This is a genomic window from Paenibacillus sp. FSL K6-3182, from assembly GCF_037976325.1.
Taxonomy (GTDB): Bacteria; Bacillota; Bacilli; order Paenibacillales; family Paenibacillaceae; genus Pristimantibacillus.
Map to the genome: position 1 here is coordinate 3,106,960 of NZ_CP150265.1, position 57,671 is coordinate 3,164,630.

Annotated in this window: 55 protein-coding genes, 4 tRNA genes and 1 other annotated feature (2 of these 60 only partly in view); of the genes, 43 read left to right on the forward strand and 16 right to left on the reverse strand. The window is 44.5% G+C overall.

The genetic code is table 11. The features are described from left to right. The 8 genes from pgeF to MHH56_RS13340 form a co-directional block, all read left to right on the forward strand. Positions 1–715, forward strand: partial view of a peptidoglycan editing factor PgeF gene (gene pgeF, locus MHH56_RS13305; protein ID WP_339208730.1) — the 3' portion only. 137 nt of this gene lie to the left of the window's left edge; only the last 715 of its 852 coding nucleotides appear in the window; the start codon falls outside the window, past its left edge; its stop codon occupies positions 713–715. Positions 716–718: 3 nt separating this feature from the next. Next, positions 719–1,438 carry a YggS family pyridoxal phosphate-dependent enzyme gene (locus MHH56_RS13310; protein ID WP_339208731.1) on the forward strand — a complete coding sequence of 240 codons (720 nt, stop codon included), beginning with the start codon at positions 719–721 and terminating at the stop codon, positions 1,436–1,438. Positions 1,439–1,440: 2 nt separating this feature from the next. Further along, entirely contained in the window at positions 1,441–1,890 is a 450-nt protein-coding gene (sepF, locus tag MHH56_RS13315) for a cell division protein SepF (protein ID WP_076268173.1), read from the forward strand. Positions 1,891–1,900: 10 nt separating this feature from the next. After that, positions 1,901–2,167 carry a YggT family protein gene (locus tag MHH56_RS13320; RefSeq protein WP_054027981.1) on the forward strand — a complete coding sequence of 89 codons (267 nt, stop codon included), beginning with the start codon at positions 1,901–1,903 and terminating at the stop codon, positions 2,165–2,167. A gap of 18 nt (positions 2,168–2,185) precedes the next feature. Continuing rightward, on the forward strand, positions 2,186–2,968 hold the full coding sequence (locus MHH56_RS13325; RefSeq protein ID WP_339208732.1) for a YlmH/Sll1252 family protein: 783 nt from the start codon (positions 2,186–2,188) through the stop codon (positions 2,966–2,968). A 96-nt stretch (positions 2,969–3,064) separates the two neighbouring features. After that, positions 3,065–3,562: a DivIVA domain-containing protein gene (locus MHH56_RS13330; protein ID WP_076268175.1), complete on the forward strand. Its 498-nt coding sequence runs from the start codon at positions 3,065–3,067 to the stop codon at positions 3,560–3,562. A 79-nt stretch (positions 3,563–3,641) separates the two neighbouring features. Beyond that, positions 3,642–3,943: a binding site (T-box leader), on the forward strand. 46 nt (positions 3,944–3,989) lie between these two features. Continuing rightward, positions 3,990–7,088, forward strand: a complete 3,099-nt coding sequence (gene ileS / locus MHH56_RS13335; protein ID WP_339208734.1) for an isoleucine--tRNA ligase — start codon at positions 3,990–3,992, stop codon at positions 7,086–7,088. Between the two features lie 145 nt (positions 7,089–7,233). Beyond that, positions 7,234–7,572, forward strand: a complete 339-nt coding sequence (locus MHH56_RS13340) for a DUF5665 domain-containing protein (protein WP_256710892.1) — start codon at positions 7,234–7,236, stop codon at positions 7,570–7,572. Here the strand turns inward: MHH56_RS13340 and MHH56_RS13345 are convergent, their stop codons facing one another. Next, the gene (locus MHH56_RS13345) at positions 7,573–8,304 is read right to left on the reverse strand and encodes a TraR/DksA C4-type zinc finger protein (protein ID WP_339208735.1); all 732 of its coding nucleotides are present in this window, start codon (positions 8,302–8,304) and stop codon (positions 7,573–7,575) included. It abuts the gene before it with no gap. 228 nt (positions 8,305–8,532) lie between these two features. Between MHH56_RS13345 and lspA the strand changes: the two genes are divergently transcribed. The 16 genes from lspA to MHH56_RS13425 all read left to right on the forward strand — a co-directional run bounded on the left by lspA (position 8,533) and on the right by MHH56_RS13425 (position 29,583). Then, complete coding sequence (gene lspA / locus MHH56_RS13350) at positions 8,533–9,054, forward strand: signal peptidase II (RefSeq protein ID WP_339208737.1); 522 nt, start codon at positions 8,533–8,535, stop codon at positions 9,052–9,054. After that, entirely contained in the window at positions 9,035–9,973 is a 939-nt protein-coding gene (locus tag MHH56_RS13355) for an RluA family pseudouridine synthase (RefSeq protein ID WP_339208738.1), read from the forward strand. The genes lspA and MHH56_RS13355 overlap by 20 nt, the downstream gene beginning before the upstream one ends. Before the next feature lie 112 nt (positions 9,974–10,085). Then, positions 10,086–11,321 carry an LL-diaminopimelate aminotransferase gene (locus tag MHH56_RS13360; RefSeq protein WP_339208739.1) on the forward strand — a complete coding sequence of 412 codons (1,236 nt, stop codon included), beginning with the start codon at positions 10,086–10,088 and terminating at the stop codon, positions 11,319–11,321. A gap of 339 nt (positions 11,322–11,660) precedes the next feature. Further along, complete coding sequence (pyrR, locus tag MHH56_RS13365) at positions 11,661–12,236, forward strand: bifunctional pyr operon transcriptional regulator/uracil phosphoribosyltransferase PyrR (protein ID WP_339208740.1); 576 nt, start codon at positions 11,661–11,663, stop codon at positions 12,234–12,236. Further along, a complete protein-coding gene (locus tag MHH56_RS13370) occupies positions 12,233–13,132 on the forward strand; it encodes an aspartate carbamoyltransferase catalytic subunit (RefSeq protein ID WP_076268183.1) in 900 nt (299 codons plus the stop codon). The genes pyrR and MHH56_RS13370 overlap by 4 nt, the downstream gene beginning before the upstream one ends. Before the next feature lie 40 nt (positions 13,133–13,172). Beyond that, positions 13,173–14,459: a dihydroorotase gene (locus MHH56_RS13375; RefSeq protein WP_339208741.1), complete on the forward strand. Its 1,287-nt coding sequence runs from the start codon at positions 13,173–13,175 to the stop codon at positions 14,457–14,459. 60 nt (positions 14,460–14,519) lie between these two features. Further along, on the forward strand, positions 14,520–15,665 hold the full coding sequence (gene carA, locus MHH56_RS13380; RefSeq protein ID WP_339208742.1) for a glutamine-hydrolyzing carbamoyl-phosphate synthase small subunit: 1,146 nt from the start codon (positions 14,520–14,522) through the stop codon (positions 15,663–15,665). After that, the gene (gene carB, locus MHH56_RS13385) at positions 15,652–18,876 is read left to right on the forward strand and encodes a carbamoyl-phosphate synthase large subunit (RefSeq protein ID WP_339208743.1); all 3,225 of its coding nucleotides are present in this window, start codon (positions 15,652–15,654) and stop codon (positions 18,874–18,876) included. The genes carA and carB overlap by 14 nt, the downstream gene beginning before the upstream one ends. Positions 18,877–19,013: 137 nt before the next feature. Further along, entirely contained in the window at positions 19,014–19,751 is a 738-nt protein-coding gene (gene pyrF / locus MHH56_RS13390; protein WP_339208744.1) for an orotidine-5'-phosphate decarboxylase, read from the forward strand. Continuing rightward, a complete protein-coding gene (gene pyrE / locus MHH56_RS13395) occupies positions 19,744–20,391 on the forward strand; it encodes an orotate phosphoribosyltransferase (RefSeq protein ID WP_339208746.1) in 648 nt (215 codons plus the stop codon). Before pyrF ends, pyrE begins: the two co-directional genes overlap by 8 nt. A 174-nt stretch (positions 20,392–20,565) precedes the next feature. Further along, the gene (locus MHH56_RS13400; RefSeq protein WP_339208747.1) at positions 20,566–22,293 is read left to right on the forward strand and encodes a HAMP domain-containing methyl-accepting chemotaxis protein; all 1,728 of its coding nucleotides are present in this window, start codon (positions 20,566–20,568) and stop codon (positions 22,291–22,293) included. Between the two features lie 177 nt (positions 22,294–22,470). Next, complete coding sequence (locus tag MHH56_RS13405; RefSeq protein ID WP_339208749.1) at positions 22,471–23,202, forward strand: ABC transporter ATP-binding protein; 732 nt, start codon at positions 22,471–22,473, stop codon at positions 23,200–23,202. After that, positions 23,174–24,238, forward strand: coding sequence for an efflux RND transporter periplasmic adaptor subunit (locus MHH56_RS13410; RefSeq protein WP_339209586.1), 1,065 nt, complete (start codon positions 23,174–23,176; stop codon positions 24,236–24,238). Before MHH56_RS13405 ends, MHH56_RS13410 begins: the two co-directional genes overlap by 29 nt. 3 nt (positions 24,239–24,241) lie before the next feature. Beyond that, entirely contained in the window at positions 24,242–27,172 is a 2,931-nt protein-coding gene (locus MHH56_RS13415) for an FtsX-like permease family protein (RefSeq protein WP_339208750.1), read from the forward strand. A gap of 8 nt (positions 27,173–27,180) precedes the next feature. Further along, a complete protein-coding gene (locus MHH56_RS13420) occupies positions 27,181–28,071 on the forward strand; it encodes an ABC transporter ATP-binding protein (RefSeq protein WP_076268354.1) in 891 nt (296 codons plus the stop codon). A 6-nt stretch (positions 28,072–28,077) separates the two neighbouring features. Further along, positions 28,078–29,583: an extracellular solute-binding protein gene (locus tag MHH56_RS13425; protein ID WP_339208752.1), complete on the forward strand. Its 1,506-nt coding sequence runs from the start codon at positions 28,078–28,080 to the stop codon at positions 29,581–29,583. Between the two features lie 67 nt (positions 29,584–29,650). On the opposite strand, the gene MHH56_RS13430 is transcribed toward MHH56_RS13425, so the two are convergent. After that, a complete protein-coding gene (locus MHH56_RS13430; protein WP_339208753.1) occupies positions 29,651–30,163 on the reverse strand; it encodes a 2'-5' RNA ligase family protein in 513 nt (170 codons plus the stop codon). Positions 30,164–30,578: 415 nt separating this feature from the next. On the opposite strand from MHH56_RS13430, the gene MHH56_RS13435 reads away from it, so the two are divergent. The 3 genes from MHH56_RS13435 to MHH56_RS13445 all read left to right on the forward strand — a co-directional run bounded on the left by MHH56_RS13435 (position 30,579) and on the right by MHH56_RS13445 (position 30,876). Then, positions 30,579–30,655 (forward strand) — tRNA-Met (locus MHH56_RS13435). A gap of 37 nt (positions 30,656–30,692) precedes the next feature. Next, positions 30,693–30,769: transfer RNA gene (locus MHH56_RS13440), tRNA-Ile, on the forward strand. 21 nt (positions 30,770–30,790) lie between these two features. Then, a tRNA-Leu gene (locus tag MHH56_RS13445) sits at positions 30,791–30,876 on the forward strand. 199 nt (positions 30,877–31,075) lie between these two features. Here MHH56_RS13445 and MHH56_RS13450 read toward each other — a convergent pair. Further along, positions 31,076–31,591, reverse strand: a complete 516-nt coding sequence (locus tag MHH56_RS13450; RefSeq protein WP_339208754.1) for an RNase H family protein — start codon at positions 31,589–31,591, stop codon at positions 31,076–31,078. 220 nt (positions 31,592–31,811) lie between these two features. On the opposite strand from MHH56_RS13450, the gene MHH56_RS13455 reads away from it, so the two are divergent. The 3 genes from MHH56_RS13455 (at position 31,812) to MHH56_RS13465 (ending at position 33,608) form a co-directional block, all read left to right on the forward strand. Further along, a complete protein-coding gene (locus tag MHH56_RS13455; RefSeq protein WP_339208756.1) occupies positions 31,812–32,207 on the forward strand; it encodes an RDD family protein in 396 nt (131 codons plus the stop codon). A gap of 171 nt (positions 32,208–32,378) precedes the next feature. Then, on the forward strand, positions 32,379–32,864 hold the full coding sequence (locus tag MHH56_RS13460; protein ID WP_339208757.1) for a hypothetical protein: 486 nt from the start codon (positions 32,379–32,381) through the stop codon (positions 32,862–32,864). A gap of 51 nt (positions 32,865–32,915) precedes the next feature. After that, positions 32,916–33,608: a uracil-DNA glycosylase gene (locus MHH56_RS13465; protein ID WP_339208758.1), complete on the forward strand. Its 693-nt coding sequence runs from the start codon at positions 32,916–32,918 to the stop codon at positions 33,606–33,608. A 57-nt stretch (positions 33,609–33,665) separates the two neighbouring features. Here MHH56_RS13465 and MHH56_RS13470 read toward each other — a convergent pair whose 3' ends face one another. After that, positions 33,666–34,628 carry an S-layer homology domain-containing protein gene (locus MHH56_RS13470; protein WP_339208759.1) on the reverse strand — a complete coding sequence of 321 codons (963 nt, stop codon included), beginning with the start codon at positions 34,626–34,628 and terminating at the stop codon, positions 33,666–33,668. Between the two features lie 200 nt (positions 34,629–34,828). Here MHH56_RS13470 and MHH56_RS13475 point away from each other — a divergent pair. Both MHH56_RS13475 and MHH56_RS13480 read left to right on the forward strand, forming a co-directional pair. Further along, positions 34,829–34,904, forward strand: a tRNA-Val gene (locus tag MHH56_RS13475). 296 nt (positions 34,905–35,200) lie between these two features. Beyond that, on the forward strand, positions 35,201–35,743 hold the full coding sequence (locus tag MHH56_RS13480) for an NAD(P)H-dependent oxidoreductase (protein ID WP_339208760.1): 543 nt from the start codon (positions 35,201–35,203) through the stop codon (positions 35,741–35,743). Positions 35,744–35,805: 62 nt separating this feature from the next. On the opposite strand, the gene MHH56_RS13485 is transcribed toward MHH56_RS13480, so the two are convergent. Then, positions 35,806–36,180: a helix-turn-helix domain-containing protein gene (locus MHH56_RS13485; protein ID WP_339208762.1), complete on the reverse strand. Its 375-nt coding sequence runs from the start codon at positions 36,178–36,180 to the stop codon at positions 35,806–35,808. A 375-nt stretch (positions 36,181–36,555) separates the two neighbouring features. Here MHH56_RS13485 and MHH56_RS13490 point away from each other — a divergent pair, with 375 nt between their 5' ends. Further along, on the forward strand, positions 36,556–37,155 hold the full coding sequence (locus tag MHH56_RS13490) for a DUF4352 domain-containing protein (protein ID WP_339208764.1): 600 nt from the start codon (positions 36,556–36,558) through the stop codon (positions 37,153–37,155). 361 nt (positions 37,156–37,516) lie between these two features. Here the strand turns inward: MHH56_RS13490 and MHH56_RS13495 are convergent, their stop codons facing one another. Together MHH56_RS13495 and MHH56_RS13500 are read right to left on the reverse strand one after the other, a co-directional pair. Further along, on the reverse strand, positions 37,517–37,687 hold the full coding sequence (locus tag MHH56_RS13495; RefSeq protein ID WP_339208765.1) for an aspartyl-phosphate phosphatase Spo0E family protein: 171 nt from the start codon (positions 37,685–37,687) through the stop codon (positions 37,517–37,519). Between the two features lie 207 nt (positions 37,688–37,894). Beyond that, positions 37,895–38,068: a YjfB family protein gene (locus MHH56_RS13500; RefSeq protein ID WP_076268202.1), complete on the reverse strand. Its 174-nt coding sequence runs from the start codon at positions 38,066–38,068 to the stop codon at positions 37,895–37,897. A gap of 190 nt (positions 38,069–38,258) precedes the next feature. On the opposite strand from MHH56_RS13500, the gene MHH56_RS13505 reads away from it, so the two are divergent. Together MHH56_RS13505 and MHH56_RS13510 are read left to right on the forward strand one after the other, a co-directional pair. Next, entirely contained in the window at positions 38,259–38,426 is a 168-nt protein-coding gene (locus MHH56_RS13505) for a hypothetical protein (protein ID WP_339208769.1), read from the forward strand. Between the two features lie 136 nt (positions 38,427–38,562). Next, positions 38,563–38,814, forward strand: a complete 252-nt coding sequence (locus MHH56_RS13510; protein ID WP_076268203.1) for a DUF3892 domain-containing protein — start codon at positions 38,563–38,565, stop codon at positions 38,812–38,814. Positions 38,815–38,879: 65 nt separating this feature from the next. Here the strand turns inward: MHH56_RS13510 and MHH56_RS13515 are convergent, their stop codons facing one another. Beyond that, positions 38,880–39,608: an MBL fold metallo-hydrolase gene (locus MHH56_RS13515; RefSeq protein WP_339208771.1), complete on the reverse strand. Its 729-nt coding sequence runs from the start codon at positions 39,606–39,608 to the stop codon at positions 38,880–38,882. A 505-nt stretch (positions 39,609–40,113) separates the two neighbouring features. On the opposite strand from MHH56_RS13515, the gene MHH56_RS13520 reads away from it, so the two are divergent. Continuing rightward, positions 40,114–40,677: a stalk domain-containing protein gene (locus MHH56_RS13520; RefSeq protein WP_076268206.1), complete on the forward strand. Its 564-nt coding sequence runs from the start codon at positions 40,114–40,116 to the stop codon at positions 40,675–40,677. A 120-nt stretch (positions 40,678–40,797) separates the two neighbouring features. Further along, positions 40,798–41,106 (forward strand): DUF1292 domain-containing protein, encoded by a 309-nt coding sequence (locus MHH56_RS13525; protein WP_076268207.1) that lies wholly within the window; start codon positions 40,798–40,800, stop codon positions 41,104–41,106. A gap of 76 nt (positions 41,107–41,182) precedes the next feature. Here MHH56_RS13525 and MHH56_RS13530 read toward each other — a convergent pair whose 3' ends face one another. After that, a complete protein-coding gene (locus MHH56_RS13530) occupies positions 41,183–41,599 on the reverse strand; it encodes a DUF1885 family protein (protein WP_076268208.1) in 417 nt (138 codons plus the stop codon). A gap of 132 nt (positions 41,600–41,731) precedes the next feature. After that, positions 41,732–43,201 carry an aminotransferase class I/II-fold pyridoxal phosphate-dependent enzyme gene (locus tag MHH56_RS13535; RefSeq protein ID WP_339208774.1) on the reverse strand — a complete coding sequence of 490 codons (1,470 nt, stop codon included), beginning with the start codon at positions 43,199–43,201 and terminating at the stop codon, positions 41,732–41,734. A 175-nt stretch (positions 43,202–43,376) separates the two neighbouring features. On the opposite strand from MHH56_RS13535, the gene MHH56_RS13540 reads away from it, so the two are divergent. Next, entirely contained in the window at positions 43,377–44,570 is a 1,194-nt protein-coding gene (locus tag MHH56_RS13540) for an MFS transporter (RefSeq protein WP_339208775.1), read from the forward strand. 60 nt (positions 44,571–44,630) lie between these two features. Here MHH56_RS13540 and MHH56_RS13545 read toward each other — a convergent pair whose 3' ends face one another. The 3 genes from MHH56_RS13545 to MHH56_RS13555 are packed head-to-tail and all read right to left on the reverse strand — an operon-like array spanning position 44,631 to position 47,126. Next, on the reverse strand, positions 44,631–45,293 hold the full coding sequence (locus MHH56_RS13545) for a TetR/AcrR family transcriptional regulator (RefSeq protein ID WP_339208777.1): 663 nt from the start codon (positions 45,291–45,293) through the stop codon (positions 44,631–44,633). Between the two features lie 55 nt (positions 45,294–45,348). Beyond that, positions 45,349–46,368, reverse strand: coding sequence for an ABC transporter permease (locus tag MHH56_RS13550; protein WP_339208778.1), 1,020 nt, complete (start codon positions 46,366–46,368; stop codon positions 45,349–45,351). Further along, on the reverse strand, positions 46,365–47,126 hold the full coding sequence (locus MHH56_RS13555) for an ABC transporter ATP-binding protein (protein ID WP_339208779.1): 762 nt from the start codon (positions 47,124–47,126) through the stop codon (positions 46,365–46,367). Before MHH56_RS13555 ends, MHH56_RS13550 begins: the two co-directional genes overlap by 4 nt. A gap of 254 nt (positions 47,127–47,380) precedes the next feature. Between MHH56_RS13555 and MHH56_RS13560 the strand changes: the two genes are divergently transcribed. Beyond that, positions 47,381–50,410: an efflux RND transporter permease subunit gene (locus MHH56_RS13560; RefSeq protein WP_339208780.1), complete on the forward strand. Its 3,030-nt coding sequence runs from the start codon at positions 47,381–47,383 to the stop codon at positions 50,408–50,410. An 80-nt stretch (positions 50,411–50,490) separates the two neighbouring features. Here MHH56_RS13560 and MHH56_RS13565 read toward each other — a convergent pair whose 3' ends face one another. The 3 genes from MHH56_RS13565 to MHH56_RS13575 are packed head-to-tail and all read right to left on the reverse strand — an operon-like array spanning position 50,491 to position 52,978. Beyond that, complete coding sequence (locus MHH56_RS13565) at positions 50,491–51,138, reverse strand: DUF1054 domain-containing protein (RefSeq protein ID WP_339208781.1); 648 nt, start codon at positions 51,136–51,138, stop codon at positions 50,491–50,493. Positions 51,139–51,164: 26 nt separating this feature from the next. Beyond that, positions 51,165–51,806 carry a response regulator transcription factor gene (locus MHH56_RS13570; protein WP_339208782.1) on the reverse strand — a complete coding sequence of 214 codons (642 nt, stop codon included), beginning with the start codon at positions 51,804–51,806 and terminating at the stop codon, positions 51,165–51,167. Between the two features lie 41 nt (positions 51,807–51,847). Further along, on the reverse strand, positions 51,848–52,978 hold the full coding sequence (locus MHH56_RS13575; RefSeq protein ID WP_339208783.1) for a sensor histidine kinase: 1,131 nt from the start codon (positions 52,976–52,978) through the stop codon (positions 51,848–51,850). Positions 52,979–53,198: 220 nt separating this feature from the next. Here MHH56_RS13575 and MHH56_RS13580 point away from each other — a divergent pair, with 220 nt between their 5' ends. The 4 genes from MHH56_RS13580 to MHH56_RS13595 form a co-directional block, all read left to right on the forward strand. Beyond that, complete coding sequence (locus MHH56_RS13580; protein ID WP_339208784.1) at positions 53,199–54,143, forward strand: ABC transporter ATP-binding protein; 945 nt, start codon at positions 53,199–53,201, stop codon at positions 54,141–54,143. 12 nt (positions 54,144–54,155) lie between these two features. Further along, complete coding sequence (locus MHH56_RS13585; protein WP_339208785.1) at positions 54,156–55,319, forward strand: ABC transporter permease; 1,164 nt, start codon at positions 54,156–54,158, stop codon at positions 55,317–55,319. Further along, on the forward strand, positions 55,312–56,466 hold the full coding sequence (locus MHH56_RS13590; protein WP_339208786.1) for an ABC transporter permease: 1,155 nt from the start codon (positions 55,312–55,314) through the stop codon (positions 56,464–56,466). Before MHH56_RS13585 ends, MHH56_RS13590 begins: the two co-directional genes overlap by 8 nt. A 364-nt stretch (positions 56,467–56,830) precedes the next feature. Then, a protein-coding gene (locus tag MHH56_RS13595) for a proline--tRNA ligase (RefSeq protein WP_339208787.1) crosses the window boundary here: on the forward strand, positions 56,831–57,671 show its beginning. The gene runs 863 nt beyond the window's last position; only the first 841 of its 1,704 coding nucleotides appear in the window; its start codon is at positions 56,831–56,833; the stop codon falls past the right edge of the window.

Sequence of the window (57,671 nt, forward strand, 5' to 3'; positions counted from 1 at the left end):
GTTAAACATGGGCTTGCACGTCAAGGATCAAGATGCCGCAGTTATATCGAACAGGCGATTGCTGACCGATGCTATCGGCTGGCCTTTTGAAGCGTGGACATGTGCTGAACAGGTGCATGGAAACCGGGTATGGCAAGTGACTGAAGCAGATAAAGGCAAAGGTAGAAATAGTCTGGACGATGTGCTCAGGGATTGTGATGCTATCATGACTAACGTCCCTGGGGTTCTGCTGACTTCTTTTTACGCAGATTGTGTCCCATTGTATTTCTATGATCCAGAGCATGATGCGGTGGCGCTTGCCCATGCCGGTTGGAAGGGAACCGTCCAGCAGATCGCTGTTGAAACGGTACGAGCAATGGAGCAAGCATATGGAACCGACCCTAAAGCGCTTGTGGCAGCGATAGGGCCTTCTATAGGAGGCTGCTGCTATGAGGTGGATGGTCCAGTCATAGAGCAAGTACAGGCACTTTTGACTGGTCTGAGCTTGACGCAAGAAGAAGTGGAATCAATGCTTAAGCAAAGCGAGGATGGCAAAGCGAACTTAGACTTGAAAGAAATAAACCGACAGATTATGATAAAAGCAGGAATTTTGCCGATACGTATCGAATTAACAGAGTGGTGCACTGGATGCAGACGGGATTTATTTTTTTCTCATCGCAAAGAAGGTGGCTTAACCGGCCGAATGGCCAGTTGGATCGGCATTCGGGAGAGGTGAAACATGTCATTCACATTAGAGAATAGAATTGAGCTTGTGGAAGAGCGAATTAAGAAAGCTTGCGAGCGTGCCGGGCGCAGCAGAGATGAAGTTCAAATTATTGCTGTTACGAAATATGTTTCTTTAGATACTACGAAGGCTGCCCTAGGGCAAGGCTTGCTTCATTTGGGTGAAAATCGTTGGCAGGACGCGCAGGCGAAGTGGGAAGCGATAAGCAGCAGTGACGATCTAGCAGCAGAGGATCAGCCTATCTGGCATTTTATCGGTTCATTGCAAACGAATAAGGTGAAGGACGTCATTGGGAAGTTTACATACATGCATTCGTTGGACAGGCTATCGCTTGCTGAAGCCATAAATAAGCGTGCTTCCCAGCTAGGAATTATCGTTCCTTGCTTTATTCAAGTAAATGTATCTGGAGAAGATTCCAAGCAAGGCATTAATCCAGACGAGCTCTTTCCCTTTGTGGAGCAGCTTGCTAAGTTTAATTCGATCAAGCCAATTGGTTTGATGACGATGGCTCCTTATGAAGCCGAACCAGAGCAAACGAGACCCGTCTTTAGAGCATTGCGAGAGCTGAGGGATGAATTAGAGCGGCGCTCGGAACATCCAAACACCATCACCCAGTTATCAATGGGCATGTCGAATGATTTTGAGGTTGCCATCGAAGAAGGAACGACATGGATTCGCCTTGGTACGATATTAGTAGGGAAAGAGGAGGAATAGGGATGAGCGTCATGAACCGCTTTATGAGTTTTCTCGGCTTGCAAGATGAAGAAGAAGTTGTAGAGAGAGAACGTGTTGTACAGCAGGAAGAACAAGAAGCTGAAACTTCTCCCTTCGAGGCACGTAAAAACACGAAGAGCAATAATGTCGTCAGCATTCATTCACAGAAGAATGTCCGGGTAGTACTTAGCGAGCCAAGGTCTTATGATGAAGCGCAAGAAATTGCTGATCATTTGCGTTCACGCCGTGCAGTAATCGTGAATCTTCAACGTGTTCGCAGCGATCTTGCTGTTCGAATTGTTGATTTTCTAAGCGGTACCGTGTACGCTTTAGGCGGAAGCATCTCTAAGCTAGGACCCAATATTTTTCTTTGTACGCCGGATTCAGTCGAAATTCAAGGTGCTATAACGGAAATGCTGGCGGAGGAGAACGACTACAACAAAATGAGGTGACCTTGAGTTAATGGATGAAGTTTATAGTATTGTGATGCTGGTACAAAAAATTTACACGTTTATGATCATTGGTTATGTGCTGCTATCTTGGTTGCCTAACGCTCGTGAAAGCTTTATCGGCGTATTTCTAGGTAAGCTGGTTGAGCCATACTTAGGTATTTTCAGAAAGTTTATTCCGCCAATCGGAGGCATGCTGGATCTTTCGCCAATCCTTGCCGTGTTCGCATTGCAATTTGTAGCGTATGGCCTGATTGCAGTAATCGGATTTTTTATTTGATTAAAGGAATGAGTTTATATGAAACAAGGAATATACGATCATTTCCATCCCGATGAGAAACCTTTCGTAGATCGGGCGGAGGAATGGATAGAGCGGTCCGCACAGCAGCATGAGCTGAAGCGGACCGATTTTTTAGACCCAAGACAAGCGCAAATATTGACTATTTTGGCAAATCGCAACCCTGATGTTAATGTCCGGTTTGATGGCGGTTATGATCAAGCTGAGCGTAGACGAGCCATTATAGGTCCAGATTATCGAAATTTGGATGACGAAAATGCTGGCATATCTGTTCTTGTAGTTAATGGACCGGGACAAGCCCAAATGGAATTAGATCATGGTGATTTTTTAGGAGCACTGCTTGGACTTGGTATAAAACGTGACCGAATTGGTGACATACATGTGCATGAGCATTTTTGTCATATCATTGTTATGGATGAAATTGCGGATTACTTGAATATCCATCTGAGACAGGTTCATCGGATTAATGTGCTGACAGACGTACTACCACTATCTAAGCTTCAGACGGCTTTGGTTAAGCTGGAGGAAATGAGTTTGTCAGTTGCTTCTATGCGATTGGACGGGATTGCGAGCGATGTTTATCGCATAAGCAGATCCAAAATCGTTGATCCGATTCGAGCAGGAAGATGCAGGGTGAATTGGAAATCGGAAGAAGACCCATCCGAGCAGCTTCGAGCGGGTGACGTTGTGTCATTCAAAGGACTTGGCCGATTTAAAGTACTAGAGGTGGATGGCGTGACAAAAAAAGGCAGAATTCGAGTAAAGATCGGCAAATTTATTTGAATGATTGCAGGAATTTTCCTGTAGTTGTCGAATTATTCTCATCAAATCGTGTATTTTCGGTTACGAATGTTCCAAATACCATAAGGAGGTGCCCCAATGCCGTTATCGCCATTGGACATACATAACAAAGAGTTTGGTCGGAGATTACGTGGCTACGATGAGGATGAAGTTAATGAATTTCTAGATCAGGTCATCAAAGACTATGAATCGCTCATTCGTGAAAATAAAGAAATGCAAAACCAAGTATTAGGCTTGCAGGAAAGATTGAATCATTTTACGAATATCGAAGAAACGCTTAGCAAAACGATTATAGTTGCACAAGAAGCAGCCGATGAAGTAAGAAACAACGCGAAGAAAGAAGCACAGTTGATCATTAAGGAATCAGAGAAAAACGCTGATCGAATTATCAATGATTCACTTGCCAAGTCTCGCAAGGTTTCTCTTGAGGTGGAAGAGCTTAAAAAACAAGCTTCCGTATACCGTGCTCGTTTCCGTACACTTGTAGAAGCTCAGCTTGAACTGCTTTCCGTAGATGGTTGGGATACGTTGGAGCCGCATGTAAGACAAACCGAGCATGAATTGACTCGCGGCTAGTTTTTTTATAAACAGGCGAAATGCCATTTGACATTTGGCCTGTTGTTACGCTATAACTAATAGTAATTAATTGATGATCTAAACTTCGTTGATGAGAACAAGTACGTTTTGAGTTCACTCCTCAGAGAGCCGGCGGCAGCTGAAAGCCCGGTGTGTGAGCTATTGCGGAATATCCTCTCTGAGAAGCGGTGCTGAACCTGCGTAAGCAGCAGTAAGTGCTGACGGCTGTCCCCCGTTACAGGGAACGCGAATATTATGTTCGCGACTAAGGTGCCGCATGAAGCACAGCTGAACGTAGCTGTCTGCTCTCATTAACTTGTTGCTGGATTTCAGCAGCAGTGCGGAACAAGGGTGGTAACGCGACTAAGCCTCGTCCCTTCTCATAGGGATGAGGCTTTATTTTTGTTTAAATTAGGAGGCTGAAGCGATGCAACGCGTAGACGTTAAGGAACGTGCCCGCAACCGTGAGCTGCGAGTGCTGGAGCAATGGAAAACAGATGAAACGTTTAAAAAATCAATAGCAAACCGGGAAGGCAAGCCGAATTTTGTATTTTATGAAGGGCCGCCTACCGCTAATGGAGCACCACATATCGGTCATGTACTTGGCCGCGTAATTAAAGATTTTATTTGCCGCTACAAAACAATGGCAGGATACCGTGTTATCCGTAAAGCAGGATGGGATACGCATGGTCTACCAGTTGAGCTTGGAGTTGAGAAGCAGCTAGGCATCTCCGGCAAGCAGGAAATCGAAGAATACGGTGTAGAGAAGTTTGTGAAAAAATGCAAAGACAGCGTATTTGAATATGAGAAGCAGTGGCGTGAGCTGACAGAAGGCATCGCGTATTGGACGGATTTAGACAATCCATACATCACGCTTAAAAACGAGTACATCGAGAGTGTTTGGCATATTTTATCGTCAATCCACGGAAAAGGACTGCTGTACCGCGGTCATCGCGTAAGTCCTTATTGCCCGGATTGTCAAACGACGCTTAGCTCACATGAGGTTGCTCAAGGTTATGAGGATGTTAAGGATCTAAGCGCAACAGCGAAGTTTAAGCTAGTGGAGTCGGGAGAATTCGTTCTCGCTTGGACAACTACGCCGTGGACGCTTCCTGCAAATGTGGCGTTAGCCGTAAATCCGGAGCTTGATTATATCCGTGCTTCCAAAAACGGTGAAGTGTATATCGTTGCTCAAAATCTAGCGGAGAGCGTTCTTAAAGAAGATTATGAAGTTCTATCCGTATTGAAAGGCGCTGAGCTTGTTGGTCTTAGCTACGAGCCGCCATTCCAATACGTTGTCCTAGAAAAAGGCCACGTCGTTATTGCAGGCGATTTCGTTAGCGACACTAGCGGTACGGGTATCGTTCATATCGCGCCAGCACATGGTGAGGATGACTACCGAGTTTCACGCGACAACGGAATCAGCATGCTGAGTGTTGTTGATTTGGCTGGTCGCTATACGTCAGAGGTTACTGACTTTGCAGGACGTTTCGTGAAAGACGCTGAGCTTGATATTGACATCGTCAAGAACCTTAGTGAACGCGGTCTTCTTTACTCGAAGGAGCGCTACGAGCATAGCTATCCATTCTGCTGGCGCTGCAAAACGCCGCTCATCTACTATGCGATGGAAAGCTGGTTTATTAAAACAACAGCGGTTAAGGATCAGTTGATCGCCAACAACAACAGCGTTGATTGGTATCCTGGCCACATCCGTGAAGGGCGCTTTGGTAAGTTTTTGGAGGATTTGGTGGATTGGAACATCAGCCGCAACCGTTACTGGGGTACGCCGCTTAACGTTTGGGTCTGCGATGTAACAGGCAAGGAGTATTCACCAAGCAGTATTGCTGATCTGCGTGCGATGGCGATTGGCGATGTGCCAGAGGACATTGAGCTTCATAAACCGTATGTGGATGATATTAAGCTGAAATCACCTTTCGCTGAGGGTGCTGAAATGACGCGTACACCTGAGGTTATCGATGTATGGTTTGACAGCGGTTCGATGCCATTCGCTCAGCATCATCACCCGTTTGAGAATGAGCAGCAATTCGCTGAGCAGTATCCAGCAGATATGATCTGTGAAGGTATTGACCAAACACGCGGCTGGTTCTACAGCTTGCTTGCAGTATCTACGTTGTACAATGGCAAAGCGCCATATAAAGCGGTTATCTCAACTGGCCATATTTTGGATGAGAATGGGCAAAAAATGTCCAAATCGAAGGGTAATGTTATCGATCCTTGGGAAATCATCAATGAATATGGAACGGATGCGTTCCGCTGGGCTTTACTATCAGACAGCGCACCTTGGAACAGCAAGCGCTTTTCACGAGGCATCGTTGGCGAAGCCAAATCCAAAGTCATTGATACCATCGTAAATACACATGCGTTTTTCGCGTTGTATGCTTCAATCGATGGCTTTGACTACACAGCTCATGAAGAAATCAAATCAGACAACAAGCTGGATCGCTGGATCATTTCACGTCTGAACAGCTTGATTAATACAGTGAACAAGGGTCTTGAAGTAAATGATTTCCTAAATCCAGCTAAATCGATTGAAGTGTTCGTTGACGAGCTGAGCAACTGGTATATCCGCCGTTCACGTGATCGCTTCTGGGGAAGCGGGCTTACAGCTGATAAATTAGCCGCTTATCAAACTTTGCGCAGCGTACTGCTTACTCTCTCGCGTTTAATCGCACCATACGCACCTTTGCTTGCAGAGGATGTATTCGGAAACCTTGGCGGAGCAGGCAGCGTTCATTTGGCTGATTATCCGAAAGCGGATGAAACGCTAATTGATGAGACTTTGGAGCGCGATATGGAAAGTGCAAAACAAATCGTTGAGCTTGCTCGCAACGTTCGGAACGAAACAGGAATCAAAACGCGCCAGCCTTTGTCGGAGCTAATCGTATCGCTTGATCGTGATTTCAACGTAGCAGACTACGAGGATATCGTGAAGGATGAAATAAATGTAAAAGCTATTACCGTACAAAATTCAGACAGTGGTTTTGTTGATTTCACCCTTAAGCTGAATCTTAAAGTTGCCGGTAAAAAATACGGTAAAAACGTTGGACCTATTCAAGGTCAGCTAAAAGGACTATCAGCAGAACAGACTCGTAGCATCGTAAATGGCGGAAGCTTCGACTTCACAAGTGCAGAAGGCGAACAGCTGTCGATCACTGTTGATGAGCTGTTGGTTGAGAAGCAAGCGAAGTCAGGTTTCGCATCTGCATCTGGCAACGGTGTTACTGTAGCGCTGAATACGGATATTACAGCTGAGCTTGAGCAAGAGGGCTGGGTTCGTGAAGTGATTCGCGCCGTTCAGGATACACGCAAAAAGCTCGATCTGCCGATTGAGAAGCGTATCGATCTAGTACTTGATGTTGATGCAGAGCTCAAAGCGGCGCTGGATGCGTTCGCACAAGTGCTTCAAGACAACGTGCTTGTTCAAACCGTCGCTTATGGTGATGAGCCGGGGATGGAGAAAGTTGTGCTTGGCGAAAAAGAAATAGGGATTTTCATCCGCGGATAAGGTTATAGTATAAAGGAAATTAACAAGCGAAAAAAACGAGGCCGTCGCCTTCCGACAGCTGCAGCAAACGACTGAATAGTCGCAATGCTAGCAATGTCCGGCAGGTCAGGCCTCGTTTTATTGTTTGACAAAGGGGATGCCTCGTATGAATACAAATAACCCGGAACAACCGAAAAATTTGAACGAGTTACAAACCTCGTTAAGCAAGCTTGATAAACGACTGCAAACTATTGCTACCGAAATGGAACATACCCAAATAGCGGACTACATTGATCTGTTAAACAGACCATGGACAATGATTTGGAAAAATCTGCTGGCTGGTACAGCCAGAGGTGTAGGAATCGCGATTGGTTTTACCTTTTTTGCTGCGACCATTCTTTATGTTCTGCGTATATTAGGAGCGCTAAACTTACCGATAATCGGCGACTATATTGCAGACATTGTCCGAATTGTCCAAATCCAGCTCGAAGGAAAAGTTTATTGATTATAAGCGTTGATCCTCAAGATCAGCTTCTAATCCATGATCGCCTTCATCCGACTCCAAGTAGTTTTTATACTCTCGGTTGCGGATTACGGACACATGACGCCCTGTAATGTCGGTCGCAAGAAAGCTTTCAATGGATTCAACGAAGCCGTCATTCTCGAAAGCTTCAATGCCTACATGCTCGTAATCGGCAACATCTCGATTCTCAGATGTGGCAGGTGAATCAGCATTGCCCCATTGCTCAACAATTTGCCAAGCATCCTCGCCATCAAAGCCGTTGTAGGAATCATGCTCATCCATGCTGGTTCGACCAAAGGGAGGATCGAGAAATAATTCTTCAACCGGCCTGCGCAGGGATAATTGTTGTCTTGGCGCATGTTCAATGCAGTAAAGCGTATCAGGCACGGCATCCAAACGCTCAAGCGGAATAGGTTCATTGCATGTTTTACAAATGCCGTATGTTCCATCAGCAATCGCGGTTAGCGCTGCCTCAATGCGATTCAGATGCAATTCCTCTTGTTCATGAAGGGCTACATCTTTCTCGCGTTCATAAAGCTCAGTAGCAACATCACCTGGATGATTATCGATTGTGGATAGTTCTCCGGTAGTGTCACGCAACGAATTTGCTAAGCCGTAATGATCGTTTTCTGAGAAACGTTTTTCAATTTCGCGCTGCTCGTCCAACAATCTGGCTTGCAGCAGCTGAATATGAGCAGTGTTTGGCTTTGTCATTTTGAGCACCCTCCTTAGCAGGGAACATAATTGCAGTATTAGCTTTTGCTGAAATACGGTTTTTCAGTATGGTCTTCAATGGAAGAACAGCAGGCGGGCGCTGGCTCTTATTTAGCTCCGTATGCTACAATTGATTAGCAAACTTTCAGAAATGCGCTGGCTTTTCACATCTAGCCTGAAGTGCTTTTGAATGGAAACGCTGCTTTACAAAAAATTAGGAGTGATTCGATGCGTTTTTATTATTACTGGGTAGCGGTATTAGTGTTAGTCCTTGATTTTGTAACAAAGAAATTAATTGAGACAAAATTGGAGATAGGGGATCAAATTAGCATTATCGGTAATTTTTTTCTCATCACTTCGCATCGAAATCGCGGTGCTGCATTTGGCATCTTGCAAGAGCAAAGACTGTTTTTTATCATTATTACCGTTATCATTGTTTTGGGTATCATTTGGTACATACAGGCATCGAGAAAATCAGCTAAGCCTTGGCTGCTAATAGGACTCGGACTAGTTCTTGGCGGCGCTATTGGTAACTTTCTCGATCGCGCGCGTTATGGTGAGGTTGTCGACTTTCTTCAGTTTAACTTCGGCAGCTATGGCTTCCCAATATTCAACGTAGCGGATTCAGCGATTGTCTGTGGTGTAGCATTAATTCTAATTGACACCTTGTTATCGGCTAGAGATGACAAGAAACGTTTGCAAAATGGAGAGGACAAGGATCAAAACAATCATGAGCAGCAACCTGTATAATGAAGAATCGTTGGAATGGATCGTAGAGGCGGAGCAATCCGGTGAACGAGTAGATAAGTTTGTAACAGACAGTATTGACGATCAAGGCGTGTCCCGAACGCAGGTTCAAGAATGGATTAAAGCAGGGGCCGTACAGGTCGATAACAAAGTGGCAAAAGCGAATCTTAAGGTAGCAGAGGGCAATCGTGTCGTTCTGATTATCCCAGAGCCTGAAGAGGCAGCCATTGTCCCTGAGAACATCCCGCTTGAAGTTATTTATGAGGATTCAGACTTGATTGTTATTAATAAAAAGCGCGGTATGGTTGTTCATCCTGCACCTGGTCATTCTTCAGGCACGCTTGTAAATGCGCTGATGTATCACTGCAAGGACTTGTCCGGCATTAACGGCATGATCCGTCCAGGCATTGTTCACCGCATAGATAAGGACACAACAGGGTTGCTGATGGCTGCCAAAAATGATCTGGCGCATGTCTCGCTTGCTGAGCAGCTTAAGGAACATACGGTAACGCGTAAATATATCGCACTTGTGCACGGCAATTTGCCGCATGACCAAGGTACAATTGATGCGCCTATCGGACGTGACCTGAATGACAGGAAGCTCTTTACGGTAACCGAGCACAATAGCAGACATGCAGTAACCCATTTTCACGTATTGGAGCGCTTAGGCGATTACACGATTGTAGAGCTTCAGCTAGAGACGGGACGTACCCATCAAATTCGTGTGCATATGAAATATATCGGTCATCCGCTTGCGGGAGATCCGGTTTACGGCCGCAACAAGACTGTAGCCTTAAAAGGACAAGCTTTGCATGCTACGCTGCTTGGCTTTACACATCCGCGCAGCGGCGAGCGGCTTGAGTTCGAAATGCCTTTGCCGGCAGACTTCGAAAATGTATTAAGCAGCTTGCGTTCAAGGTAATAGTGCAATAGTGCAAACTTTTCACCACATTATTCATTATTTCAAGCACATAAGTACGTTATTCTAATCAATAACAACTGAAGTAAATGAATATAAGGATAGGTGACGTGAAATGACTTCCATTAACCAAAATTACTTGGAGCTGCAAGGCAGCTACTTGTTTTCTGAAATTGCAAAACGCCGTACTAAATTCATTCAAGAAAATCCAAATGCTGAAATTATCAGCTTAGGAATTGGTGATGTTACGCGCGGTTTGCCGGATTCGGTTCTGAATGCTATGCACAGTGCAGTGGACGAGCTTGCAGCTCCAGGTTCATTCCGTGGATACGGACCTGAGCAAGGCTACGATTTTCTAATAAATGCAATTATCGAAAATGACTATAAAGCACGCGGCATTGACATTGCAACAAATGAAGTGTTTGTAAGTGATGGTTCCAAATGCGATGTCGGCAATATACAAGAAATTTTCAGCGAGAACAGTATCGTTGCGGTACAAGATCCGGTTTATCCAGTCTACGTCGATACGAACGTCATGGCTGGCCGCTCTGGCAAATACAATCAAGATACTAAGCGCTATGAGAACATTGCGTATTTGGAGTGTACAGCTGAAAATGATTTCAAGCCTAGCCTTCCTGATCGTAAAGTAGACATTATTTACTTGTGCTATCCGAACAATCCAACTGGCATGACGCTTACGAAAGAAGAGCTTAAAGTATGGGTTGACTATGCGAAAGCAAACAACTGCATCATTCTTTATGACTCCGCATACGAAGCATTTATTCAGGAAGAAGATGTTCCGCACAGCATTTACGAAATCGAAGGCGCGCGTGAAGTAGCCATCGAATTCCGCAGCTTCTCCAAAACAGCAGGTTTTACTGGTGTTCGCTGTGCCTACACAGTTGTGCCGCGCGAGCTGAAAGGTCTTGATGCTTCAGGCAATGAAGTGTTGATCAATGATTTGTGGAATCGCCGCCATACGACGAAGTTTAACGGCGTATCATACGTTACACAACGTGGAGCAGCTGCTATCTATTCAGAAGAGGGCAAAGCGCAAATCAAATCTTTGGTTGACTACTACATGAAAAATGCAGCAATTATCCGTGACGGCCTTGCGTCCATCGGACTTGAGGTATTTGGCGGAGTAAACGCACCTTATATTTGGCTGAAAACACCGAACGGCATGGATTCGTGGTCATTCTTCGATAAGCTTCTTACAGAAGCAAACATCGTTGGAACGCCAGGTGTAGGCTTCGGTCAAAGCGGTCAAGGCTATTTCCGCCTTACAGCATTCGGAAGCCTTGAGAATACTCAAAAAGCAGTTGAAAGAATTCGTAAATTAAGCCTGTAACCTATAATCGCTATCCTTGCATAGTTTATCAGGATTGGTCCACACTAAGTTGAAGCGGAAATATTCGTTTTTACTTGACATCTATTGTCGAACGTGGGATAATTCCTATGATATACATCAGTACCTTTAACTCAGTCCCGAGAGGCTGGCAAGGTAGCGTGAATAACAGGTCTATAGAAGAGAAGAATAGGACAGCTTTATGCACTGCTTTCTGTGACGAGAGCTCTGCTTGCTTGCACCTATCTCTTTAAGCCTTATCACAAGCTCCTTGCGAAATTCGCAAGGAGCTTTTTGTCGCAACCTGGCAGTTTTGGACGGTTATGGAAGGAGTCAGCGGAAATGACGGAAGAAGAGCATTTAATCATCATGGATGAAACGGCGATTCGCCGCGCATTAACGCGAATTGCTCATGAAATTGTGGAGAAGAACAAGGGAATCGACAACTGTGTGATTGTAGGCATTCGCACAAGAGGGATCTACCTTGCTCGGCGAATTGCAGAGCGTATCGGTGAAATTGAAGGAAAGCCTGTTCCTGTGAGCGAGCTTGATATTACTCAATACCGTGATGATCGCAAAGCAATCATATCTGCAGACATGGAAATAGCAGCAGCAATTGGCGATACCGACGGCGTACCCTTTACGGTTCAGGACAAACGCATTATTTTGTTCGATGACGTATTGTACACGGGCCGCACGATTCGCGCTGCAATGGATGCGCTTATGGATTGCGGACGGCCGCAAAGCATTCAGCTCGCCGTCCTTGTAGACAGAGGGCATCGCGAACTGCCGATTCGACCAGATTTTGTAGGCAAGAACGTCCCAAGCTCTAAACAAGAGCAAATCGATGTGGCTCTTACCGAAATCGATCAAATCGACCAAGTGACCATTATTAATCAGAGGGGGCAAGCCGGATGACCATCACACAGCTTAAACAACGGAGTTTGCTCGGATTAAAAGATTTAAGCCAAGAAGAGATTGAATCGATACTAGATCGTGCTGCTTATTGGGAGAATCATTCAAACAAAGTGCACACGACGATGCAAGGCAGATTTGCAGCCAATATGTTTTTCGAGAACAGCACGCGTACTCGCTTTTCATTTGAAGTAGCAGAGAAACGACTAGGTACAGAAGTGCTGAATTTCTCCGCTGCGGTTTCAAGTGTACAAAAGGGCGAGTCAATCTACGATACAGTACGCACACTTGAGTCAATGGGAATTGACGTTGGCATCATTCGCTTAAAGCCGATCGGCGTTCTTGCAGAACTGGCAACGAAGATCAAGGTGCCCCTCATTAATGCCGGCGATGGCAATAACGAGCACCCGACACAAGCGCTGCTGGATATGTATACGATGCGCAAGCATTTTGGACAACTCAAAGGCTTAACGGTCTCGATTGTTGGAGATGTGCTGCATAGCCGCGTTGCAAGATCGAATCTATGGGCTTTGCAAAAATTCGGAGTTAATGTGAACTTTTGCTCACCGCCAAATATGCAAGCTTCTGAACTTGACGTCTCTTATGTCTCTATAGATGAAGCTTTAAAATCAGATGTTGTCATGATGCTGCGCGTCCAGCTGGAACGCCATGAAAGCGGAATGCTGAACTCTGCTGAAAGTTACCGCGAACATTACGGCTTGACGGTAGAGAGAGCCAGCAAGCTGGCTAATCACGCGATCATTATGCATCCTGCTCCAATCAACCGCAACGTAGAAATAGACGATGAACTGGTTGAGCATCCACAATCTCGCATTTTCCCGCAAATGGAAAACGGGGTTCCTATCCGCATGGCGGTAGTAGAGCGTGCGCTCAGCTAACTTTAGCAACATAGACCTAAATCCGGAGGGTGAAACGACAATGTCATTATGGATTATAAACGGTAACGTATGGAATGAAACTTCGGGCAGCTTAGAAAGTAAGCATATTCGGATTGAAAATAACAAGATCGAAGCTATTATAGACGGTTCCGAGACAGTAGATACAGGAAGCGCAGAAGTCATTGATGCAAAGGGCAAGCTGGTATCGCCAGGCTTTATCGATATGCACGTTCATTTGCGCGATCCGGGCTTTGAATATAAAGAAGATATCGCAACAGGCACACGCTCTGCGGCAAAAGGCGGATTTACAACGATTGCATGTATGCCCAACACTCGTCCTGTAACGGATACTGCTGAAACGGTACGCTACATTACGAACAAGGCGGCTCAAGTCGGCGTTGTCAAAGTATTGCCATACGCATCCATCACTAAAAACGAGCTTGGCCGCGAGTTGACGGATTTTGCTTCATTAAAAGAAGCGGGTGCAATTGGCTTTACGGATGACGGTGTAGGTGTCCAGAACGCGCAAATGATGAAAAACGCGATGGCGCTTGCTCATTCCATGGATATGCCGATCATCGCTCACTGCGAAGATGATTCATTGGTTGAAGGCGCTTGGGCATCGGAAGGCGAGTTTTCCCGCAAGCACGGCTTGAAAGCTATCCCAAATGAATCCGAAGCGATTCATGTAGGCAGAGACGTTCTATTGGCGGAAGCGACGGGCGTTCATTATCATGTATGCCACGTTAGCACTGAGCAATCGGTACGGTTAATTCGCCTAGCTAAGCAAATCGGAGTTCGCGTAACTGCTGAGGTTTGCCCGCATCACTTGCTGCTTTCTGATGAGGATATTCCGGGCCTTGATGATGCAAATTGGAAAATGAATCCTCCGCTTCGTACGCCGCGTGATGTTCAAGCGGTTATCGAGGCGATTGAAGACGGAACGATCGATATGGTCGTTACGGATCATGCACCGCATAGCGCGGAAGAGAAAGCTCGCGGCGTTCAACTTGCACCTTTTGGCATCGTTGGCTTCGAGACTGCTTTCCCGCTCTTGTACACAAAATTTGTTCAAACCGGCAAGTGGACGCTTGGCTTCCTGCTGCAGCGCATGACTGCGGATCCGGCACGTGTTTTCCGGCTTCCAACGGGGCGTTTAGAGCAAGGCGCTCCTGCTGATATTACAATCGTTGATTTGGACAACGAGCGTTCGGTTGATCCGAGCACATTCGCATCCAAAAGCAACAACACGCCATTCGGCGGCTGGAAGCTTAGCGGCTGGCCTGTAACGACGATCGTTGAAGGCGCAGTTGTTTGGTCAGAATAAATAACTTTTACTAACTAAAGCCAATATATGGGGACAATCAACACCTGAGGAGTGATACGGATGCAAGCAAGATTATTATTGGAAGACGGTACATTGTTCACAGGACTTTCGTTCGGTGCAGAAGCACAAATGATGGGCGAGGTTGTATTTAATACTGGAATTACTGGTTATCAAGAAGTTTTATCCGATCCGTCCTACTGCGGACAAATCGTAACGATGACCTATCCGCTAATCGGCAACTACGGCATTACACGTGATGATTTTGAGTCGATGCGTCCATTTATTCATGGCTTTGTCGTTCGTCGTCATGAAGAAGTGCCAAGCAACTGGCGTGCTCAATATTCACTAGGACAACTTCTTAAAGAATACGGCATCCCGGGCATCAGCGACATCGATACACGTATGCTTACTCGCAAGCTTCGTAACTACGGTACAATGAAAGGCCTAATTACAACAGGCAATGAGCGTGTAGAAGAACTTGCTGAACGTCTTAATATCTCGAAGCTAATGACGGATCAAGTTGCACGCACTTCTACATCTCATGTATTCTCAAGCCCGGGTCAAGGCGAGCGTATCGTACTTGTTGACTTTGGTGCAAAAAGCGGTATTTTGCGCGAGCTTACTAAGCGCGGCTGCGATGTAGTCGTTGTTCCTCACGATACAACAGCAGACCAAATTCGTCGCCTAGCTCCAGACGGCATTCAATTGTCCAATGGCCCTGGGGACCCGCAAGATGCACCTTATGCTGTAAAAATGATTTCTGAGCTGCTCGGCGAATATCCGATCTTCGGAATTTGCTTAGGCCACCAGCTGTTCGCATTAGCTTGCGGAGCAGAAACAACGAAGCTTAAATTCGGACATCGCGGCGGAAACCACCCGGTTAAAGAATTGGCAACTAACCGCTGCTACATTACTTCACAAAACCATGGCTACACGGTGCTTGAAGAATCAGTAGCGAACACGCCGCTTGTAGTAACACATATCAATAACAATGACCGCACGATCGAAGGACTTAAACATAATACATTCCCAGCTTTCTCGGTTCAATATCACCCAGAAGCTGCGCCTGGACCGTATGACTCCAGCTATTTGTTTGATGAGTTCCTAGAAATGATCCGTACGCACAAGAAAAATAACCCACAAAAACCTCGTCAAGCTGTGTTGTCGGAGACGTTGAAAGGAGAGCTTCAGTATGCCCAAAAATAATGAACTCAAAAAAATTCTCGTGATCGGTTCCGGTCCAATTGTCATCGGACAAGCGGCGGAATTCGACTATGCCGGTACTCAAGCCTGCCAAGCGCTCAAAGAAGAGGGCTATGAGGTTGTTCTTATAAACAGTAACCCAGCAACAATCATGACAGACACGAACATGGCTGACAAAGTATACATCGAGCCTATTACTTTAGATTTTGTATCACAAATCATTCGTCAAGAACGTCCAGATGGACTTCTTCCGACGCTTGGCGGCCAGACAGGCCTTAATATGGCGGTTGAGCTTGCACGCGCAGGCGTTCTTGAACGCGAGAATGTAAAATTGCTTGGAACACAACTGACAGCTATTGAGAAAGCGGAGGATCGCGACTTATTCCGTGACCTTATGCGTGAGCTGGAACAGCCAGTACCAGACAGTGACATCGTGACTACAGTAGAAGATGCAGTTAACTTCGCTAACACGATCGGTTACCCAATCATCGTTCGTCCTGCTTATACACTGGGCGGAACAGGCGGCGGTATTTGTGCGAATGAAGAAGAACTGCGCGAAACGGTTGCTTCTGGAATCCGTTATAGCCCGATTAGCCAGTGCTTGATCGAGAAATCGATCGCAGGCATGAAGGAAGTCGAATATGAAGTTATGCGTGATGCGAACGATAACTGTATCGTTGTCTGCAACATGGAAAACTTTGACCCGGTTGGCGTACATACAGGCGATAGCATCGTCGTAGCGCCAAGCCAAACCTTGTCTGATCGCGAGTATCAAATGCTTCGTTCAGCTTCCCTAAAAATTATTCGTGCGCTGAACATCGAGGGCGGCTGTAACGTACAGTTCGCACTTGATCCACAAAGCTATCAATATTATGTCATTGAAGTAAATCCGCGCGTAAGCCGTTCATCGGCACTAGCGTCGAAAGCAACAGGCTACCCAATTGCCAAAATGGCAGCAAAAATCGCTGTCGGCTACACACTCGATGAGCTTGTAAACCCTGTTACAGGACAAACGTATGCTTGCTTCGAGCCAACACTTGATTATATCGTATCGAAAATTCCACGCTGGCCGTTTGATAAATTCGTAAACGCGAACCGTAAACTTGGTACGCAAATGAAAGCAACTGGCGAAGTTATGGCTATCGGCCGTACGTTTGAGGAATCCATTCATAAAGCGGTTCGTTCACTGGAAATTGGCGCTCACCGCATTCACTTGAAAGAAGCTTCTTCTTTAGAAGATGCAGTGCTTCGCGCACGTCTAGAGAAGCCGGATGATGAGCGTATGTTCCTCGTAGCAGAAGCGTTCCGCCGGGGCTATCAGCTTCAAGAAATCCAAGACATTACAAACATCGACTGGTGGTTCCTTGATAAAATTCAGTCTATCGTAGCATTCGAGGATCGTATGCGCAGCGAATCAACGTTGAATCAACAAACGTTGTATGAAGCTAAACGCAAAGGCTTCTCAGATCGCTCTATTGCTGAAATTCGTCAAGAAGGTTTCCCGAATGGCAGTCACACAACGGAAGCTGACGTGCGTGTACTTCGCGAACAGCTTAACTTAAAGCCGGTATACAAAATGGTTGATACATGCGCAGCTGAATTTGAAGCTTCGACACCATATTACTACTCCACTTATGAAGTAGAGAATGAAGTAACAGTTACGGACAAACAGAAGGTTCTAGTCCTTGGCTCTGGACCAATTCGTATCGGTCAAGGCATCGAGTTCGATTACTCGACGGTTCATGCGGTATGGGCAATTCAAAATGCAGGTTATGAAGCGGTTATTATTAATAATAACCCAGAGACGGTTTCAACAGACTTCAGCACTTCGGACAGACTCTACTTTGAGCCATTGTTCTTTGAAGATGTAATGAATGTTATTGAGCAAGAAAATCCGATTGGCGTAATCGTACAATTCGGCGGTCAAACGGCAATCAACCTTGCAGCTCCGCTTTCCAAAGCTGGCGTACGCATTCTAGGCTCCAGCCTTGAGAGCATCGATGCAGCAGAGGATCGCAAGAAATTCGAAGCATTGCTTCGCAGCCTGAACATCGCACAGCCTGACGGCAAAACGGTTATCTCTGTTGATGAAGCGGTAGTTACGGCACAAGGACTTGGTTATCCGGTACTCGTTCGTCCTTCCTATGTACTTGGCGGACGCGCAATGGAAATTGTGTACTCGGACGAAGAATTGCTTAACTATATGGAAGTTGCAGTGAAAATCAACCCTGAGCACCCGGTTCTAATCGACCGTTATATGCTAGGTAAAGAAGCTGAAGTAGACGCAATATGTGATGGCGAGACCGTAGTTATTCCAGGGATTATGGAGCATGTTGAGCGCGCAGGCGTTCACTCAGGCGACTCCATTGCGGTATATCCACCACAATCACTTTCGGAAGAAATTAAACAGCAAATCGTTGACATCACGATTAGCATTACTAAAGCTCTTAACGTAATTGGACTTGTTAACATCCAGTTCGTCATTCACCAAGAAAAAGTATATGTGATAGAAGTTAATCCGCGTTCATCGCGTACCGTACCTTTCCTAAGCAAAGTTACGAATATTCCGATGGCAAACTTAGCTACTAAAGCAATTCTCGGTACGAAGCTTGCTGATCTTGGTTATGTTGAAGGCTTGTGGCCTGAGGATGAATATGTTTCGGTAAAAGTTCCTGTCTTCTCCTTCGCGAAGCTGCGCCGGGTTGACCCAACGCTAACGCCGGAAATGAAATCAACAGGTGAAGTAATGGGCCGCGACGTTCAATATGCGAAAGCTCTTTATAAAGGTCTCATTGGCGCAGGTATGAAAATTCCAACATCAGGCGCTATCATTGCTACAGTTGCGGATAAAGATAAAGAGGAAGCAACAGAGTTGCTTCGCGGATTCTTTAACCTAGGCTACAAAATTATTGCTACAGGCGGAACGGCGAAAGCACTCGAAGAAGCCGGCCTTATCGTTACGACGGTTAATAAGCTTAGCGAAGGCTCGCCGAATATTCTTGATCTAGTACGTGAAGGGCAAGCGCAATTTGTAGTCAATACGTTGACTAAAGGAAAAGCTCCTGAACGTGATGGATTCAGAATTCGTCGTGAAGCGGTTGAGAATGGCGTCGTTTGTATGACATCGCTTGATACAGTTCGTGCATTGCTTGTTATGCTCGAAACGTTGAACTTCTCCTCCCGTTCAATGCCAGTAGCGCTACAAAACAAATAAGCTCACTGAGCTTAAAAGTACGGCCAGCGTTTATTGCTTCGTTATCTACCTTAAGAAGTTAGTCTTAAGGTGGATAGCTTGAAGCAAACGTATGGCCGTTTATTTTGCAAATGAACAGAGAAATGGAGCGATTTCGGATGAAATTGACTAAAGAGCAAGCAGCAGGACGGATTATGGTAGCCCTTGATTATCCAGATGCAGCAGCGGCTGAACGTTTAATTGCCGAACTGCAAGGCATTCCCTGTTTCATAAAGGTGGGCATGCAGTTGTTTTATGCTGCTGGTCCTTCCTTCGTGCAAAGCTTGAAAGAGCGTGGTTACTACGTATTTCTTGATGTGAAAATGCATGATATTCCGAACACTGTCAAAGGCGGCTCTAATAGCGTAACGAAATTGGGAGTTGACATGTTTAACGTCCATGCAGCAGGGGGCAGTGATATGATGGAGGCTGCGCTTGAGGGTGTAGATATTGCATTAACAGGCAGCAGCCTTCGTAAGCCAACGGTAATCGCGGTAACTCATTTGACAAGTACGAGCCAGTCCATGCTCAATGAGCAGATCGGTATTAGCGGAACCGTAGAAGCGGCAGTGCTTCGTTATGCAGAGCTTACCAAAAAAGCGGGTTTGGACGGTGTTGTCGCATCACCTTCCGAGGTTGAGGCTATTAAGTCGCTATGCGGCAGCTCTTTCAAAACCGTAACGCCAGGGATTCGTCCCATTGGAGCGGATGTTAATGATCAATCACGCATCATGACGCCAAGTGAGGCGCTGCGCAAAGGAACTGATTATATGGTTATCGGTCGCCCGATTACAGCGGCACCAAATCCGCGTGCAGCATTAGAATCTATTATTGAGGAGCTGATTTCCTATGAGTAAAATTACTTTATCTGAATTGCCAAATCAAATTGCTAAAAGCCTGCTAGAAATCGAAGCCGTGGCACTTCGCCCTAATGAGCCATTCACATGGACATCAGGCATTAAATCACCAATCTATTGTGATAACCGCCTTACGATGACATACCCAGCGATTCGCAATCTTGTTGCAGAAGGTTTCGCAACGATTATTCGTGAGCGTTATCCTGATGCTGAGGTTATTGCGGGCACTTCAACAGCCGGTATTCCCCATGCAGCTTGGGTTGCACAGAAGCTAAATCTGCCGATGGCTTATATTCGCGATAAGGCGAAAGGTCATGGCAAGCAGAATCAAATCGAGGGCCGTGTTCTACCTGGTCAAAAGGTCGTCGTGATCGAGGATTTGATCTCGACAGGCGGAAGCTCGCTTAAAGCTGGTCTTGCAGTTAGAGAAGCAGGCGCAGAAGTGTTGGCGGTGCTTGCTATATTCACTTACGAATTTGATTCAGCGATTCAAGCCTTTGCATCAGAGCAAATGCCTCTTGTTACATTGTCTAGCTATAGTGCACTTATTCAAACAGCTGTAGAGCTTGGAAAAGTTGCTCCTGAAGATGTAGCTGCTTTGCAAGCTTGGAGACAAGATCCTCAATCGTTTGGAAAATAATTACTGAAATAAAAAAAGCGTGCTCTTTCCATGAGAGCTCGCTTTTTTTGTGACAAAATTGTTCATAATTCGACACTAAAATTTAATTTTTTTTGAAAGGGACTCTTCTTAATAGCTATTTGTCTCCGATAAATAATTATAGAGTATAGTCATGAATTGAGGGGCGGGGTTTTAATGAAATTGTCTTTACGTGTTAGGCTGGTCTTGTTGTCTTTGGTTCCACTTATGTTTTACGCATTTACAGGGATTTATTTGCTCAATGAGCAATGGCGTGTGTTGAATGACATGACAGATCGTATTTATGAAACTTCTAATCAAGTAGACACATTAGTATTAAACGCGGATAGGGATATGTATCAGGCCTATCAAGCTTACTTGAGAGTGGAATCCGGTACTTTGGATCAAGTAAATGCAGACGCTGCTCGAGCGGAGTTAGCCGAAAATATAAAACAAGTTGAAGACAGGGTAGGAGAAGCGCAAGCCATTTTATATGAGAAAGGACTTCAGAACTTAGCAGAAGGAGAAACTGAGCGCAGCATAAACCAAATTTTAATTGAGTTTAAGGCTAATTTTAATTTCTGGTCAGTTGCTGCGGTAAAAGCAGCAGCGGATGGAAAGAACAATTTTCAAAATAAACAGATCGATAATAGCTTCTTAACAAGCCGTACAGGGATTGATGAAATCGGTCAAAATATTAATATTTATGCACAAACCACGATTACTGATATTACAAATGAGCTTAGAAAAACGCAGCTTACTCTCTTAATCTGCATCATTGCGGTTACATTAGTTATATTAATTGCTATGTACTTTACAGTGCGTCATATAATGAAGACAATCAAGAGCGTTGTATTTAAGACACAGCGAGTAGCAGAAGGGGATTTAACGGTTCTTCCGGATCAGAAATACAGCAAGGATGAGCTTGGCCGTATTTCGCAATCGGTGGATCATATGATTGAAGCTACAAAGCAGCTGATTAGCGGTATTGCTAGCAATGCAGCTGAAGTGACCAAATCAACTGATCAGTTAACGACTGCATCTAAGGAATCTGCAGATGCAGCAGAGCATGTCGCTCAAAATATTCAGGAAGTAGCCAATGGCTCAGAAGTACAAGCAAGAGGTGCGGAGGAAACTTCTAGAGCGATCGAAGAGATGACGATAGGTATTCAACGAATCGCAGAAAATACAGCCTCAATTGCCGATAAATCATCTTCAACCTCTAAGCAGGCTGAACTTGGTCATGAAGCGCTGCTCCGGTTAATTGATCAAATGAGCGAGGTGACCTCAGTAACTGGAAAACTATCGAATACAATTGAAACGCTTGAGCATCGTTCCAAGGAGATAGGTGCAATTGCCGAGAATATAACAAGTTTTTCAAACCAAACGAATATTTTGTCGCTGAACGCATCAATAGAAGCAGCTCGTGCAGGCGAACACGGCAGAGGTTTTGCGGTCGTTGCAGGAGAGATTCGGAAGCTGGCAGCGGGATCCCTTGCATCTGCTGACGGGATACATCAACTGGTGGACATTACCCGAAGTGAAATCGCAGGAGCCTCGGCTTACATGTCGCAAACGGTTCTGGAAATGGAGCGAGGCAGCGCGCGGGTAGGCGAGGTTCGTCAGAACTTGGATGTCATCGTTGCTTCTATTACACAGATGAGTGAGCAGATTCATGAAAATTCTGCAATTACTCAGCAAATGTCAGCCAGCTCGGAGCAGGTAAGCGCCTCAATGCAGCAAACGGCTGCTACAGCTGCCGTTAATCTGGAGAAGACAGAAAATGTTGCTGCCGCAACGGAAGAACAGCTCGCTTTGATGGATAACATTTCTTCAGCAGCTGTTCATTTAGAGGAAATTGTACGCGATTTGGATCTTGCTATTTCTCATTTCAAGGTGAAGTAAGATAATGTAAAAGCTGTTTTTTATGCGGAGTTTAAGCCTTCGCTAAAAGCAGCTTTTTTTGTTCGAAAAAGGTTTTAAAAAGTTGTTTAAATTTGACGTAACTTTTTGAGCATGTCCTACGTCTATCATGTAAGATGAGAATTATGAAAGTTGGTTGAGGAGGGATCGGAAGCGCTAATGGCCATTCCGCAGGAAGAAGAACAGAAGGTAGAAGAGCAGTTTGAAACGACTGATGAAAGACGCGATCTGCTTAAAGTTATTGATGTAGAGCGAACGTTCCAGGTTGGAGGAACTCCGCTGCCTGTACTGAAGGGCATCAATATGGAGCTTAAGGAGCGTCAATTAGTCATGCTGAGAGGCAGATCAGGCTCTGGCAAGACGACGCTGCTGAATTGCTTGGGCGGGCTCGATACGCCAAGCAAAGGAGAGATTTTATTTAACGGTTTGAAGTTTCACAGCATGAGCGATGACCAACGCACTTTAGTTAGGCGAAAGCACATGGGCTTTATATTTCAAGCCTTCGCACTTATGCCGCTATTGTCCGCACGTGAGAATGTGGAGCTGTCTCTTCGGATGGCTGGTGTACCACGAGCGGAATGGAAGGATAGAGTTACGCAATGTCTTGAACTGGTTGGTTTGGAGCGCCGAATGAATCATCGTCCCTTCGAGCTTTCCGGCGGTGAGCAGCAGCGGGTCGCAATTGCTAAGGCGATCGCCCATAAGCCAATGCTGCTGCTTGCTGACGAACCGACGGCAGAGCTTGATACTGGCATGTCAGCTCAAATTATGGCGGTTTTCCAAAATATTATTCGCACTGAACAAGTATCTATTTGTATGACTACACATGATCCTACGATTTTGGAGGTTGCTGACATTGTCTATGAAATGGTGGACGGAAAATTTATTTAAGCGTTCAATGGTTGTTGTATTAAGTGCTTCTTTGGTGCTTTCAAGCGGGTGCTCCTTGCTTCCCGCAGAAGATGAAGAAGAGGTTATTCCTGAGATTGCCCCTGCACAAATATCCAAAAAGCCCGAGTATGAGGTAACGACGACGACATTAGAAACGTCGATACCGCTGATCGGCAAGCTTATCTCTTTGGAAGAAGAGACGATGTTTTTCACATTGGACGGCAAGAATTTGAAAGAGTTGAATGTGAAAGTAGGAACAACTGTAAAAGCCGGTCAAGTGATTGGTCAGCTGGATGTTGATGTACTGGTCAAAAGCTTGCGGCAAGAGCGGCTTTCATTTAGGAAAATCGAAAATGAGATGAAAGACACGCTTCGCCAGCGTGATGAAATGGATCCGATTGAATTCGAAGGTAAGCTGATTGCTTTTGAAGAACAGAAGCAGAAGCTAGTCGATATGGAAGAGGAAATCGGGAAAGCGACATTAAAAGCTCCATTTGCCGGAACGATTGTATCGCTTAACGTGCAGAAGGGCGATTTGATTAAAGCCTATGCTCCAATTGCAATTGTAGCCGATACGAGCAAGATTACAGCTGCAGCCAAAATTTCTAAGTCAGAGCTAGAAAAATTAGGCGTTGGCATGGAAGTAACGGCTGATATTACGAGCGTTGGTAAATTTAAAGGCAAGATCAAGCAGCTCCCTTACAAAACGGAGGAACAGAACAACGGCGGCGGCGGTGGTGGTTCTGGCGTAGAGAAACCGGAAAAACCCGAAGACTTCTTAATCGTTGATCTTAAGGATTTGCCTAAAAACTTGAATCGCGGCATGCCGCTTTCGATTAAAGTCATTACGAAGCGCACTGAAAATGCTATTGTTATTCCTCCTTCTACGCTTCGTTCTATTGGATCTCGTACGTACGTGCAGGTCATTGAAGGCGAAGTTAAGCGCGAAGTTGACGTAGAGGTCGGCCAACAAACCTCGACGAATATCGAGATCCTCAAAGGGTTGAAACCGGGGCAGAAAGTTGTAGGTCGATAGCCAATGGGAATTCCGCTGTTTCGTTTTTTGTTCCGCAAAATGTGGAACACGCGCTGGCTAACCTTAAGCACGCTGGCTGGGCTAACTCTGGCGGTTGCATTTGCAACGAGTATCCCTATGTATGCAGATGGTGCACTCAAGAGAGTAGTAGCCGAATCACTGCAACAGAAGAGTACCGGATTACCTGCGGGCTCGCTTCTCATGAGATATCAATCACCTGCTGGCGGGAAAACGGATTTAGCAGCGCTGTCGGAGCTTGAAAAGTATATTAAAGATGGAATACCGAAGGAAATTGGATTTCCATTTGGTACGTATGTAAACAGCTATTCAATTCGCGGTGCAGAGGTCGTTCCTGAGGATTCAAGCAAAGTAGACGCAGGACGAAACCGTCAACTGACGATTATGAACTTGTCAGAACTTGAAAAAAATACAGAGCTGACCCAAGGTAAATGGTTTTCAAACACCGAAGGGGATGGAGACATACTCGAAGCAGTCATGTTCGAGGAAGCAATGTATAGAAATGATGTACATATCGGCGATGTTTTTGAATATCCGATATACGGTGGACTGGATCTGACATTGCGAGTGAAAATTGTCGGAGCAGTCAAACCGCTTACTGATACGAGTTCATACTGGTATCAAGGGATGGAAAGCTTGCTGAACACGTTCCAAATAAGCAAAGCAGCATTCGAAAAGACGCTGTTAGCGAATAAAAAAATACCGCTGCATAATGCAAGCTGGTACTACGCATTTGATTTATCAGAAGTAAAAACGAGTCAATTAACACCGTTAAGCAAGACGCTAGAACGCTTGAATATTGAGCTGTATCAGCGTCTTAAGGACACAAGAGTAGAAATTTCTTTTGCATCCACGCTTACCGAATTTAAGAAACAAAGCCTGCAGCTGCAAACATTGCTGTTTACGCTAGCTGCTCCAATGCTTGCGATGGTGTTTTTCTTCATTGCCATGAATGCAAGGCAGTCACTGGATAAGCAGCGAAGCGACATTGCAGTGCTTCGAAGCAGGGGGGCCGGCACACGGCAAATCATATGGATTTATTTGCTCGAAGGACTACTGCTTGGAGGTATCGCGCTTGGAAGCGGTCCGTTTATAGGTTGGTTCATGGCGAAGAGTATCGGATCAGCCAATGGCTTCCTTTCTTTCGTTAATCGGAAGTCCATACCGGTTGGCTTCTCTACTGAGGCCATTATTGCTGGTGGAGCTGCAGTCTTTCTAGCGCTTATGGCGACCATTATTCCAGCTGTTATTTATGCAAGATCTTCAATCGTTAGTTATAAGCAGGATCTGGCGCGTTCTGATCGCAAGCCAGTTTGGCAGCGTTGGTATCTTGATGTCTTGTTAATTGCCGCTGCTGGTTATGGCTGGTATATGTTCAATGAGCGCCAAATGTTGACATTCAAAACAGGCATGACAACGGATCAATTAAACGTACAGCCATTTTTATTTTTTGTTCCTGCCTTATCAATCTTTGCATTTGGGTTGTTTTTCTTAAGATTATTCCCATGGCTATTGAAGGTGTTTACATGGCTAGGACGCAAATTTTTACCGGTTCCGCTTTATTTGACGCTGACTCAGCTTTCACGTTCATCTAAAGGGTATTACCCTTTGATGATTCTATTGGTGCTGACGCTGGGGCTTGGTGTTTATAACGCATCGGCAGCTAGAACGATTGATTTGAACTCCACGGAACGTACGCTGTATAAATACGGAGCAGACGTAACCATTCAAACGGTATGGGAAGGCTCTCCGGAAATTACCACGACGCCTGGCAACAACGGCGGAAATGGTGGTAACGGCGGCAGTGGAGGCAATGGCGGCGGTTCTGGCGGCGGTGGAAACGGCGGAAATGGAGGAGGAGGCAACGGCGGTGGTTCAGGCGGCGGAGGCGGTGGCGGTCAAACCATACCTTCAAAGATGTTGTTCAGTGAACCGCCTTTTGAGCTATTCCGTTCCCTTGAAGGCGTAGAAGCGGCTGCTCGTGTACTACAGACGAAGGGCAGCGTGGTCATTTCAGGCAAATCGATTGGTCAAGGAACCGTAATGGGAATTGATAATGTCGACTTTGCCAAGGTCGGCTGGTTCCGCAATGATTTGTACCCAGTTCATCCGAATTATTATTTAAATAACTTGGGTAAATATGAGCATGCGGCACTTATTCCTTCGAAAGTAGCAGAGAAATATCAATTAAAAATCGGAGATCCCGTGTCAGTTGGATTCGCCGAAGGTAAAGTGGATTTTATGGTCGTTGGCATTTTGCCTTATTGGCCTAGCCAATATCCGGATAAATCTCCGTTTATTATCACGAATTTAGATTATATTTATGACCAGCTTCCGCTTATTCCTTATGAGGTTTGGCTGAAGATGAAGCCTGATGCTAAAGTAGCTCCGATCGTTGAAGCGCTGCAAAAGGCTGGGGTGGAGATAGCAGCTATTAAAGATGTAAGAAGCGAGCTAATCATTCAATCGAAGCTTCCAACTAGAGGCGGCGTATTCGGAATATTGAGCTTAGGTTTCCTTGTTTCGGTCATCATCACATTAGCTGGCTACGTCCTATTCTGGTTCTTCAATCTCTCAGGGCGCGTTGTCCAATTCGGGGTATTGCGGGCGATGGGATTATCGCGAAGACAGCTTACAGGGATGCTGCTTCTGGAGCAGCTATTTACAGCAGGACTTGCGATTGGACTTGGCGTGTTAATAGGTAAAGGAGTGAGCTTGCTCTTCCTTCCTTTCTTGCAAACGACAGAAAACGTTGCAGAAACAGTACCGCCTTTCCGAGTCATATTCGAGTCTAGCGATACGAACCAATTGTTCATAGTTGTCGGATTTATGATGCTGACCGGCGCCTTGCTCCTCTTCCTGCACATACGCAGGCTTAGAGTGCATCAAGCGGTCAAGATGGGAGAAGAACGATGACAACAGCGATGATCGATTGCGAAGGTCTAGTGAAAATTTACAAGACAGACGATCTAGAGGTCGTTGCCCTGCAAGGCTTGAACCTAAAAGTAAACGAAGGCGAGCTAATGGCTATCATCGGCAACAGCGGCAGCGGGAAATCGACGCTTCTGAATACGCTGGGCGGTCTTGACCGCCCTTCAGCCGGCCAGGTGCATGTAGGTCCATGGGATCTTCTGAAGATTTCCGAAGAGGATCTAGTGAAATACAAGAGGGAGACGGTAGGATTTATTTGGCAAAATAATGCCAGAAACCTGCTGCCTTATCTTACTGCCCTCGAAAATGTAGAAATGCCGATGATGCTTTCGGGGAAGGTTGATCGCGCATATGCGAAGCAGCTGCTTGAATGGGTTGGTTTGAAGGAGCGAATGCATAACAAGCTCCATCAATTGTCAGGCGGTGAGCAGCAAAGGGTTGCCATTGCCATTTCATTGTCGAATCGCCCGAAGCTTCTGCTTGCGGATGAACCGACAGGTTCGGTTGATACGGCTACCTCCGATTTGATTATGGGTATTTTCCGCAGGTTGAATCGCGAGATCGGTATTACCATCGTCATTGTAACGCATGACTTGACGCTTGCAGGCAAGGTAGACCGAGTGGTTGCCATTCGCGATGGCTTGACGAGCACCGAGTTTATTAAACGCAATCCGAATATTAATCTTGATGGAGGTGAGGCAGAGCTTCCAGCTGTTAGCAGCGGACTGCAGTCTGTGCATGAAGCCTATGTCGTGGTAGATCGCGTTGGACGTTTACAAGTGCCTAAGGAATATTTATCTGCTCTTAATATTAAAGACAAAGCAACGATGGAATTTGACGGCGAGCGGATTATTATTACTCCGCCTAAATCACTAGGGGGTTAAAACCAAATGAATAATAAAAGATGGTCAGGCAAGCGAATTCGCAAATTTACTTTAGTATCGTTAACACTTACCCTGCTTATTGGCCTGCTTGCAGCGTGCAGCAGCGGCTCAGACAGCTCTACAGAAAAACGGGTTTTACGTATTGGCGTGCTTTATGGCGGTGCGGATAATGAGCCGTATTTCCGTCAGCAATACACGGATATGTATGAAATGTCTCATCCTAACATTGAGTTCCAAATCGTAGGCGCAATCAACTATGATGATCAACGCTTTGAACAGCAAGATCCTGCAAAGCCAACAAAGCAGCCAGATCCGTATGAAAAAATGAAAGAAATGCTAACTGGATCAAATCCAGTCGATGTGGTTGTTCTGGATTACAATATGCTTCGTCGGATGACACAAGACAACTTGCTGCAACCGCTGGATCCGCTAGTAGCACAAGATAAATTCGACTTGTCGGATTATGTTCCAACTGTTGTTGAAGGCATTAAAGCTGCTGGTGACGGTGGATTGTATGCATTGACGCCAACGTTCAACTCTTCTGCACTTTACTACAACAAAAAAATGTTTACTGAAGCTGGTGTAACTCCTCCGACAAACAAAATGGAGTGGACTGAAGTTCTTAACCTGGCACGTCAAGTGGCTAAAGGTGAAGGCGTGGACCGTAAATTTGGATTCTCTTTCAATCGTTGGTCCAATGACGGCTTTAGCAATGCGCAGTCTTATAGCCAAGCATTGCAGCTAAAAATGTGGGATGACAAAGGCGAGAAAATGCTCGTCAATAGCGATCAGTGGGAAAATGTATGGAGCACTGTTGCATCGCTGTATCAAGAAGAAGTGATTCCTACACAAGAATTTATGAATAAAATGTATGAAAAGCAAAATTCCGAAGGCGGCAATGACCCATTCTATGGTGATTTGTTCATCAAAGGCAAAATTGCGATGACGATCGGTGATTATGGTTATATCAATGAGCTTAAGAGAGCTTCGGACAACGCTTCGAAAATTAAAGATTTTGAAGCTGTTGATTGGGACGTTGTGACAGTTCCCGTTTCTCCAAGCGATCCAGAAGTAGGCAGCAGTATTTCATTGAGCCAGTTGATGGGTATTAACAACAAAGCTCAAAACGATAAAGACGCTTGGGATTTCATCAAGTTCTCCAATAGCAAGGAATGGGCTAAGCTGAAATCAAGAAGTCTATATGAAATGGTTGCACGTAAGGAATTTTTGACGCCAATCGGCGGTTTGCAATACAATATTGACGCATTTACTTCACTTAAGCCAATGCCGGCTGTAGATACGGACAAAATCTTCCGTGAGAAACCAGGCGTATGGGAAGCTCAACAACCTGGCTATGAATTGTTCCAGGCTGTAATCGAGAAGAAAAAATCTGCTCGTGAAGCGCTAGCTGAGTGGGAAACACGTGGAAACGCGGTTTTGGAAAAAATTAAAAACAATCCAACTGGAGAAGGCAACGGCGGCGGAGTCGAAATTATGCCAATGCCAAGATAATTTGAAATAAGGAAAAAGCCCGTAATCGACCTCTGCGTCGTTTGCGGGCTTTTTCCTTAATATTTGTCTAACCTCGTAATAGAAAGGACTGGTAAGCGGTCCAAGAGCCGTTCTCGGTCTGATACATCAGGTGTATGCGATCAATTCTCGAAGTAAGATCAATGGACTGCATGCGCAGATTTCCGAATAAATCATGCAGCTCATCAGCTGAGATTTCTTGCCCTATCGTGACATGTGGCGTGAAAACATATTTGGGCTCGACAATGGCCAGCGGACCGCTGCATACGCTCTCCTGGAGCTTCTGCATGGAAACGGTGTCTTCAAGCGCTAAATAGAGCACATGACTTACAGGGAAAAAAGTAGATACACGGTTCAAATGGATAGAGAAAGCAGGCAGCTTAGATGTTGTTTGCTCTAAATGAGCGACTGCAAGCTGCAATTCATCGTCTGACCAATCTTCTGCGTATCGTACTGTCAAATGAGCAGGCACAGCTGTGTAATGCGGATCATGGCGTCTTCGCCAGCTATTAGCGAAGTCCTGTACATGCTTTTCGGGGAAAACAACAATTCCATATAACATGGTCTTCAGCTCCTTCGAAATGACCTATTTTGAGTATACCCCATTTGCATGTATGATCCCAATTTTGGGGTATTCTAATGTATACAGCCTTTATTGGAGTGATAAGCATCAGCTTCTCCAATAAGATAGTGGAGGGATGACATGAGATGGGTATATTGGGTTCGCCTATATGAAACCAAATTTCAAGCGGGTTGTTTGGTTAGGAGAATGGAGAATGACGGTTGGATGTATGGCTATGAAACTCCGCATGAGGTAGAGGTATTTCGATCCCGAAAAGGGCGATACGGAGTGAGGTTTATACCATAAAAAATAAAAAGAAAATAAATTAGAATATTTTGCTTGACTTAAAACACACCTATATAGTATATTATTTTATGTCGCCAATTCAACTGGCTTTGCTCAAATGGATATACGTCGCGGGGTGGAGCAGCCCGGTAGCTCGTCGGGCTCATAACCCGAAGGCCGCAGGTTCAAATCCTGCCCCCGCAACCAACCTTTCGATGAATACGTTGAAATATACGTTTTTCGAGGGCCCTTAGCTCAGTTGGTTAGAGCGGTCGGCTCATAACCGATTGGTCGGGGGTTCGAGTCCCTCAGGGCCCACCATAAGCAAAACCTTTACAACATGCCGGGGTGGCGGAACTGGCAGACGCACAGGACTTAAAATCCTGCGGTGGGTGACCACCGTACGGGTTCGATTCCCGTCCTCGGCATACCTCGAAGACATTGACGAGTCAATGGTTTTCACGAAGTACATAAGATGTACAAACGATAAAAGAACCTCCTTTATAGAATCTGACTTGTCAGTTCTAAGCAAAGGAGGTTTTTTTATTGTTAAGTACTTAATATCTAGCGATTTAATTAAATATGTTAATTTCTAAAGTTGTTAAGTAAATTAGAGGCTGGCAGTAATTAATTTATAGCAGCTTGTCTCGCAGCATTATGGGCTAACCTATGGAGGGTATTGTTTTTCTTGTGCTTGCTTATGTATTTTATTTGTATGTGAACGTTGGGATACATATTATTTAAATGATGTAGAACTGCCAATATTTCATCTCTAGCATCTTTATGATGTGAATGAGAAAAATAATCTTTTGATAAAATGTTTGCGATTTGACTGCAATCAGTATAGATAATAGCGAACTTCGGCTCATACTCCGTCAGCGCACTTGCAAGTATTTCTAGACTGTAACGAACAGCAAGCAATTCACCGTAATTGGAACCTTCAATATATTCCATCATAATTTTTTTGGCGGTAACGCGTATTGTTCTATTGAAGACAAAACAACAAGCTGCTCCATGATTATTTTGCGCAACGAAACCGGAGTAGTCACAATACAAACAAATCATACTCTTGTTCACAATGTTTTGTCTTAAACGGGGATTGGCATATGCTCTTTTTATTAGCAATTCTGTTGTAGTGTCCACAAAATCTATCCTCCAGATTATATTCCTTCTTTCATTATTTTAATCATCGTCAAAAAAGAGATGGGTTAGTCTTCAAACGGGAATGCCTCGAAATATTTTTTACTTTAAGGATAGGCGAATGGATTAAGGTATACATCGGAGCTGATAAGCGTAAGTTTTAATAGGAATGTGTCTGAATAAGGGAGTAACATTAATGATGTAATACTGGAGGGGACTCGGCATGAACGCAGGTTTTTGGATTCGATTAGGAGCTTCGTTGCTGGATGGCATTATTATTGGCATTCCATTAGCCATTATTTCATTATTATTTACAGGAGGTAATGAAGGTAGAGATTATTTTACAGATGTGGTCTCATTCCTTTACTCGTTACTGGTTCCGGTATTTTGGAGCGGCTATACCATTGGGAAAAGGATATGCGGCGTACAGATTAGAAAGCTGGATGGCTCACCTCCAGGTATAGGCACCATGTTATTGCGTAATGTTGTCGGTGGACTCGTTTATGGATTAACATTAGGTATTGCTGTGATCGTCAGCGCCTTTATGGTAGGTTTGCGCGAGGACAAAAGAGCGATTCATGATTTTATAGCAGGAACAGAAGTGGTGCATTCTGATTAAGCTGTCTTATGAGCTCGTTGCGATATCATGCAGCGGGCTTTTTTTATTATACTTTTGGCATTTGCCACGTTATTTAATGTGGGAACTTTTTTTGCTTTCTCTATTTTGAATGAAGTAAACTAAGAGTTGTATTGAAATACCTGAGCGATAAGGGAAGTAGGTGGATGGTTGATGCAGCACAAGAACGAGGAGACTTCACTTAAGCTAAGCGCGCGTCGACTCTATGCGGAGATATTCTCTTTAAAGGACACGCTTTACAATGATCTTCTACATCGGTTTAAGGATGATGTATCACTCACAGAAAAAGTGGAGCAGTGGAAAACCAGCATAATGGCAGCTGCGATCTCTACAGCGCTCTACAGCTCTTCTCTGGGCGGAAACAAGGAGTTTCCTTATGTCTATTCCTATTTGAAAATAAAGCTTAAAACGTATCATTCTGAAGGGGAGGCAGCGATAGAGGACTGTATGTCTGTCATTTCAGGCCTATTAAATGAAGCTGATTACCAGCCTGAATCATTCTCCGAAGGAATCGCTTTATGGCTTTATTTTAGTATTCAAGGAAAAGAGTCGTTCGTAGAAGAAGAAACGGTTCCATATTTGCTTACTGGACAATATATTAATCAAGTTTTTTATAATTGGTTTGATATGCAGGGCTAATAAAGGCAGCTTATTCAAAAACGATTGCGTTTGAAGGGGATATTAATGATTATGAATTCGTTAGCAAATGATTGGGCGCAGAAATTGCAAAGTGAGCTTGAAGCGCCTTATATGCAAGAGCTTTTTGCCATATTGGCAGAAAAATATAAAACGGCCACGGTTTATCCGGAAGCGAAAAATATATACAATGCACTTCATCATACATCCTATGAGCAGACGAAAGTGGTCATTTTAGGACAAGACCCTTATCATGGACCAAAGCAGGCGCATGGGCTTAGCTTCTCCGTGCAGCCAGGATTAAAGGTACCTCCTTCATTAAAAAACATTTACAAAGAGCTGGAGTCGGATGTAGGGGCCACTGTGCCTGACCATGGAAGCTTGCTTTCATGGGCTAAGCAAGGAGTGCTGCTTCTTAATACAGTGCTTACGGTGGAGGATGGCAATCCTAATTCCCATCAAGGGATGGGGTGGGAGCAATTTACCGATCAAATTATTGCCGCTCTAAACGATAGGGAGAAGCCCGTGGTATTTATACTTTGGGGCAAGAATGCAGAAGCGAAAGCGAAGCATATTAATGGGGACAAGCATCATTTAATTATTTCACCGCATCCGAGCCCATTTGCAGCTCACAAAGGTTTTTTTGGAAGCAAACCATTCTCGAGGACAAATCGTTTCTTAGAATCGATTGGAAGCGAGCCGATTGACTGGTCGATTCCCATGCTGAATGAGCTTGAAAGCAAATAAAAAAAGACTTCTCAACTGTCTGATGGTTATAAGGCAGGTAGAGAAGTCTTTTTTGTTTTAATTGATGATGATCGCTTTGCCTGTGGATGATTCACTTGATCCCGTAGATTGCGAGGATTGGGTGAGTACTGGCTTTAGCTTAGCATCAATATATGTGGAAGCGGATACGTCTGTAATAACTTGAGGATACATTTTATCAGGATCAGGCATGACCAATTCTACATTGATGAAAGCTTGATCTCCTTCGAAAGCAATAGAGGTAATACGGAAACCATAACCGGGATGTCCGACTTGAGTGCTTACAGTTACTTTATTGACTTGCGGGTTTACCGCCTCAATGGAAAGCTTCAGGTCGAGGCTCGGTTGCTCAGGCTTAGTTGGAATTGGAGCCGTCTCCTTTACAAATGTAATGGCATCATAAAGCCAGCCAGCAGCTTCACCGCGCAAAATAGCTTTTTTAGGATAAAACTTGTTCGAACTATCCAATGTGACGACTTTGCTTATGAGCAGCTTTTGAATGCTGTCCATGTAGGTTTTATTTACATCAGCCGCATCTTCCAACTGCATGAAAATTTCAATAAAGGCGTAATCGCCTTTCGTCATCATAGCTTTAAACAAATGATGAGCAAATTGCTCGCGGGTCATGATGTCGTTAGCTTTGACCGTTTTTGGAATTTCTAGACCATTAATACTCGCGATGATGAAAGCTTGCGAATACCAAGCGTTATCTTTTATGTTTGTAAAATAGTCGCTTGCTTTAGGTTCTTTAATGAAGCGGATGTGGTTGATATTAATATCTAGCCCTTTAACGATCAAAGAAACGCCTTCGGCATAAGTGAGCTTGCCCTTAGGATTAAACTTGTCATGTTTATCTCCGCTTATAATGCCCATCTTCTTAAGCTCGTTAATTTTAGACTCGTTAACGTCATTTTTAACGTCCTTGAATGCCCATACGGATTGTCCAAGAGTGAAGAGCATCATTGCAACCAGTGTCATTGTCAGTATCAATCGTCTTTTCATACGGTCACCTCTTCTTTTATTTGCTGCAGCACTTACTTGACGTCGTTAAAAGACAAATTGTTGCAATTATTATACAATCATTATGACCGATTCCACTTTTGTGGAGACATCTTGATGAGAGTGGAGAGTCAGAAAAATCTGTAAAGAAATATGTTGACTTGGCGTCTTTCACCTGATATATTATTAATTGTCGCTAACATGATCTGGTAGCTCAGCTGGGAGAGCACTATCTTGACAGGGTAGGGGTCACAGGTTCGAACCCTGTTCAGATCACCATAACTTAAACTTCGGAAGCCTTGATAATCAAGGCTTTTTTTGTTTTATAATCAAAACTGCTAGATCTTAACCCTCAGATTCTCCTCAACATTCTCTCCTTGACTACATTAAGCATTCCATTTCCCATTTAAATCGGTAAAGATTTTAAAAGATTCGATTAACATTTTGGGACTAGCTGTTCGGTACAATACTTACCTTATGGTAAGTAGGTGAACTAAAAGTGCATACTTCCGCAATGCGGCGATGCGATCTATACTCTAGTTCAGAAACAAATACCGTTCAAGGAGGGCAATACATTGAAAACACTTGTTATCATTACACATCCAAACATGGAAGCATCCATCGTCAATAAACGCTGGGCGGATGAGCTTCGTAAATATCCCGACAAATATACGGTTCACGATTTGCACAGAGCCTATCCCGACGGAAAAATCGACGTGGAAAAGGAACAACAGTTGATTGAAGCGCATAGCAATTTAGTTTTGCAGTTCCCTGTTTACTGGTTCAGTTCTCCACCGCTGCTTAAACAATGGCTTGACGAAGTCCTAACTTACGGGTGGGCATACGGATCAAAGGGCGATAAATTAAGAAATCGAAAAACCGCCCTAGCTGTAACCGCCGGTGGAAGGGAAAAAGACTTTACCGAAGAAGGGAAACTCCGTTACGGACTTGACCAACTCCTATCTCCCTTTGACACGACATTTTTGTATTGCGGCGCCGATTATCGTTCCTTCTATGCCTTCTATGGCGCAGAATACGAGACGGAAGGAAATCCAGATTACTTAAGGAATTTAGATATTAGCGCGCAGGGTTATGTTGATTTTATTGATAGTCTTTAATTAGTGGTGAAACGAAAAGCAGCATTTCCATCCATGGAAATGCTGCTTTTCTTCTTGAGTGTTTATATCGAAAGCGGGATTGTCGCCGCCTGCGCGGCTGGTATGCCGTTTTTTTCTCCCCATTGGCACATGATATCCAGTACCGGAATAATCGTTTGCCCCAACTCGGTCAAGGAATACTCAACTTTGGGAGGGATTTGTGGGAATTCCTCGCGGCTGACAATGCCGTCTGTCTCCAACTCTTTTAACATCATGCTTAATGTTTTAAAGGATATAGTGCCGATTTTCCGTTGCAGCTCATTAAACCGCATGACCTTGTTTTCGGAGAGCCAGTACAGTATGGTCATTTTATATTTGCCGCCAATAACAGACAATGTGTAGCCGAAGCCAGTGTCTTTGGGTTGAATGCCAGACGGTACACAGTTTTCAACCTGCATGGGCTGTTATCCTCCTTTTGAGATATTCGACGAAAAAGGCAGGTGCTGCCGCGTCTCTATGCTAAGAATTCGCTTTCTCTGTAATTGACAATTCGCTGAAAAGTCAACCTGGGAGCAATAAACTTACTATACCATTTCGAACCGATTAGTTCAAAACACTCTGGAAGTAAAAAGGTGCTTGAAATAGCAAATGAGAAACTTTAACAACTACCATTTTATGGATATTAAATGGAGCAATTATTAAAAGTATTTTTTAGTAATCTATTATAGGTATCAATTACTTGAAAAAGAATTGACGTAGTATGACAAATATTTCTAAGACAATCCTTATAATTTGTGGTAATATGTAGAAAATTGTTGAAGGGGGAAAGTTTGATGAAAAAAGTTCAAATCTTTACATTACTCGCACTCATATTGCTTGTTTTATCAGCATGCGGGGGATCACAAACAAATAATGCAGCCAAATCTTCGAATAACAATCAAGCAAGCACGGTGGATAGCAAGGAGACTGAGGCTACTGAAACACCCAAAGAAACGGAAACTCCGCCTACGGAGGAACCGAAAGAAGCATCCTTCAAGCCAGGTGATAAATTCAAATTAGGCACTTGGGAAATTACCCTTGAATCATTTGAGTTTAATCAAAAAGTGAGTAGTGATATGTTTTCCTCAAGCGCTGATGAAGGCAATAAATTTATTGTATTAAATTATAATGTTACCAATAATGGCAAAGAGGCAAATGATTTTACTGCAATGATAAATGGTATTCGAATGAAAGCTATTTTTAAAGGCGAGTATGAATATGATTACACTGTAACTATGATCGATGGAGACTTGAGTCAAAATAGTATTAAACCATTAGCGAGCAAAAAAGGTTTTGTTGTAATCGAAGTTCCAGACTCGGTAGCTAGTTCCAATGAAAGTCTTGTAATTAAGCTTGAAGATGATGGGGAAAAAGCTCAAATCGTTTTAAAATAGTAGAAACAAGCACCCATTATTGTGGGTGTTTTTTTATCCCGAAAAAGCTAATCTTAATCGCGGCAGGTGATTGTTCCATTCTTTTAAGAGAGAGCAGCGCCGAAAATGGCAAGGTAAAGTAGTTAATTAGAGGAAGCAGGAGGGAAAATCAAAACAGGGAAATCAAATGTCGTTGTGGCAGTTAGGATCGTGAGCCTTATGAGGTGAAGAGGAGAATGCTGCAAAATTTGGATAAGCTAGGTGCACGTTCAGAACCCTTGCATAGCAAGGGTCCTTTTTATTTTATCTCCACAATCAAACCTCCAAAACGTAATTTCATATTCGTTCATGCCATATAAGAAAACCTCTTCATGTGAAAGGGCTAATTTGAATGATTTGTTAAACATCCAGAATATTGATTTAAGAGATAATCCAGTTCTTGGCTAATTTTGAGAACAGCTTGATCTGTAAAATTATTGCATGCGCCAAATATTTCAACCATTTCAGCTCGTACTTCTTCAATTCTTTGTTGATAAAAGCAAATGTTCATCATAATCCCTCCAACTTTTCATTTGTTAAATTAAGGATAAACGAAGGTTGTTAGAATTTTTTAACAATGAGATTAGGATAATGTTAGTTTTCTGAACAATCTCAAATAAGCAGGCCTTCGTATTAGATTTACTAAACATATCCGTTTCATTTGAAACAGTTTCAAGATGGAAAACCCCCAAGTAGCGATTCATGCCTTTGGGGGTTTAGTTTAAACTTGTATATCGATGCTTTGGCCTAAATGAGGTTGTGCTTGTTTCATCATTTGAACCATATCCTGGGCTTGCTGCGTAGCTTGTTCCTTTGCTAAAGACATCACTCGGATGCTCGCTGCAAGTGCTAAGCTGTTCTGATTCATCGCAATAGATGCTGCTGCTATATCCATAAAACACCTCCTTATTCCATTATCGGCAGAAACGATCAACTTCTTTACAAGAAATCGTTACTCGCTGGATCTGCGCTGATATGCTGCATAAAGCTAATTCATGCGACCTAATTGTGTATTTAATTTAAACAATACTAAAGGCATGATTTTCAGCATACGATGATAGAAAGCGCGCAGGAGGCGGTTGCTGTTGGCAGCAGAGTATGCCTACTTAGCCATTTGGCTATTGGGGATGTTTGGAATTATCGGCATTGTTATTGGTTCTGTAGCAAATTTCGCAATACATGATTCCTTGTCGCATGACGAGCAGTTTGTTTGGCGAAGGAAACTTCCAACTGATGCAATCAAAAGAAAATAAAAACAAAAATCCAGCATTCGCTCCTCATGCGATAGCGCTGGATTTTTTTTGTAAGCGATTGTGCATAATTATTGCACACGCAAGGCATGATATAAATTGGCTGTACATTCTTATAAGTTGAGAGGGGCTAACAAAGATGAGTCACGAGGTTGGCGGACAAGATACTAGGGAGCAAATTGTTGCCGTACAAAAGGATGGAGACGGTGATCTTACCGCATTCAAAACGAATAGCGGCCGAGTGCTTGACTATGCAACGGCACTTCAAGAGGTACAAGCAGGTCACATTGCAGGGGTAAATGCCTTTAAAGGAAAAGATGGCGACATCTATATTCGAGGCGACGCAGATGGAGATCCAACAAACAATTTGGATCAGCTTCCAATGTTCTAAATGAAATGTTAACAACATTAATAAAAAGGCGCCGCACTTCTTAGATGTCGGCGCCTTTTTTGTATTTAGTTGATCTCATAGCTTTCATGCTGCCTAACGATTCGCATATGGCCGGTTAGACCTTCATATTGCTCTATGGTGTCCCCGTAATGCATAAGCCATATTTTACTTTGAATAGATTCAGGAAGGCTTAGAAGCTCCTCCAGGCTTGCGTGAACAACAGCTGGCGCTTCAAGCTGGCAATCATGGTAAATAGTCGTTACGCCATCATCAACTAATTGCTGAAGCAGCTCTGGATCAAATCGCATGTCGGCAGAGTAGAAGAAGCTGTTGTTAAAAATAAAGGAATAGCTTGGCTTATTAGGAATATGCTTCGTTTGCAACAGCTTAACAGTCAAACCAGGATGAATCTCAAATATGTTATTTGGCTGAATCGGATGGACCTCGAAAAAATCTTCAAGCTTGGTTAAAGGATCCTGCGTTAAACCTCCGCGAAGCGTTTGCTCCCAAAGCGTTTCAACTAACGACTCTGCTATGTATAGGACAGGCTTTCGATTATATTTAAACATCATTTGAAAGGCGTATTCTTCTAATCCACCTACATGGTCCCCATGAATGTGACTGATGAGAACAGCATCCAGGTCAGAGAAGGCAAGTCCTTGTTGATGTAAAGCCTTCGGTAAAGTGATTCCGCAGTCTACGAGCAATCGGAAGCCATTCACTTCAATAATAGCGTTATTATTATCGTATTTTTTGGCAAAGGCACTGCCTGTCCCAATCATTTTTATTTTCATGAATCACACCTCCTCAGCTTTCTATATTGTTTAATGTACCAAATTTAAAATATATCTGACAAATAAAGATGCACATTCGCCCGTGTCTACATACAATGCTAAAGCGATACGTACAGTGGAGGCGAACAAGTGATGAGCAAAGGAAAAGGCAAAGTTGTAAAGAAGAAACAGCCGGCAAGCGATCGGAAACAGTATAATTATAAACTTGTACTTTCGGATACCTGTGCAGTATGTAAAACACCGTGTACAAGAGGGATGACATACCTTGCAAGAATGAAAAATCCTGGTACAGTCGGCAAAGGTGTTCCTTGCATTTTAACAAGAACGTATGGGTAATTATTATTTCCACATTAATATTTCCCAGGCAAGCGCAGGTTTCAACAGCATTTGACAATAATGGTTAAGTTGTAGTATGGGATTAAAAATGTTTCATAAATCGCGCAACTTTGCTCGGGTTGACGAGTATAACCTTTCATCCAGGCTATCGGATGGAGGGCTTACAACTATGAAAATCAGAAAAATCGTTATTCTGCTTCTGCTGCTATCTCTTTGGGGTGGATCGATGATGTTCGCAGACTCGGCTATACAGAAGGTTCGCGTTCTCATTAACGGAGATGATCAGGATGACGGTGGAATAATGACCGATGGCAAAACTTATTTGCCGCTTCGTCAATTAGCCACATCTATGCAGGCCATTGTGGAATGGGACAATCAAACGAAAAAAGCGACCGTTTATAAGCCTAACGTGCATATGTTTCTGTTCCAAAATAATGCGGTATTCGGAAACGTAGCAAAAGGCTATCAAGCGAAGTTTAAAGTGTTTGCCCAGATCGATAACTTGATGACGGATATTGTAGCCGTCAAGGTTTCCATTTTCGATCCGAATGGTAAAGAGAAAGTGATTCAAACGGAAAGTGTCAAAACATCAAAAGATAATTTCTGGTTCGCTACAGAAGATATCTCATATAAATTCGAATCTAGCGGGAAATATCCGATTCGTTTTTACCTTAAGCTTAAAGGCTCAGATGAGTGGACTGTTGTTTCAGAAAAACTAATTTCTTCTTTGTAGTAATCAAATGGTCTACCTAAGGCGCTCCTTTTCTTCATAGGGGCGTCTTCGTTTGACCGTTGATAGAGTGTCATGTTAATATACGATAGTCTGTAAACATTATTGAAATGGGGTAATAACATGAGCGAACATCAGCATGGCGATGATTGCGGCTGTGGTGAAGACCACGAGCATGAAGAGCATGTCTTTATCGTGACTGACGACGAGGGCCAGGAACGTGAAATGGTCATGGTTTATACGTTTGAATCCGAAAGCCAAGTTTACGCTGTATTGCTGGATCGCAACGATCCAGAAGCAGACGGCGTTATCTTCCGTATTGAAGAAGAAAACGATGAGTCCTTCCTAGTTGGCATCGAAGATGATGCGGAATGGGATCGCGTAACAGCGATTTACGAAGAAATTGCTCGAACGGAAAGCGAAGAGAACTAGTTCTCTTAAGCTTTAACGAGCTAGTACTAAAAAAACGATCTGCGAGTTTCGCTTGCGGATCGTTTTTTTTATTAACTTATTTGCGTGGATTAAAATAAATCGTTCTTCCATTAAACATTGTCAGCTCCGCTTTCAACTGTTTAGCTATATATTTGCATAGTTCATTTGCTTTCGATTTGTCTCCGTGCGTAGCTTCCTCTGGTAACACGACTTGAACGCAAGGGACGTTTTGGCCTGCTGCGCTTGCCGTTTCGCCGGGTCCAAAGATGATATGCTTATAAAGGTGGTTAATACCCTTTAAATAAAACCAACGATCATCATCCTTCGATTCGATCGTATAAGGAAATGCGGCTTCGGCATAATCCCAATCCAATTGCGAGCCGGTAAGGCTAGTTTGCTCCCGGTAACCTATAAGCTCGTTCTTAATTTCTTGCAGCGTCAGTTTCTCCACGGATGATCCTTGCACAAATTTGATATAAGCGCTTTGACTCATCGCATCTCACCTCTGCCAACATCATAGCATGCTCGAAATAGGTTGACAATAAGTGGTATTCCATAAAAATAATTAGAAAAAAACCGACCTCAGGATTTCTATAAGATTCCTGAAGATCGGTTTTATTATTTATTATGAAATGGCTGTTTCTTCAACGATTACTTTAACGAACTCGATGCTGCGATCTTCCGGCCCCTTGACAGGCAATCCAACTTGGACATGATCCACGATATAATCGATATTTTTTTGGGTAATGACTTCGCCTGGCAGCAGAATCGGGATGCCTGGCGGGTATACATAAATGAATTCAGCAATGATTCGGCCAGCTGATTCTTTGAACGGAAGAACTTCTGTCTCACCGTAAAAAGCATCACGAGGCGTTAAGGAGAGCTGTGGAATATCTGGAATTTTGACCACTAATTCACGTGCTTCAGCGCCTTCATGGAAATGTTCAGACAATCCACGCAGGGCAGTTAACAATTTAGACACGGAATCAGAGGTATCTCCAGGCGTAACTAAGCAAAGAATGTTATACATATCGCTCATTTCAATTTCCACATTATAGTTGTCGCGAAGCCAGTTCTCCGTTTCATATCCTGTGATGCCAAGGTGGCGAACATGAACGGAAACTTTAGTAGGATCGAAATCATAAGTAGCCTCATCGCCGAGAATTTCTTCTCCGAAGCAATAAAGACCTGGGATTTCATTGATTTGTTTGCGTGCGGATTGAGCAAGCTCAATCGCGCGCTCAGCGATTGCATGTCCGTTCAAAGCAAGGTTGCGTCTAGACGTATCAAGCGAGCCTAACAAAATATACGAAGTCGACGTTGTGGTAAGCATGCTGATAACGGTTTGAATACGATGCGGGTTAACTCTTCCTTTGCGAACATTAAGAACCGAGCTTTGCGTCATAGAACCGCCGAGCTTGTGAACACTTGTCGCAGCCATATCCGCGCCTGCTTGCATCGCAGACATTGGCAGCTTCTCATGGAAATGAATGAGTACGCCATGTGCTTCATCCACGAGAACAGGGATATCAAAGCTATGAACGAGATCAACGATCTCCTTAAGATTGGCGCAAATACCGAAATAGGTAGGGTTAATGACAAGCACGGCCTTTGCATCCGGATGGCGCTCAAGCGCTTTACGGACGGAGCGGGTCGTTATGCCATGATCAATACCAAGCGTATTGTCACGGGCTGGTGAGATGAATACTGGTCTGGCACCTGCAAAAATAATAGCGGCCATAATGGATTTATGAACATTACGGGGCACTATGATTTTGTCTCCCGGGGCACATACGGTCAAAATCATCGTCATAATTGCGCCGCTTGTTCCTTGTACAGAGAAATAAGTATAGTCTGCTCCGAAAGCGTCAGCAGCTAGCTTCTGCGCTTCCTCAATAACGCCGGTTGGCTGATGCAGGTCATCAAGCGGTGCTATATTGATTAAATCGATCGACAACGCGTTATCGCCGATAAATTCGCGAAATTCGGAATCGCTGCCTAATCCCTTTTTATGTCCGGGAATATGAAACTGAACGGGATCCTGCTCCGCATGCTTACGAAGCGCGGTGAAGAGCGGGGTTAAATTGTGATCCATCGCTTTCATCCCTGCCTTTCTTTAAAGTTTACAAACAAAGTTGAGTATAGCAAATACAGGGGGGAATGCAAGCTTCATTTTTGAGATAGGAGCATCATTTTCAATTTGTTCTTCAATTGTTCATACATGTGTGATAAATGGATATGGTAACATAGGTTGGTGGAGGGGTTGTATTATGAAAGATAAACGAATGCTAATTGTAATGGCTACTTTAATGACAACATTTATAGGGTTCGGCATTATCATCCCGGTTATGCCAGAAATTATTCAAGCCGCAGATCCGAGCAAAGCGGAACTCCATACAGGTTGGATGCTTGCTGTATATTCTGCAGTTTCTTTTTTCTTATCACCATTTTGGGGAAGCTTGTCCGACCGTATCGGCAGACGGCCGATTATTTTAATAGGTATTCTTGGCTTTGCCGCAAGTTTCTTGTTATTTGGTTTATCGTCAGGAAACTTAACGCTCATGTACCTCTCAAGGGTGCTAGGAGGCTTGTTCTCGGGGGCGGTTGCTTCCGTTATTGTAGCGTATGTCGCTGATATTACATCGCCTGAGGAAAGAACGAAGGGGATGGGGCTCGTTGGGATGTCCATCGGTCTAGGCTTTACGATCGGACCTGGCGTTGGCGGTTTATTAAGCGTGATCTCACTGGAAACGCCATTTTATGCAGCATCAGCGTTAGCACTGTTAACGTTCATCTTGGCTGCATCAAAGCTCAAGGAATCACTAACGCCTGAGCAGCGGAGCAGCCAATCAGAGAAGCGTGTATCACGCTGGGCTGCGTTTACAGGACCGCTTAAATATTTGTATGTGTTAGCCTTTTTTGTAACATTCACTCTCGCTGGAATGGAAGCGACCCTGCAGTTTTTTGGAATGCGGCGTTTTGATGTGACTCCATTTCAGGTCGGAATCTTATTTTTTGTTTGCGGCTTTGTGGGAGCACTCGTTCAAGGCGGAGTTGTGCGACGGAGAATTAAGACAGGCGAGGAGCCGAAATATATTGCGATCGGACTTGTCATCTCGGCACTTGGGTTTTTTATGCTTCTAGGCGCACATTCCCTTTGGTGGGCTACGTTGTCACTTGCTGTATTCGGAATCGGCAATGCCTTAATTAGGCCATGTGTCACCTCGCTCATCACTCAGAAGACGACTGTTGGCAAAGGGGTAGCATCCGGTCTAAGCTCTTCGATGGACAGTTTGGGGCGTATTGCCGGCCCGCTGCTAGGTTCATTTTTCTTCACGATAGAAATGGGACTGCCATACTTGCTCGGCGGCATACTATGTCTAGCTGCACTGCTGCTATTGTTTCGTTTCCGTCAAATGGACAAAACTAGCGCCTCGGAAACAGAAGTTAACGCTGCAAAATAAAATGAAAACAAGCCGGTTCCTCATCTTGCGATGGGTGACCGGCTTGTTTTCTTTTGGAGCTTAAGGGGCTAACCCTTTTATAATAAAAGTAATAGTCGCCTCTTTCTCTAAATCATCATCCCAGTGAATGCCATCTGTTTTTCCGATGAACGTACGGCTAAGGACATAACCGATTAAGGATGAGGCGATTAATCGAATGACAGTAAGGGGCGCCCAATTAACGATTACGCCTTGCTGCTGAAATTGCGTAATACTAATGCTGAATTTTTGTATCACTTTTGAGAGGATGAGCTTCTGGAATTGGTCCAGCAGTTCGGGATGAAAAGGAATCTCTTGAACAAAAATTTTCAACACCTGAACATGACGCTCAACAAATGCAATGCGATTTTCTATAATTGCGCGCAGCATAAGATCTAATGTGTCAAAGCGGCTCTCGAGAACCTTATAGAAATCGCGAAGTACAAAAGGAGCGATTAACTTTGCCATAACAGGCGCAACAATCGAGAAAAGCAAATCCTTTTTGGTTTTATAATGACGAAAAATAGTTCCTTCTGCCACACCGGCTCGCTGAGCGATTTCACTTGTAGAAGAGGCGGCAAAGCCCTTCTCAGCAAATATTTCGGAGGCAGCCTGCACGATTTTCAATTGTTTTTCCGTCATTTTTTCTTCTTCATTATCTAGTTGCAATAGCTTCTGCAGCCATTGATCCACCGGTTCTGACATGCAAGACACTCCTTCGCGTTAACCCATTCCTTTGATTATACCAGTTGTTCTATTACTACATACGGCGGTGCTTCTTTAGAGCCAGCACATTCAATACTGCAAACAATAAGGAAAATCCCGCCAACACATATACATTTACCTGAAAATCACCCCAGCTCTCGCCGCGTATCATTATTCCCTGCATAGCATCTGCACCATAGTAAAGAGGCATTAGGTAACTTAGCTTTTGCAGCCAGGGGTTCATGGCATCAAGGTTAAACAACCCTGAGAAGAAGGCTTGCGGCACGATGACAATAGGAATGAACTGTATAATCTGAAATTCACTGCTTGCAAAAGAAGACAACAGTGTTCCGAGTGTTAACGCTGTTAATGATAGTAATAAATTAATGACCAGCATATACAAAATGCTGCCCTCCATGTACATCCCAAGAACTTGAACGGAATACCAGGCGATCAAGCAGGCTTGAATTAGGGTGAAAATTCCGAAACCGGCTAAATAACCGACTACGATTTCGCTTCGCCTAATTGGCGTTGCTAATAAGCGCTCCAAAGTACCGCTCGTTCGCTCGCGCAGGAAGGAGACACCTGCAAGTAAGAAAACAAAGAAAAACGAGAAGAAGCCTATTAAGACAGGCCCAAAGGAGTCGAATGGAGCCATGTCAGGACCGCCGTGCAAGTATGATATAGCTGGGGCGGATTTATCTAAGCCTTGTTGCATCACGCTTTGAATAAGCAATATTACCGCTCTATTGATGGAGGGATCGCTGCCCTCAAGCGTTAGTTTAGGCATGCCGCCGCTCGCTTCCAATATCGCGTCGAGCTTGCCGTCTTGTAAAGCAGCTTGAGCAGCAGCACTTTCATCATAAAGTGTGATTTCAGCATCAAGCTGCTCAAACTTTTCTGTTAAAGCTGCAGGCACATTAACCATTCCGATTGCTGGAGAGACAGCTTGCCCATCAAAAACTAATTTCATTAAAGTTAAGATGAGCAGGGGAGCAAGAAATAATAAGGCAAGCGTTCGTTTGTCACGCAAAAATTGATTAATAATTCGAATGGCGAGCGCACGTATTCTCATTGTTCCGCTCCTTTGCTTTGACCAAGCGCAATGAACGCCTCTTCGAGTGTGGCGCAGCCTGCTTGCTGCTTCAGTGCTTCAGGCGTATCGATGGCTGTAAGTTTTCCGCTTCGTATGAGCCCTAACCGATCACATTTCTCGGCCTCGTCCATGACATGGGTTGTTATAATAATGGTCACGCCTTGTTTGCTCAGTGCAGATAGCTCTTTCCAAATCGATTGGCGTAAAACAGGATCAATGCCAACGGTTGGTTCATCGAGTACGAGAAGCTCAGGCTCATGCAATAGCGCAATTGCTAGCGAAAGCCGGCGTTTCATGCCGCCAGAATAAGCAACCGTTTGCTTATGAAGATGATCGGTTAGCGCAACAAGCTTGGAGACCGTTTGAATTCGATCTTGCAGTATGGCTCCCTTTAATCCAAACATGGCCCCAAAAAACGCTAAGTTTTGCTTGCCAGTCAATTCACTATACAAAGCGTCTGATTGAGCCATATACCCAAAGGCTTGCAGCATTTTCAACTGCGGCATGGGCTCGCCAAGCATTCGGACCGATCCGGCATTTGCCCTGTCTATTCCAGTCATGACCTTGATCAACGTTGTTTTCCCCGAGCCCGAAGGACCTAATAAACCAAATAGTTCACCTCGCGGAATAGAAAGTGTAATGCCATCAAGAACGGTACGATCCCCAAATGAACGGTTAATGTCTTGCAATTCTACGGCGAAGGTTGTTTCAGCTAATATTGCTGGACTGTTAGTCATCTTCGATCACGCTCCACTTTCTCAAATGAGTAATCACTCCCCCAATTATATACAGAGAATGCCATAAATAAAAGTGAGTACTTACTCATTTTTCTTCCAGGCTGTCCACCTCCTCAGTCTCTGGTCGTAGATGAATTAAGACTAAAGCCGTGAACCAATTACCTTCTCTGGACGTTTTTGGTAATCATACTTTCCCTCTATGATTAGAAAAGACAAAAAAAGAAATCCGTAATCGGAGAAGGAGTCGGAAACAAATGAGTAAATTGACGGAATGGTCGTTCCGAAATAAGGCGGCTATTATACTGATCGTCATTATGGCTTTAGTGATGGGGGTAATCAGCTATCTGAGGCTGCCGATGGAGTTTCTGCCTGCTGCAGATAATCCACAGGTCATGGTCACGGCAATAGGGCCGGGGAATGACGCGAAGACGATGGAGCAGATGGTCACAAATCCTTTGGAAGAAGCTGTAACGCTCGTTAAAGGAAAAACGGATATGTTCTCTACATCAGGTGATGGTTATGCTCAAATCAGCTTGAATTTCAATTCGAAGACGAATATGAAGGAAGCGAAGACGGAAGTCGAGCAATTGGTCGCTCAGGTACAGCTTCCGGCAAATGTAATGAAGCCTTTCGTCTTGCAATTGAATACTTCAATGATTCCAATCTCATGGGTGACGTTGACCTTTGATGAAGGATTATCTGAGCAGCAAAAAGACGCAAAGCTGAAAGAAGTAACGGCGGAGCTTAAAAAGACCGAGGGTGCGGGCGAGGTTAGCATTAGCGGCAAATCGTCGCCATCGGTTCATGTCGTACCAGATACGGAGAAGCTTGCACAGGCAGGAATTTCGGTACAAGCGTTAATGGGCGTGCTTCAAGGCAGGGGAGCGTCGGTTTCACTCGGGGAACGCACGTTGGATGGCGCAGATGGCAATATTAACGTGTACGATCAAGTATCTGATGTGGAAACACTGCGCAAGCTTCCTGTTGCAGCAGGTGTGAAGCTTGGGGATGTTGCAGCGGTTGAACTCGCCAAAGACCAAGAAAGCATAAGCCGTATGAACGGCAAAGATGCGATTATGTTCACGGTCTCTAAATCTGCTGATGCGAATGCTGTGAATGTAGGCAAAGCAATCAAAGAAACGATTGATCGTTTAAATGCAGATGTGGAAGGAATCGATGCTTCCATCATTTTGAGCACATCTGATTCGGTCGTATCTTCTGTTAATAGTATGCTGCGAGAGGTTTTGCTTGGCGCATTGTTCGCAACCATCGTCATTTTATTGTTCATGCGCAACTTTAAAGCAACGCTCGTGACGATTGTTTCGATTCCGTTGTCGCTCGGCATAACGCTGTATCTGCTCCAGCTCTCTGGTGTGTCACTTAACATTATTACACTTGGAGGCGTAGCCGTCGCGGTTGGAAGGCTCGTCGATGATAGTATCGTCGTTATTGAAAATATTTATAGAAGGCTGCAGAAGGAGTCCTTCTCTATTAAGCTAATTACGGATGCAACGAAGGAAGTGGCTTCGGCCATTACCTCGTCAACGCTCGTTACAGTCGCAGTATTTTTGCCAATGGGCCTTCTGCGCGGTTCATTGCAAGCATTTCTTCTCCCATTCGCGCTGACAGTCGCTTACTCATTGCTCGCTTCTCTACTTGTAGCGCTGACGGTTGTACCTCTTTTAAGTGCAATATTGCTTCGCGGCACAAAGGAGAAGGAGCATGCTGGTTCTCCAAAATTCGCTTCCTTCATTCGTTGGAATCTTGCTCATAAATTAGTGCCGTTAATCATTGCGGTATTGCTGTTTGCAGGATCGATCGGCGCTTATATGTTCATGCCAAAAGGAGCGCTTGATTCCTCGAGCGCGGGGAATTTAAATGTAGCACTGCAATATCCGAGCGATACACCTGCGGATCAAATACTCGAAGCAGGGAAGAAATTCGAATCCTATCTAACTGCAAATCCAGATATTGAATGGGTCATGATGATGCTTGGCAATAGTGCAGATGCGGCTAAGTATGGCTCGGTGACTTCGCCAACGCTCATTACTTATATGGTAGATTTGAAGGAAGGCGTTGACGCAGAACTCTTGATGGATAATATCAAGACTCAGAAGGATAATTATAAGGACGCAACCTTGACGGTTGATGCGGCCGATCTAATTATGGGCGGCGGATCATCGCAAATTTACATTGATGTCTCTGGTGAAAACTTGGAGCAGCTCTCTACAACCGCAGACCAGTTGATCGCAGCGATTAAACCTATCGACGGTGTGCTCAAGGTTGAGAGCAATCAAGAGGAGAAAAAGTCGGTTTATTCCTTCCATGTTGATCCTACCCTTGCCAAAGGCCAAGAGGTAGCCATGCAGCTGCAAAGCATGCTTAATCCATTGCCGATAGGTTCGATCCAGCAAGAAGGCAGTGAAATTCCGGTTATTATGCTGCCTGTTGTAAACCCAGATTCAAAGGCAGAACTAGAGAAATTAACCGTAATGACAGAGTCTGGTCCAACACCGATGTCGAAGGTAGCGGAGTTGGTTCGTACTGAGGAGCCATCTTTGTACTATCATAAAGAAGGCAAAACGTATATCCGCGTCACAGCGAGCGCCGAACCAAAAGAACTATCGGTCGTCGGCGATGAAATATCAAAAGCAACAAAGGATCTCAAGCTTCCTGATGGCGTCAGCCTTGCAGTAGGCGGAGCGTCGGCTGACCAATCGAGCGACTTTGCAGATTTGGGCTTAACAGCGCTTATCTCCATCGGTATTGTTTATCTGATCATGGTATTGACGTTCAAGACGCTTCGTGCTCCGCTGGCGATTATGATCTCCTTGCCGCTTGCAGCAATCGGTGCAGTAACAGGCTTGCTCGTATCAGGCGTAACGCCGGATTTCACAGCCATGTTCGGAGCGCTGATGCTTATCGGAATTGTCGTCACGAATGCTATCGTATTAATTGATCGTGTGAAGCAAAACGAGCTGACGATGCCGATTCGTGAAGCGTTGATTGAAGCGGCTACGACACGGATGCGTCCAATCGTAATGACTGCGGTGGCGACAGTGTCCGCGATGCTGCCACTCGTATTCGGTTCGCATGAATCGGGCAGCATCGTCTCCCAAAGTTTAGCGATCGTCGTTATTGGCGGGCTAGTTGCGGCTACGCTGCTCACGCTAATTATCGTTCCTTGTGTCTATGAGCTGTTATTTTTCCGTACTTCACGCAAGCAACGTCGCAATTTGGCTTCCTCCGCCCATGCGGAAGCGGCTGCATCACAGCAAGTGTAATTAAACGACAAAAGGCAGTACTTTTAGGTCAGAATGGACCTAAAGGTACTGCCTTTTTTGAATAGATATTAAATCCATTCTTATACATTAGCCATATGGTATAACGGCATAAGCGTTTTATAAGTGGAGGAAGTAAGCTCAAGCAGTGCATCGCCGTCTTTGAGAATCGGATCGCTCGCTTGCACATGACGGCCGATAAGCAGTTCAGCTTTCTGAACATCACGGAAACGAACGAGCGCATCGTTCCAATCTTGTTTTGACATCGTACTGACAGCGGTGGACTCTTTTTTCATATGATCAAGTGAAAGCACATAATCCTTAGGTACATTTGCAATAACTTCATCAATTTGGTTCAGAAAGGCCGTTGCGATATTGGATTTATGAGGAACCTCGTAAATGAGTGCAAACCACATAAATAGATGATCATCAAACAATCCAAGCTGAAAATGCGGATGTGCCTTGTAGCCGCGTTTGCTAGCGCAAATGGCGAGCCAAGTATCCTTTGGCGGATTCACTTTACGACGAGCATGCCTTGCAACATGCAAGTACATTTCATTGCCGGCATGAACAGCTGCATCGACGCTGAGCTGCTCGCCGATCGCTCGGAATTTAGGCTGAATCTGATTTTGGATAGCAGCCATACGCTCCTCAAGCCCTTGAAGCGCAAAAACATCGAAATCGGCTTGTGTAAAGCCAACAAGCTGGGTAGAAGTAGTCTGTGTTGTCATTAAATTAATCTCCTTCAATCAAACAATTATTGGTGCAATAATTTCAAATAAAAAATGGCGATTTGCGTTCGGTCTCGAAGCTCGAGTTTATTAAGTATTTCAGTAATATAATTTTTAATTGTACCTTCGCTTAAGAAAAGGGTAGCGGCAATTTCTTTATTGGATTGACCGTCCGCAATCAGACGAACAATTTGTACCTCAGCTTGTGTAAGTCCTGAAATCATTACTGATTTGGTTGAATCGGCTCGTGGCGTCTCCAGCATCCCAGCCAATTTACGGGCGATGTCGGGATGGATCAGCACAGAACCCTCATGAACAGTCTTTATGCCGCTTATAATACGGCTTGGCGGTACATTTTTGAGCAAATAGCCGTTGGCTCCGTTTCGGATGGCTTGCGCGATGTACTCGTCATCATCAAATGTCGTCAAAATAAGCACGGCAGGTGGGGGATCAAGTGCGCGAAGCAGCTTCGTTCCTTCCACACCATCGCAGAGCGGCATTCGAATATCCATTAGCACGACATCGACGGGATGTTGGCGGGCAAATTGTTCAGCCTCCAGACCGTTTGCACAAACGCCAGCGACATGCAATTCGTTATCCAATCCTAAAATAACGTTCATGCTCTCTCGAATAAAAGGATCATCATCCACTATCAGCACTTCAATCATTTGCTCAAATCTCTCCATTTCTAAAAAGAGCAGAATCGTCGTTAACCGCCAAGCAGCGGAAGTGTTGTCGTTATTGAGAACTGATCGGCCTTCTGCCAGTCCATTTGGCCCCCAATTAAGGCAATCCGCTCTCGCATCCCCTTCATGCCAAGTCCAGCTTCGATAGGCTCGTCGGGCAAGCTGCCGTTATTGGATACAGTCAGCGCTACGTACGCAGTTAAAAAATTTAAAGTAACCGAAACCGACGTCGCTTTTCCATGCCGAACAGCATTCGTAATCGCTTCTTGGGCATTTTTGAATAAAATGAGCTCGATGCTGGGGTAAAGCGGTCTGGGATGACCCGTTACATGGAAGCTTACGAATATGCCTAGAGCAGAAGCGGATTCTTCAACCAGACGGTCGAGGGCATATTGCCTAACGTCCTTTTCCGCATCTGATGCAAGTCTTCGTACCGTTCTGCGCATCAGCTCCATGCTGTCCTGCAGCTGATCACGCATTTGCTCAACCGTGCTGCGAGCTCTTGCGGTATCTGCATCGAATAAATGCAAAGCCGCTTCGGACATCATTTTGACGCGAATGAGGCGGTGCCCCAAATCATCATGAATATCTTTGGCGATGCGGTTTCGCTCTTCGATCTGGGCTTGATACTCAACCTGCAAAGCGTAATCCTGCATTCTGCGCCTGGCTGAGTCAAGCTCTGCATGGCTGGCAGCAAGTGCTCCGTATAAATCTTCTATTTGATGATGTTTGTCCTCAAACTCGTTGGAAGCATAGAGGACGGCTGCTATAGTAATCCATAGTACCGCTACAGCAAATATGATTTCGGGTTCTCTGCCATACATACCTGTCAATAAAGCAGCTAAGCCAGCGATGGTCCAAGCTGTGCTGACCATGCGAGTCGGCCTTTGTTGAAATGAGGCAATAAGGGTGGAGAAAAGCAATAGAAACAGTACTCCGCCGTATGAATAGGAAAACCATGAAAAAGCGATTAACTCCAGTACCAGCCATAAAATTCGATATTTAGGATACATGGAGCCAGCTTTCGTTAGGAGCAGAGCAAGGAGTACAGAGGCGGTGTAATGAGCATATAAACCTGCTTCGACATGAACGATACTAATAATAGAAGGAATCGCTACTAACAAGGAACGAATTTGATTCAATTGTTTCTTCATATCCGAGCAGCTCCTGCAGCTGAATTTGATTTATTATAGCACATTGTTTAATGAGCGAACGAGACTGAAACCGCTTTTCATCCAACCTTCATGCGGATAGAAGTCATTTTACAAAGAGATGACTTTAGTCACCTTCATAAGATGACTTTTTAGACCTGTTTCGTTGCCTTTCATGACGTACAATTGGTTTATCAGAAACGAACTGAAAGGATGAATAAATATGAATCTAGTTACATTTCGCGAGGTTGTCAAAAAATACGACACAACGATAACGGTTAATCATCTTAGCTTCAATATTGATCAGGGTGAAATTTTTGGTTTACTTGGTCCAAATGGAGCGGGAAAAAGTACAACGATTCATATGTTGGCTGGTTTGCTGAAGCCAAACGGCGGAGATATTTTGGTCGAAGGTTTTTCAATTCGCAAGCATCCGCTTGAAGTAAAGAAACGGATTGGTTTAGTGCCGCAGGAGCTGGCTATCTATGAGACGTTGACCGCTCGCGAAAATGTTACTTTTTTTGCAAAGCTTTACGGTCTCAGAGGTTCGCTGCTTCGCGATCGTGTGGATGAGGCGCTGCAATTCGTAGGGTTGCTGGACAAATCGAAGGATAAACCAAGCACATTCTCAGGTGGTATGAAGCGGAGACTGAACATTGCTTGCGCCATCATGCACCGCCCAAAGCTGATCATTATGGATGAGCCAACGGTTGGAATCGACCCTCAGTCACGGAACCATATCTTGGAGTCCGTAAGGGAATTAAATAAGTTAGGCTCTACCGTCATTTACACCAGCCATTACATGGAAGAGGTAGAAGCGATTTGCACAAGAATCGGCATTCTTGATAAAGGCAAGCTTATTGCATGCGGGACGAAGGATGAATTAAAACGTCAGGTTGGCCAAGAAGAGAAGCTGATTTTTGAAATTGATAAAAAATCGGCGCCGGCAATGACAGAGATGGCTGAGCATCCAGGCGTGCTTCAGCTTGCAGAACGAGATAATAGCTTGACGCTTGAAGTGACGGTGAAGGAATCTCTGTCTATATTACAGGATTTATTGTTTATCCTTCAGAAGCATGATATTAATATTCGCAAGCTGACGCGGGAAGAGCCGAATCTCGAATCTCTATTCTTGCAAATGACCGGACGCACATTACGTGACGAATAGGAGATGATGGTGATGCCAGCATGGTGGACAGCTGCTTATTATGAGCTTATAAAATATACACGGATGCGTTCCGTTCTTATTATTTTAATCGGTTTGCCCTTATTGTTGATTTTGCTGCTTGGCAGCGCATTTGACACAGAAATAAAGCCGGCTAAAATTGCCCTATATAATGCGGATCAGGGGGAAATGCGAGCTAGCATCGATGCTTTCTGGAGCAATGAAGCAGTAAAACCATATGTGAAGGTTCTAGAGGCAAAGTCAGAGAAGGAGGTAAAGGACTGGATACGCGAGGGTGTTGCTGATTATGGCGTATCGATTCCGAAAAACTTCTCCAGTGAGCTAAGCGCAGGGGAAAAGGCGAATTGGTCAACGTTTGAAGGGCGCTATGAAGAAAAAAATATTGCTGCTTCTGCTTTTATCAATAAATATATGGCTGCTGTAAATTTGCAAGCCGCAGCTTTGCAAATCCTTGGACCAGAGCTAAGTGCGGGTGCAGCTCAAAGTCAAGCGCCAGCAGGACAATCACACATTGAGACGAAAAATTTGAGCTCAGGAGATAATCAAGCCTTTGGCAAAGAATCAGCGATGCAATACTATTCTGTGGCCTACTTAATTATGTTTTTGCTCTATGGCGGCATGACGGCGACGATCGCGCTGCTCAATCAAAGGGAAGCGGGAACCTTGCAGCGTATGTACGCAATTCCAGGCTCATTTAGAGCCATTGTATTTGGCATTATTTTAGGAGGACTCATGCTTGCAGCACTGCAGGCGGCAGTGATTATCGCATTTACAGCATTTGTATATGGCGTTGATTGGGGAAATAACTTTGGAGCTATTGCGCTGGCTTGTCTTCTTACGACTGCTGCTGGGGCTGCACTTGCTATTACGATCTCATCCTTCGTACGATCCAAAAAAACGACACAAACGCTGTTCAGCATCATTGTATTTAGCATGACCTTTATTAGCGGCGGAATGATTCCAGACATTGAGAAGATAGTAGGAGGTCTCGATAAGTGGACGCTTAATTATTGGGCAAATGATGCACTTCGCGCCATCATGAACGGTGAAGCTTCAGCAACGGTTTGGAATGGAATCGGTGTTCTTGGAGCGATCGCATTAGGTATAACAATAATCGCAGTCATTAGACTGCCAAAGGTGGTGAGACAGCATGCCTAGTTTGCAAATTGCTGCGCATCTGGTACGACGCACCATGGGTTCCCGTCGCGGATTGATTATGAATGTTCTTGTCCCAGCGATTATTTTATCAATTATGGCAGGGTTGTTCGCTAGTACGAATAGAGATAAGGCTATTATTATCGTGAATAATGCTGACTCAGGAATATTAGGCGAATATTTGGCATCCTCATTACAGAAAGAGCCATTGTATGAGATTCATTCGGAGCCGGCGATGAATGAACAGCAATTAAAGGATCGAGTCCTAGAGGGCAAAGCGGATGCTGCCATCTATATTCCTTCGGATTTCTCAGCAAAAATGATGGAGGGAGATTCGTCAACAGCTCAACTTTACCGAATGAATACGCAGCTTTGGAACGCTTCGCTTGCAGCTACACTTGAGACAGAAGCTCAAAAGTTGTCTTCCTCTGCCGCTCTGATAAGAGGGACTGACCCTGAATCTCCTGTGGATTTATCTAAGCTGACCGCTTTGCTGGAAGCGCAAGCCTCACCTAAAGCTGTCCTTGTAAATACGGAAATGGAGCTTGGCAAAATTGTATCCGATCCAACGATGATCGGTCTCATCCTTATGTTTGTTATGCTTCTTGTCAGCCAGTCTATCGGTTTCATTATGGAAGATCGAGAGCAGCGCACCATGGCAAGGATGTACACAGCGCCGCTTCGCTCGCTTGATATTGCTTTTGGAAATTTTTTGGGCAGCATGCTTGTGGGCACGATTCAACTTGTCATTGTTCTAGGCTTAACTTATTTTGTATTTGACTATTCACCTGGTATCTCGTTTGGATGGATGCTGCTCGTATTGGAATTCTTCTTGCTTGCAATTGTCGGCCTTGCTTCAGCAGTAGCGGGTCTGGTGCGAAATAGCACGCAGCTGTCTCAAATCAACAACATTATCATCGCTCCGTCCTGCATGATCAGCGGTTGTTTCTTTCCACTTTCCATGCTACCTGATTTTATGCAAAAGCTTGCTAATTTCTTTCCGCAAAAATGGGCGCTTACAGCAATTGATCGTCTAGGCGGCGGGGGCAGCTTTAGTGACGTCTTGCTTCCGCTTCTTATCCTGCTTTTATTCGCTGCTGTGCTGATTGCCTTTGGTTCGGCCGTGCTCAGACCAAATCGCATAAGCTAAAATGCTAAGCAGCAATCACTTGAAAATTGGCTTGACTTCATCATCGTTGTATTGTAAATTTGTCAAAAGTTAATGACATCGCAACAGCGTCGACCAAGACTATGTTAATCAGCAAACGTTTCTATCAGAGAGGAAGCCCGAAGGCTGGAAGGCTTCTATGAACGATTGATTAATCCCTATCTTGCGAGCTGCAGCGGGAAGCTTATGCTTCTTCCGCTGCCGGAATATTCATTCCGTTATCTATTGAGAGTCGTCCAGATCATTTGGCGGCTATTTGAGGGTGGTACCACGAACGCATTCGTCCCTTACGAATGCGTTTTTTTGTTTTTATGGCTTAAATCTAATCATCGGAGGGTTATCTATCATGAGACAAAGTAAGCTTTTAATGCCTACCTTGCGCGAGGCGCCGTCAGAAGCGGAAGCAGCCAGCCATCAATTAATGCTGCGTGCAGGTCTTATTAGACAGCTTGCCGCAGGTATTTATACGTATTTGCCGCTTGGCAGGCGCGTGCTCAGAAAACTCGAGCAAATCGTAAGAGAAGAAATGGATCAAGCCGGAGCTCAAGAGGTATTAATGCCCTCTATGCAGCCGGCAGAGCTGTGGCAGCAATCGGGTCGATATGAGGTGTACGGACCTGAGCTTATGCGGCTGCGAGATCGCCATGATCGCGAGTTTACGCTTGGACCAACGCATGAAGAAGTGATTACAGCTCTGGTGCGCAGCGAGGTAAGCTCTTATCGACAGCTGCCAATGACATTGTATCAGATTCAAACTAAATTCCGCGACGAGAAGCGTCCGCGCTATGGCTTGCTCCGCGGCAGAGAGTTTTTAATGAAAGATGCTTATTCCTTTGATGAGGATTGGGATGGGCTTCATCGCAGCTATACGAGCATGTACGAGGCTTATAATCGCATCTTCACACGCTGTGGTCTAAATTACCGTCCGGTTGAAGCTGATGCAGGTTCAATTGGCGGAGAAGGCGGAACACATGAATTTATGGCACTCGCTGATATTGGTGAAGACACGATTGCTGTGTGCAATTCATGCGACTATGCGGCGAATTTGGAAAAAGCTGAATACAAGCTGTCGGAACAACCAACGGATACAGTGCAGAATAATGATGCTGCGTTAGTGCGTCATCATACACCGGATATCAAGAAGATTGACCAGCTTGTGGAGGCTTTTGGCCAAGGGGCAGATGCTT

Coding starts and splice junctions, on each gene's coding strand:
- MHH56_RS13310 (WP_339208731.1), top strand. CDS start 719: ATGTCATTCACATTAGAGAATAGAATTGAGCTTGTGGAAGAGCGAATT.
- sepF (WP_076268173.1), top strand. CDS start 1,441: ATGAGCGTCATGAACCGCTTTATGAGTTTTCTCGGCTTGCAAGATGAA.
- MHH56_RS13320 (WP_054027981.1), top strand. CDS start 1,901: ATGGATGAAGTTTATAGTATTGTGATGCTGGTACAAAAAATTTACACG.
- MHH56_RS13325 (WP_339208732.1), top strand. CDS start 2,186: ATGAAACAAGGAATATACGATCATTTCCATCCCGATGAGAAACCTTTC.
- MHH56_RS13330 (WP_076268175.1), top strand. CDS start 3,065: ATGCCGTTATCGCCATTGGACATACATAACAAAGAGTTTGGTCGGAGA.
- ileS (WP_339208734.1), top strand. CDS start 3,990: ATGCAACGCGTAGACGTTAAGGAACGTGCCCGCAACCGTGAGCTGCGA.
- MHH56_RS13340 (WP_256710892.1), top strand. CDS start 7,234: ATGAATACAAATAACCCGGAACAACCGAAAAATTTGAACGAGTTACAA.
- MHH56_RS13345 (WP_339208735.1), bottom strand. CDS start 8,304: ATGACAAAGCCAAACACTGCTCATATTCAGCTGCTGCAAGCCAGATTG.
- lspA (WP_339208737.1), top strand. CDS start 8,533: ATGCGTTTTTATTATTACTGGGTAGCGGTATTAGTGTTAGTCCTTGAT.
- MHH56_RS13355 (WP_339208738.1), top strand. CDS start 9,035: ATGAGCAGCAACCTGTATAATGAAGAATCGTTGGAATGGATCGTAGAG.
- MHH56_RS13360 (WP_339208739.1), top strand. CDS start 10,086: ATGACTTCCATTAACCAAAATTACTTGGAGCTGCAAGGCAGCTACTTG.
- pyrR (WP_339208740.1), top strand. CDS start 11,661: ATGACGGAAGAAGAGCATTTAATCATCATGGATGAAACGGCGATTCGC.
- MHH56_RS13370 (WP_076268183.1), top strand. CDS start 12,233: ATGACCATCACACAGCTTAAACAACGGAGTTTGCTCGGATTAAAAGAT.
- MHH56_RS13375 (WP_339208741.1), top strand. CDS start 13,173: ATGTCATTATGGATTATAAACGGTAACGTATGGAATGAAACTTCGGGC.
- carA (WP_339208742.1), top strand. CDS start 14,520: ATGCAAGCAAGATTATTATTGGAAGACGGTACATTGTTCACAGGACTT.
- carB (WP_339208743.1), top strand. CDS start 15,652: ATGCCCAAAAATAATGAACTCAAAAAAATTCTCGTGATCGGTTCCGGT.
- pyrF (WP_339208744.1), top strand. CDS start 19,014: ATGAAATTGACTAAAGAGCAAGCAGCAGGACGGATTATGGTAGCCCTT.
- pyrE (WP_339208746.1), top strand. CDS start 19,744: ATGAGTAAAATTACTTTATCTGAATTGCCAAATCAAATTGCTAAAAGC.
- MHH56_RS13400 (WP_339208747.1), top strand. CDS start 20,566: ATGAAATTGTCTTTACGTGTTAGGCTGGTCTTGTTGTCTTTGGTTCCA.
- MHH56_RS13405 (WP_339208749.1), top strand. CDS start 22,471: ATGGCCATTCCGCAGGAAGAAGAACAGAAGGTAGAAGAGCAGTTTGAA.
- MHH56_RS13410 (WP_339209586.1), top strand. CDS start 23,174: ATGAAATGGTGGACGGAAAATTTATTTAAGCGTTCAATGGTTGTTGTA.
- MHH56_RS13415 (WP_339208750.1), top strand. CDS start 24,242: ATGGGAATTCCGCTGTTTCGTTTTTTGTTCCGCAAAATGTGGAACACG.
- MHH56_RS13420 (WP_076268354.1), top strand. CDS start 27,181: ATGATCGATTGCGAAGGTCTAGTGAAAATTTACAAGACAGACGATCTA.
- MHH56_RS13425 (WP_339208752.1), top strand. CDS start 28,078: ATGAATAATAAAAGATGGTCAGGCAAGCGAATTCGCAAATTTACTTTA.
- MHH56_RS13430 (WP_339208753.1), bottom strand. CDS start 30,163: ATGTTATATGGAATTGTTGTTTTCCCCGAAAAGCATGTACAGGACTTC.
- MHH56_RS13455 (WP_339208756.1), top strand. CDS start 31,812: ATGAACGCAGGTTTTTGGATTCGATTAGGAGCTTCGTTGCTGGATGGC.
- MHH56_RS13460 (WP_339208757.1), top strand. CDS start 32,379: ATGCAGCACAAGAACGAGGAGACTTCACTTAAGCTAAGCGCGCGTCGA.
- MHH56_RS13465 (WP_339208758.1), top strand. CDS start 32,916: ATGAATTCGTTAGCAAATGATTGGGCGCAGAAATTGCAAAGTGAGCTT.
- MHH56_RS13470 (WP_339208759.1), bottom strand. CDS start 34,628: ATGAAAAGACGATTGATACTGACAATGACACTGGTTGCAATGATGCTC.
- MHH56_RS13485 (WP_339208762.1), bottom strand. CDS start 36,180: ATGCAGGTTGAAAACTGTGTACCGTCTGGCATTCAACCCAAAGACACT.
- MHH56_RS13490 (WP_339208764.1), top strand. CDS start 36,556: ATGAAAAAAGTTCAAATCTTTACATTACTCGCACTCATATTGCTTGTT.
- MHH56_RS13495 (WP_339208765.1), bottom strand. CDS start 37,687: ATGATGAACATTTGCTTTTATCAACAAAGAATTGAAGAAGTACGAGCT.
- MHH56_RS13500 (WP_076268202.1), bottom strand. CDS start 38,068: ATGGATATAGCAGCAGCATCTATTGCGATGAATCAGAACAGCTTAGCA.
- MHH56_RS13510 (WP_076268203.1), top strand. CDS start 38,563: ATGAGTCACGAGGTTGGCGGACAAGATACTAGGGAGCAAATTGTTGCC.
- MHH56_RS13515 (WP_339208771.1), bottom strand. CDS start 39,608: ATGAAAATAAAAATGATTGGGACAGGCAGTGCCTTTGCCAAAAAATAC.
- MHH56_RS13520 (WP_076268206.1), top strand. CDS start 40,114: ATGAAAATCAGAAAAATCGTTATTCTGCTTCTGCTGCTATCTCTTTGG.
- MHH56_RS13525 (WP_076268207.1), top strand. CDS start 40,798: ATGAGCGAACATCAGCATGGCGATGATTGCGGCTGTGGTGAAGACCAC.
- MHH56_RS13530 (WP_076268208.1), bottom strand. CDS start 41,599: ATGAGTCAAAGCGCTTATATCAAATTTGTGCAAGGATCATCCGTGGAG.
- MHH56_RS13535 (WP_339208774.1), bottom strand. CDS start 43,201: ATGGATCACAATTTAACCCCGCTCTTCACCGCGCTTCGTAAGCATGCG.
- MHH56_RS13540 (WP_339208775.1), top strand. CDS start 43,377: ATGAAAGATAAACGAATGCTAATTGTAATGGCTACTTTAATGACAACA.
- MHH56_RS13545 (WP_339208777.1), bottom strand. CDS start 45,293: ATGTCAGAACCGGTGGATCAATGGCTGCAGAAGCTATTGCAACTAGAT.
- MHH56_RS13550 (WP_339208778.1), bottom strand. CDS start 46,368: ATGAGAATACGTGCGCTCGCCATTCGAATTATTAATCAATTTTTGCGT.
- MHH56_RS13555 (WP_339208779.1), bottom strand. CDS start 47,126: ATGACTAACAGTCCAGCAATATTAGCTGAAACAACCTTCGCCGTAGAA.
- MHH56_RS13560 (WP_339208780.1), top strand. CDS start 47,381: ATGAGTAAATTGACGGAATGGTCGTTCCGAAATAAGGCGGCTATTATA.
- MHH56_RS13565 (WP_339208781.1), bottom strand. CDS start 51,138: ATGACAACACAGACTACTTCTACCCAGCTTGTTGGCTTTACACAAGCC.
- MHH56_RS13570 (WP_339208782.1), bottom strand. CDS start 51,806: ATGATTGAAGTGCTGATAGTGGATGATGATCCTTTTATTCGAGAGAGC.
- MHH56_RS13575 (WP_339208783.1), bottom strand. CDS start 52,978: ATGAAGAAACAATTGAATCAAATTCGTTCCTTGTTAGTAGCGATTCCT.
- MHH56_RS13580 (WP_339208784.1), top strand. CDS start 53,199: ATGAATCTAGTTACATTTCGCGAGGTTGTCAAAAAATACGACACAACG.
- MHH56_RS13585 (WP_339208785.1), top strand. CDS start 54,156: ATGCCAGCATGGTGGACAGCTGCTTATTATGAGCTTATAAAATATACA.
- MHH56_RS13590 (WP_339208786.1), top strand. CDS start 55,312: ATGCCTAGTTTGCAAATTGCTGCGCATCTGGTACGACGCACCATGGGT.